At 36.7% G+C, this 57671-nt stretch carries 55 protein-coding genes (1 of these 55 cut by a window edge); 29 read left to right on the top strand and 26 right to left on the bottom strand.

The features are described from left to right. The 9 genes from ACTJIP_RS18515 to ACTJIP_RS18475 all read left to right on the top strand — a co-directional run. Positions 1-415: the end of a prolyl oligopeptidase family serine peptidase gene (locus ACTJIP_RS18515; RefSeq protein ID WP_077419439.1), read on the top strand. Its footprint begins 1688 nt before the window's first position; only the last 415 of its 2103 coding nucleotides appear in the window; its start codon lies beyond the left edge, outside the window; the stop codon is at positions 413-415. A 136-nt stretch (positions 416-551) separates the two neighbouring features. Next, positions 552-3566 (top strand): reprolysin-like metallopeptidase, encoded by a 3015-nt coding sequence (locus tag ACTJIP_RS18510; protein ID WP_440704933.1) that lies wholly within the window; start codon positions 552-554, stop codon positions 3564-3566. 138 nt (positions 3567-3704) lie between these two features. Further along, on the top strand, positions 3705-5825 hold the full coding sequence (gene scpA / locus ACTJIP_RS18505) for a methylmalonyl-CoA mutase (RefSeq protein ID WP_077419441.1): 2121 nt from the start codon (positions 3705-3707) through the stop codon (positions 5823-5825). 42 nt (positions 5826-5867) lie between these two features. Next, entirely contained in the window at positions 5868-6854 is a 987-nt protein-coding gene (locus ACTJIP_RS18500; RefSeq protein ID WP_440704932.1) for a M28 family peptidase, read from the top strand. Positions 6855-7271: 417 nt separating this feature from the next. Further along, positions 7272-8009 (top strand): hypothetical protein, encoded by a 738-nt coding sequence (locus tag ACTJIP_RS18495; RefSeq protein ID WP_077419443.1) that lies wholly within the window; start codon positions 7272-7274, stop codon positions 8007-8009. 27 nt (positions 8010-8036) lie between these two features. Beyond that, complete coding sequence (locus ACTJIP_RS18490) at positions 8037-9428, top strand: RtcB family protein (RefSeq protein ID WP_440704931.1); 1392 nt, start codon at positions 8037-8039, stop codon at positions 9426-9428. An 83-nt stretch (positions 9429-9511) separates the two neighbouring features. After that, positions 9512-10057 carry a hypothetical protein gene (locus tag ACTJIP_RS18485; RefSeq protein WP_077419445.1) on the top strand — a complete coding sequence of 182 codons (546 nt, stop codon included), beginning with the start codon at positions 9512-9514 and terminating at the stop codon, positions 10055-10057. 1 nt (position 10058) lies between these two features. Then, positions 10059-10757 carry a peptide chain release factor H gene (gene prfH, locus ACTJIP_RS18480; RefSeq protein ID WP_077419446.1) on the top strand — a complete coding sequence of 233 codons (699 nt, stop codon included), beginning with the start codon at positions 10059-10061 and terminating at the stop codon, positions 10755-10757. Then, complete coding sequence (locus tag ACTJIP_RS18475; RefSeq protein ID WP_077419577.1) at positions 10744-11250, top strand: tetratricopeptide repeat protein; 507 nt, start codon at positions 10744-10746, stop codon at positions 11248-11250. The genes prfH and ACTJIP_RS18475 overlap by 14 nt, the downstream gene beginning before the upstream one ends. Before the next feature lie 110 nt (positions 11251-11360). On the opposite strand, the gene ACTJIP_RS18470 is transcribed toward ACTJIP_RS18475, so the two are convergent. Further along, on the bottom strand, positions 11361-11648 hold the full coding sequence (locus ACTJIP_RS18470) for a cytochrome C (protein ID WP_077419447.1): 288 nt from the start codon (positions 11646-11648) through the stop codon (positions 11361-11363). Between the two features lie 20 nt (positions 11649-11668). After that, positions 11669-11962: a c-type cytochrome gene (locus ACTJIP_RS18465; RefSeq protein WP_077419448.1), complete on the bottom strand. Its 294-nt coding sequence runs from the start codon at positions 11960-11962 to the stop codon at positions 11669-11671. A 202-nt stretch (positions 11963-12164) separates the two neighbouring features. Between ACTJIP_RS18465 and meaB the strand changes: the two genes are divergently transcribed. After that, on the top strand, positions 12165-13157 hold the full coding sequence (gene meaB, locus ACTJIP_RS18460; protein ID WP_077419578.1) for a methylmalonyl Co-A mutase-associated GTPase MeaB: 993 nt from the start codon (positions 12165-12167) through the stop codon (positions 13155-13157). On the opposite strand, the gene ACTJIP_RS18455 is transcribed toward meaB, so the two are convergent. Next, the gene (locus ACTJIP_RS18455) at positions 13154-13702 is read right to left on the bottom strand and encodes a DUF4251 domain-containing protein (RefSeq protein WP_077419449.1); all 549 of its coding nucleotides are present in this window, start codon (positions 13700-13702) and stop codon (positions 13154-13156) included. The genes meaB and ACTJIP_RS18455 overlap by 4 nt on opposite strands. A gap of 105 nt (positions 13703-13807) precedes the next feature. On the opposite strand from ACTJIP_RS18455, the gene ACTJIP_RS18450 reads away from it, so the two are divergent. Beyond that, complete coding sequence (locus ACTJIP_RS18450) at positions 13808-14614, top strand: M48 family metallopeptidase (RefSeq protein ID WP_047381756.1); 807 nt, start codon at positions 13808-13810, stop codon at positions 14612-14614. A gap of 87 nt (positions 14615-14701) precedes the next feature. Next, positions 14702-15013 (top strand): hypothetical protein, encoded by a 312-nt coding sequence (locus ACTJIP_RS18445; protein ID WP_077419450.1) that lies wholly within the window; start codon positions 14702-14704, stop codon positions 15011-15013. 34 nt (positions 15014-15047) lie between these two features. On the opposite strand, the gene ACTJIP_RS18440 is transcribed toward ACTJIP_RS18445, so the two are convergent. The 11 genes from ACTJIP_RS18440 to ACTJIP_RS18390 all read right to left on the bottom strand — a co-directional run bounded on the left by ACTJIP_RS18440 (position 15048) and on the right by ACTJIP_RS18390 (position 25208). Continuing rightward, complete coding sequence (locus ACTJIP_RS18440; protein WP_047377301.1) at positions 15048-15659, bottom strand: outer membrane beta-barrel protein; 612 nt, start codon at positions 15657-15659, stop codon at positions 15048-15050. After that, positions 15643-16458: an ABC transporter ATP-binding protein gene (locus ACTJIP_RS18435; RefSeq protein WP_047381751.1), complete on the bottom strand. Its 816-nt coding sequence runs from the start codon at positions 16456-16458 to the stop codon at positions 15643-15645. The genes ACTJIP_RS18440 and ACTJIP_RS18435 overlap by 17 nt, the downstream gene beginning before the upstream one ends. Beyond that, positions 16458-17210 carry an MlaE family ABC transporter permease gene (locus ACTJIP_RS18430; RefSeq protein ID WP_077419451.1) on the bottom strand — a complete coding sequence of 251 codons (753 nt, stop codon included), beginning with the start codon at positions 17208-17210 and terminating at the stop codon, positions 16458-16460. Before ACTJIP_RS18430 ends, ACTJIP_RS18435 begins: the two co-directional genes overlap by 1 nt. A gap of 103 nt (positions 17211-17313) precedes the next feature. Next, a complete protein-coding gene (locus tag ACTJIP_RS18425; protein WP_077419452.1) occupies positions 17314-18684 on the bottom strand; it encodes an exopolysaccharide biosynthesis polyprenyl glycosylphosphotransferase in 1371 nt (456 codons plus the stop codon). Positions 18685-18727: 43 nt separating this feature from the next. Next, complete coding sequence (locus ACTJIP_RS18420; protein ID WP_440704930.1) at positions 18728-19357, bottom strand: 7-carboxy-7-deazaguanine synthase QueE; 630 nt, start codon at positions 19355-19357, stop codon at positions 18728-18730. Positions 19358-19364: 7 nt separating this feature from the next. After that, positions 19365-20249 carry a bifunctional 5,10-methylenetetrahydrofolate dehydrogenase/5,10-methenyltetrahydrofolate cyclohydrolase gene (locus ACTJIP_RS18415; protein WP_077419454.1) on the bottom strand — a complete coding sequence of 295 codons (885 nt, stop codon included), beginning with the start codon at positions 20247-20249 and terminating at the stop codon, positions 19365-19367. 47 nt (positions 20250-20296) lie between these two features. After that, positions 20297-21937: a glucose-6-phosphate isomerase gene (gene pgi / locus ACTJIP_RS18410; RefSeq protein WP_440704929.1), complete on the bottom strand. Its 1641-nt coding sequence runs from the start codon at positions 21935-21937 to the stop codon at positions 20297-20299. A gap of 198 nt (positions 21938-22135) precedes the next feature. Further along, on the bottom strand, positions 22136-22741 hold the full coding sequence (locus ACTJIP_RS18405; RefSeq protein ID WP_077419456.1) for a hypothetical protein: 606 nt from the start codon (positions 22739-22741) through the stop codon (positions 22136-22138). Continuing rightward, entirely contained in the window at positions 22731-23165 is a 435-nt protein-coding gene (locus ACTJIP_RS18400) for an RNA polymerase sigma factor (protein WP_410500288.1), read from the bottom strand. The genes ACTJIP_RS18405 and ACTJIP_RS18400 overlap by 11 nt, the downstream gene beginning before the upstream one ends. 99 nt (positions 23166-23264) lie before the next feature. Beyond that, entirely contained in the window at positions 23265-24140 is an 876-nt protein-coding gene (locus tag ACTJIP_RS18395) for a TraB/GumN family protein (RefSeq protein ID WP_077419458.1), read from the bottom strand. A 156-nt stretch (positions 24141-24296) separates the two neighbouring features. Continuing rightward, the gene (locus tag ACTJIP_RS18390; protein WP_077419459.1) at positions 24297-25208 is read right to left on the bottom strand and encodes a DUF4349 domain-containing protein; all 912 of its coding nucleotides are present in this window, start codon (positions 25206-25208) and stop codon (positions 24297-24299) included. 208 nt (positions 25209-25416) lie between these two features. Between ACTJIP_RS18390 and ACTJIP_RS18385 the strand changes: the two genes are divergently transcribed. After that, positions 25417-26775, top strand: a complete 1359-nt coding sequence (locus tag ACTJIP_RS18385) for an acyl-CoA dehydrogenase family protein (RefSeq protein WP_077419460.1) — start codon at positions 25417-25419, stop codon at positions 26773-26775. Positions 26776-26883: 108 nt separating this feature from the next. Here the strand turns inward: ACTJIP_RS18385 and ACTJIP_RS18380 are convergent, their stop codons facing one another. Next, positions 26884-27261 (bottom strand): DoxX family protein, encoded by a 378-nt coding sequence (locus tag ACTJIP_RS18380; protein ID WP_077419461.1) that lies wholly within the window; start codon positions 27259-27261, stop codon positions 26884-26886. A gap of 153 nt (positions 27262-27414) precedes the next feature. On the opposite strand from ACTJIP_RS18380, the gene ACTJIP_RS18375 reads away from it, so the two are divergent. Further along, complete coding sequence (locus tag ACTJIP_RS18375) at positions 27415-27663, top strand: bacteriocin-like protein (protein ID WP_077419462.1); 249 nt, start codon at positions 27415-27417, stop codon at positions 27661-27663. 111 nt (positions 27664-27774) lie between these two features. Here ACTJIP_RS18375 and ACTJIP_RS18370 read toward each other — a convergent pair whose 3' ends face one another. Further along, a complete protein-coding gene (locus tag ACTJIP_RS18370; RefSeq protein ID WP_077419463.1) occupies positions 27775-28887 on the bottom strand; it encodes an AI-2E family transporter in 1113 nt (370 codons plus the stop codon). Between the two features lie 207 nt (positions 28888-29094). Then, positions 29095-31500, bottom strand: coding sequence for an endopeptidase La (gene lon / locus ACTJIP_RS18365; protein WP_440704928.1), 2406 nt, complete (start codon positions 31498-31500; stop codon positions 29095-29097). Positions 31501-31760: 260 nt separating this feature from the next. Here lon and ACTJIP_RS18360 point away from each other — a divergent pair, with 260 nt between their 5' ends. The 11 genes from ACTJIP_RS18360 (at position 31761) to serS (ending at position 45319) form a co-directional block, all read left to right on the top strand. Continuing rightward, positions 31761-33914: a peptidylprolyl isomerase gene (locus ACTJIP_RS18360; RefSeq protein WP_440704927.1), complete on the top strand. Its 2154-nt coding sequence runs from the start codon at positions 31761-31763 to the stop codon at positions 33912-33914. A 129-nt stretch (positions 33915-34043) separates the two neighbouring features. Beyond that, entirely contained in the window at positions 34044-34994 is a 951-nt protein-coding gene (locus tag ACTJIP_RS18355; protein WP_077419466.1) for an MlaD family protein, read from the top strand. Positions 34995-35002: 8 nt separating this feature from the next. Further along, a complete protein-coding gene (locus ACTJIP_RS18350; RefSeq protein WP_077419467.1) occupies positions 35003-36343 on the top strand; it encodes a (Fe-S)-binding protein in 1341 nt (446 codons plus the stop codon). Between the two features lie 88 nt (positions 36344-36431). Next, positions 36432-37217, top strand: a complete 786-nt coding sequence (locus ACTJIP_RS18345; protein ID WP_077419468.1) for a (Fe-S)-binding protein — start codon at positions 36432-36434, stop codon at positions 37215-37217. A gap of 20 nt (positions 37218-37237) precedes the next feature. Next, a complete protein-coding gene (locus ACTJIP_RS18340; RefSeq protein WP_428168780.1) occupies positions 37238-38374 on the top strand; it encodes a hypothetical protein in 1137 nt (378 codons plus the stop codon). Positions 38375-38483: 109 nt separating this feature from the next. After that, positions 38484-38972, top strand: coding sequence for a hypothetical protein (locus ACTJIP_RS18335; protein WP_077419471.1), 489 nt, complete (start codon positions 38484-38486; stop codon positions 38970-38972). 97 nt (positions 38973-39069) lie between these two features. Continuing rightward, positions 39070-40203: a glycosyltransferase gene (locus ACTJIP_RS18330; RefSeq protein WP_440704926.1), complete on the top strand. Its 1134-nt coding sequence runs from the start codon at positions 39070-39072 to the stop codon at positions 40201-40203. Positions 40204-40208: 5 nt separating this feature from the next. After that, on the top strand, positions 40209-41462 hold the full coding sequence (locus tag ACTJIP_RS18325) for an oligosaccharide flippase family protein (RefSeq protein WP_180564776.1): 1254 nt from the start codon (positions 40209-40211) through the stop codon (positions 41460-41462). Between the two features lie 66 nt (positions 41463-41528). Continuing rightward, the gene (gene asnB / locus ACTJIP_RS18320) at positions 41529-43427 is read left to right on the top strand and encodes an asparagine synthase (glutamine-hydrolyzing) (protein WP_440704925.1); all 1899 of its coding nucleotides are present in this window, start codon (positions 41529-41531) and stop codon (positions 43425-43427) included. 38 nt (positions 43428-43465) lie between these two features. Next, positions 43466-43984, top strand: coding sequence for a hypothetical protein (locus ACTJIP_RS18315; RefSeq protein ID WP_077419475.1), 519 nt, complete (start codon positions 43466-43468; stop codon positions 43982-43984). A 66-nt stretch (positions 43985-44050) separates the two neighbouring features. Next, the gene (gene serS, locus ACTJIP_RS18310) at positions 44051-45319 is read left to right on the top strand and encodes a serine--tRNA ligase (RefSeq protein ID WP_219071905.1); all 1269 of its coding nucleotides are present in this window, start codon (positions 44051-44053) and stop codon (positions 45317-45319) included. A 56-nt stretch (positions 45320-45375) separates the two neighbouring features. Here the strand turns inward: serS and ACTJIP_RS18305 are convergent, their stop codons facing one another. The 9 genes from ACTJIP_RS18305 to ACTJIP_RS18265 form a co-directional block, all read right to left on the bottom strand. Next, positions 45376-46113, bottom strand: a complete 738-nt coding sequence (locus ACTJIP_RS18305) for a hypothetical protein (RefSeq protein WP_440704924.1) — start codon at positions 46111-46113, stop codon at positions 45376-45378. A 19-nt stretch (positions 46114-46132) separates the two neighbouring features. Next, positions 46133-46858 carry a sulfite exporter TauE/SafE family protein gene (locus ACTJIP_RS18300; protein WP_077419478.1) on the bottom strand — a complete coding sequence of 242 codons (726 nt, stop codon included), beginning with the start codon at positions 46856-46858 and terminating at the stop codon, positions 46133-46135. Then, complete coding sequence (locus tag ACTJIP_RS18295) at positions 46849-47301, bottom strand: FixH family protein (protein ID WP_047381691.1); 453 nt, start codon at positions 47299-47301, stop codon at positions 46849-46851. The genes ACTJIP_RS18300 and ACTJIP_RS18295 overlap by 10 nt, the downstream gene beginning before the upstream one ends. Before the next feature lie 10 nt (positions 47302-47311). Then, entirely contained in the window at positions 47312-48766 is a 1455-nt protein-coding gene (gene ccoG, locus ACTJIP_RS18290; protein WP_440704923.1) for a cytochrome c oxidase accessory protein CcoG, read from the bottom strand. A 94-nt stretch (positions 48767-48860) separates the two neighbouring features. Further along, on the bottom strand, positions 48861-49742 hold the full coding sequence (locus tag ACTJIP_RS18285) for a cbb3-type cytochrome c oxidase N-terminal domain-containing protein (protein WP_047381687.1): 882 nt from the start codon (positions 49740-49742) through the stop codon (positions 48861-48863). Positions 49743-49752: 10 nt separating this feature from the next. Beyond that, positions 49753-49953 carry a cbb3-type cytochrome oxidase subunit 3 gene (locus ACTJIP_RS18280; RefSeq protein WP_077419481.1) on the bottom strand — a complete coding sequence of 67 codons (201 nt, stop codon included), beginning with the start codon at positions 49951-49953 and terminating at the stop codon, positions 49753-49755. Between the two features lie 22 nt (positions 49954-49975). Continuing rightward, positions 49976-52237: a cytochrome-c oxidase, cbb3-type subunit I gene (ccoN, locus tag ACTJIP_RS18275; protein WP_047377333.1), complete on the bottom strand. Its 2262-nt coding sequence runs from the start codon at positions 52235-52237 to the stop codon at positions 49976-49978. 21 nt (positions 52238-52258) lie between these two features. Further along, positions 52259-52471, bottom strand: a complete 213-nt coding sequence (gene ccoS, locus ACTJIP_RS18270; RefSeq protein ID WP_047377334.1) for a cbb3-type cytochrome oxidase assembly protein CcoS — start codon at positions 52469-52471, stop codon at positions 52259-52261. Between the two features lie 109 nt (positions 52472-52580). Then, complete coding sequence (locus ACTJIP_RS18265; RefSeq protein WP_440704922.1) at positions 52581-54959, bottom strand: heavy metal translocating P-type ATPase; 2379 nt, start codon at positions 54957-54959, stop codon at positions 52581-52583. 88 nt (positions 54960-55047) lie between these two features. On the opposite strand from ACTJIP_RS18265, the gene ACTJIP_RS18260 reads away from it, so the two are divergent. The 4 genes from ACTJIP_RS18260 to ACTJIP_RS18245 all read left to right on the top strand — a co-directional run bounded on the left by ACTJIP_RS18260 (position 55048) and on the right by ACTJIP_RS18245 (position 57645). After that, positions 55048-55761, top strand: a complete 714-nt coding sequence (locus tag ACTJIP_RS18260) for a Crp/Fnr family transcriptional regulator (protein WP_034692595.1) — start codon at positions 55048-55050, stop codon at positions 55759-55761. Between the two features lie 61 nt (positions 55762-55822). After that, complete coding sequence (gene panB, locus ACTJIP_RS18255) at positions 55823-56638, top strand: 3-methyl-2-oxobutanoate hydroxymethyltransferase (protein WP_047381678.1); 816 nt, start codon at positions 55823-55825, stop codon at positions 56636-56638. Between the two features lie 3 nt (positions 56639-56641). Then, the gene (locus tag ACTJIP_RS18250) at positions 56642-56956 is read left to right on the top strand and encodes a hypothetical protein (protein ID WP_180564772.1); all 315 of its coding nucleotides are present in this window, start codon (positions 56642-56644) and stop codon (positions 56954-56956) included. 11 nt (positions 56957-56967) lie between these two features. Then, the gene (locus tag ACTJIP_RS18245; protein ID WP_077419486.1) at positions 56968-57645 is read left to right on the top strand and encodes an RluA family pseudouridine synthase; all 678 of its coding nucleotides are present in this window, start codon (positions 56968-56970) and stop codon (positions 57643-57645) included. Positions 57646-57671 lie beyond the last annotated feature (26 nt).

Genomic DNA, 57671 nt, shown 5'->3' with positions numbered 1-57671 from the left:
GACAATGAGACCGGATCTGGCAAGAGTAGCCTTCCCGGGAGTTGGTGTTTTGGATATGTTGAGGTATAATAAATTTACAGCCGGAGCAGGATGGTCTTATGACTACGGTACTGCAGAAGACAGTAAAGAAATGTTTGAATATCTTAAATCTTATTCTCCCGTACACAATGTAAAAGCAGGAACTTGCTACCCATCAACAATGATCATCACTAGTGATCATGATGACAGAGTTGTTCCGGCACACTCATTCAAATTTGGAGCAGAACTTCAGGAGAAGCAGGCATGTAAAAATCCTATTCTTTTGAGGATTGAAAAGAATGCAGGACACGGAGCCGGAAGAGCTACAGATCAGGTAATTAGTGAAAATGCAGATCTTATATCATTTGCTTTATTTGAGATGGGAATAAAGAAATAATTGTAAAAAGTATAATATTTAAAAAAACAGTCGATTTTGTTTAAAATTGACTGTTTTTTTTATGTGGTTGTGTTTATAATTCTTATTTTTATGGCGGATATTTAAAGTTTATTAATTCTAAATTAATTAAGTAATTATGAAAAAGAGAATTTTACTAGTTTGTGCATTGGCTGCTGGGTTGTCCAGCTTTAATGCACAGAGGTGGGAACCAGCCTCCCAAAGGACATCACAAATCAGAAAAGAAGTAGAAGTTCAGTATTCTTACAGATTTGATTTGCAGTCGCTTAGAAACATTTTAAAAGATGCTGTAGAAACAGGAAAAGGCGCTCAGGCTGTTATTGTATCTCTTCCTACAGCGGAAGGAAAGATTGAAAAGTTTGCGGTATATAGTGATCCTGTTATGGAAAAATCTATGGCAGACAGATATCAATTAGGATCTTATATAGGAGTAGGGGTTGATGATCCGGGTAAATATGTAAGATTCAGTACTGCACCTACTGAAATGCAGTCAATGATTATAAAAGACGGGAAATTCCAGTTTATAGAACCTATTACTACAGACAAGCAGGTGTATGGAGTTTTTTATAAAACGAAAAGAACAGATGCTGATCATGGCTTTGAATGTACTACAGAAGAGAAAAGCTTAAAAGATATAAAGTCTTTAGAAGCTTTCGGGAAAAAAAATCTTTCTAATCTAGGAATTACAAACAGACCGGCAAGTACAAAATACAGGACGTATAGATTAGCTCTTTCTACTACAGGAGAATATACAAAGAAATTTGATCCGTCTGGAGGAACAGCCAATACGGTTACTCAGATGAATGCTACGATGACCCGTGTAAACGGTATTTTCCAGAAAGATTTTGCAATTAAGCTTATTATTCAGGATCTTCCGAATATTATTTTCACTGATTCCACAACAGACCCTTATACTGGAAATTTAAATCTAAATCTTCAGCAAACTTTAACAAGCCTGGTTGGAAATGCTAATTACGATATGGGACACGTTTTCAATGCCTCAGGAGGTAATGGAAATGCTGGATCTATCGGATCTACATGTGTTGATCCTGCAACAGCTACTTCATTAGCAAAAGGATCTGCATTTACACAGAATACAAACCCGGTAGGAGATTCTTTCGATATAGATTATGTTGCTCATGAAATGGGACATCAGCTGGGAGGTAACCATACATTCTCGCATGTTTCAGAAGGTTCAGGGGTAAACATAGAACCAGGTGGGGGAACTACCATAATGGGATATGCAGGAATCACAGGAGATAATGTTCAGGATTTTACAGACGCTTATTTCCATTATTCTTCTATTAATCAGGTTCTTAATAGTTTAGACAGCAAACCTGGATGTGGAACATCAGAAAATATTACAACAAATACCGCTCCGGTAATTTCAGCTCTTCCTGCTTACAGTATTCCAAAAGGAACAGCATATTATTTGGATGCTTCAGCTACAGATACTGATCCTATTAAATATACATGGGAACAGTATGATAGTGTGGATTCTTACAACTCTATCTCAGGAGACAGCGGTTGGGGGTATAATGCTCAGGGAGCTTTAACAAGATCTTATTTTGGTACAGCAAGTGGAAGAAGATACTTCCCAAGTCTTCCTGTAGTAATGGGAGGATCTTTAACTGATAAAACTAAATGGGAAACTGTTTCTTATATTCCAAGAGTACTTAAATATGCAGTCACTGTTAGAGATGAGAATGCTGCTAAACCTATGCTGGTATCTGCTGAAACTACGGTAACTGTTACCAATGACGGGCCTTTCAAATTTAATGGTCTTATTGATAATACTACATTATACAATAATGCAACTAATACAATTTCATGGGATGTAGCGAATACCAATGTGGCACCTTATAATGCAGCTAATGTAAAAATTGAATATACAACAGATCTTGTTAACGGATCAGCATGGACGGAACTTGTTGCGTCTACCCCTAATACGGGAAGCTATACGGCTCAAATGCCTTCCGGTTTAACAGGTCCTATTAAATTGAGAATTTCTGCCATTGGAAATGTATTCTATGCGGTGTCTCCTAAGGTTATAGTGGGAACTGCTCCTACTTCAACTACAGATGCTCCAACAGGGGTAGGTTCAATAGCTTCAGGAATTTTGAAAACATCCGCTACGATTGGATGGAATAGTGTTCCAGGTGCTACCTATGCTGTTAAATATAGAAAATTGGGAGAGACTAACTGGACAAATGCTACCAGCACTACTAATTTTGTATTGTTGAACTCTCTTGAAGATGAGACTAACTATGAGTTTCAGGTGGCTGCAGTAGTGAACACTGTTCCAGGAACATTCTCTTCTACTTATGCATTCAAAACAAAAGGGTTAAGAACTGGTTCAGACTATTGTTTAATGACAACCGGTGGAAATAGCTTTGCAAGCTTTAGCTTTAACAGTGGTTTAGCTCAATTAAACTTAGCTAACCTGGCTTATTCTCAATTAACATATAAAACTATTTTCAGTACATATCAGGATTTTACTGAAGATGTAACTAAACAAGTTAATTTAGTTAAAGGAACACAATATACACTATCTTATTTCAATGTTGGTAACACAGCAGGTTACAATGACAAAATGGAAGTTTGGATTGACTTTAACAGAAATGGAGTTTTTGAAGCTTCAGAGAAAATAGGGACTAAGACTACTGTTCCTCCTGCAAATGGACAATATACAGGAACTATGGTATTTACTGTTCCTGCTACTGCCTATGCTGGAGACAAACTCCTAAGAATGAGAGTAGCAAATACTTTCTTTAATGCTGCTACAGGGCCGTGCGGTAGCCCGTCAGTTCCTGTACAGGGAGGAGGCGTTATTTCACAAGGTTCATTCAAGGATTTCTCTGTGAAAATTTCAGAAACCCTTGCTGTAAATGAAACAAAAGATGTAAAATCAACTGAAATTTCAATTTACCCGAACCCTGCAGATACTTTCGTAGAAGTGAAAAACCTTAAAGGTAAGGCAGATTACAAAATCTATACTGCTGACGGAAGATTAGCTCAGGAAGGTCAGATTGATGGACAAAGAATTAATGTTGCTTCATTAATCAAAGGAATGTATGTGATCACGATAAAAGATGACAAAAACACTTACAATAAGAAGCTTATCAAAAAATAAGCAGACGATATAACAATAAGAAAGGCCGGGCATTTGTCCGGCCTTTTTCTTTTGCTAAATTTAAGTAAAACAGAACGTTAACAGAAGTTTCATGTTTCGTTCAAAAAAATTAACTTTACGGAGACAAAAATAATTGGAATGCGAAAGACAATTTCTGTGAAAAAACCGGATTTTAATGTATTACCTCAGGAAAGAGAGATTTACAATTTTGAAAAAGACGGGCTTGAACTCAAATCTTCCTATGAGAAAAAAGATGTAAAAGATGAATCATTAACGCAGACTTCTCCAGGAATTGCTCCTTATCTGAGAGGACCGTATTCTACGATGTATGTACAGAAACCTTGGACGGTTCGTCAATATGCAGGGTTCTCTACTGCCGAAGAATCCAACGCTTTTTACAGAAGAAATCTTGCCGCAGGTCAGAAAGGACTTTCAGTGGCATTTGACTTGGCAACACACCGAGGATATGATTCTGATCACTCAAGAGTGGTGGGTGACGTAGGAAAAGCAGGAGTTGCCATTGACTCTGTGGAAGACATGAAAATCCTTTTCAATGAAATCCCACTGGACCAGATTTCAGTATCCATGACCATGAATGGGGCGGTACTTCCTATTTTGTCTTTCTATATTGTAGCAGCAGAAGAGCAGGGAGTAAAACAGGAACTGCTTTCAGGAACCATTCAAAATGATATTCTGAAGGAGTTCATGGTAAGAAATACCTACATCTATCCGCCGGCACCTTCCATGAAGATTATCGCAGATATTTTTGAATATACTTCGCAAAATATTCCAAAATTCAACTCCATTTCTATTTCCGGATACCATATGCAGGAAGCGGGTGCCACACCGGTACTTGAAATGGCGTATACGCTGGCCGATGGTCTTGAATATGTAAGAACAGGAATAAAAGCAGGAATGAATGTAGACGATTTTGCTCCAAGACTATCTTTCTTCTGGGCAATCGGCATGAATCATTTCATGGAAATTGCTAAAATGCGTGCTGCAAGATATATCTGGGCAACCCTTTTAAAACAGTTTAATCCTCAGAACCCAAAATCTCTTGCATTAAGAACCCACTCTCAGACGTCCGGATGGTCTCTGACAGAGCAAGAACCATTCAATAATATTACAAGAACAGCCATTGAAGCTTTGTCTTCAGCTTTAGGAGGAACACAGTCTCTCCACACCAATGCACTGGACGAAGCCATTGCTCTTCCTACAGATTATTCAGCAAAAATTGCAAGAAATACACAAATCATTCTTCAGCAGGAAAGCGGAATATGTGATGTGGTAGATCCGATGGGAGGAAGTAACCTGGTGGAAAGCCTTACTCAGCAAATGATCGAAGAAGCAATGAGGTACATCGATGAGGTAGAGCAGGAAGGAGGAATGACCAAAGCTATCGAAGCCGGAATCCCCAAAATGAGAATTGAAGAAGCTGCAGCCAAAAAACAAGCGAAGATCGATAGCGGGGAAGAGTTCATTATTGGAGTGAATTCATTCAAATCCTCATTAAAACAGGATCAGATAGAAATCTTAGACATTGATAATACAGAAGTTCGCAGAAAGCAGATCGAAAGGCTGAATACCATTAAAGCAGAACGAAATACTGACGCTGTAGAACAGATCCTGAATGAAATCCGTGAAAGCGCAAAAACAGGAAAAGGAAACCTTCTGGCATTATGTATCGAAGCCGCAAGAAGAAGAGTTACTCTTGGCGAAATGAGCGATGCCATGGAAGAAACCTTTGGAAGATATAAAGCAAATATTAAAACAATCTCTGGTGTATACGCAATGAATGCCGGTAAAAACGAATACTTTGAAAAAGCCCTTCATCTGACTCAGAAATTTGAAGAAGAAGAAGGACGACGCCCAAGGCTTATGGTTGCCAAAATGGGACAGGACGGGCATGACAGAGGAGCAAAAGTAGTAGCCACAGCATTTGCCGATATGGGATTTGATGTGGATGTAGCTCCGTTGTTTCAGACACCGGAAGAAGTGGCTAAACAGGCTGTGGAAAATGATATTCACATTTTAGGAGTATCATCATTGGCTGCCGGACACAAAACATTAGTTCCGCAGGTAGTGGAAGAATTATCTAAATTAGGTGCGGATGATATCACCATCGTTGTAGGAGGTGTAATTCCTCAGCAGGACTATGAATTCCTTTATGCCAACGGTGCAGATTTTATTTTCGGACCTGGAACCAACCTTCCGAAATGTGCAGTGGAAATCTTAGAAAGATTTTTAGAAAAATAAACAGAAAAGCTTTAATTTCAAGTTGAAATTAAAACACAACCTATGAATCTGAAAAATATAATAAAGCCTACGAGGAAAAAACTGTTTCTTCTCGTAGGCTTATTTCTTCTCGCTGGCGTTGTCCTGTTAGCTTCAGTGAAGAAAAATGTATCCATACAAAGCTCGAAGATCATTGCAGATACTTCCTTGGTTAAAAAGCATTTGACAGTACTTACCCAAACGCCACAGTTTAGAAACCATAAAAATATAGACCAGCTGAATGCGGTTGCAGACTATATTCATCAGACTTTTAATGTCTATGGTGACAGTACCGCCTATCAGGAATATAAAGTGGATGGAAAAATATATAAGAATGTCATCTCTTCTTTTGGAACTGAAAACAAGAAACGAATCATTATAGGAGCTCATTACGATGTTTGTGGAGACCAGCAGGGTGCAGATGATAATGCAACCGGAGTTACAGCTCTTTTGGAGTTGGCAAGAATGCTTAAAGGACAAAAGCTGAAGTACAGAATAGATCTTGTAGCCTACACATTGGAAGAACCCCCTTATTTCAGAACTGAAAACATGGGAAGCTATGTTCATGCAAAATATTTAAAAGACAACAAGATCGATGTCTATGGGATGGCCAGTGTAGAAATGATTGGATATTTCAGAGATGAAAAGGGATCACGGAGTTTTCCTTTAGGGATCCTTTCATGGTTTTACGGTGATAAAGGAGACTTTATTACTTTAGCCAAAAAGTTCAGTGGGGCAGGTCCGTTTGTAAAAAACTTTATTAGCAATTTTAAAGGTTCAGAGCAGATAAAAACAGAAACCTTCTCAGCTCCAAAATTTGTAGCAGGAATAGACTTTTCCGATCATCTCAATTATTGGAATTTTGATTTTCCCGCACTCATGATCACTGATTCATCTTTTTTCAGAAATAAAAATTATCACGAACCCACTGATACTCTGGAAACCCTAGATACAAAGAGAATGACAAAGGTTATTGACGCCATTTTTCTCAGTATTATTCACCTTAGGTGAAAAAAATATTTTGATTCTCAGAAAAATTTATATATTTGCACCTGAAAATCAAGTTTAACCAATTAAAAAGCGACGAAGCAATGTTCAAAACAAAACAGAATTCTACAGTTGGATTGCCACTTATGGTGGTAAGGCTTCGCGGTTTGGTACATTCTTAGAATAATAGTACAATACAATATCAAAACCCGAAGTCGTAGAGATTTCGGGTTTTTTATTGCGCAATATTTCAAACTCCCAGGTTTACCCGAAATCTTTTTTAGTGTCATTTCGAACGAGGAGAAGGAATCTCAATATGCAGAACTTTCTCATCAGTTCATAACATTCATCTTGTCATTCTGACGGAGGAAGAATCTATTTCTTTTCCCGTTAAAAATGATAAATATTAAGTCAACTAACTGTTTAGTTGAGCGAGAATTAATGGAAAATGATAACCTTCTGTTTTTCCGTCTGAGAAGCATGAGAAGCAGGAAAAGAACAATTAGAAAAGATGTAGAAAAGCAGATAAGAAAAAAATATCAACGTAGTGATGAACTTTGGGATATCAGACGAAATACCCCATGGATTCCTTTGGATAAACCTTATCAAAGAGGATTTGTAAGATTCTTTGCGGTAAGGGAAGATGTATTAAGATCCAAAGACGGAGAATTCTTTGAAGGAATATTGAAGAAGATTAATACATACATGTATTCAGAAAGCCGACAGTTTTTAAAAAAGAAAAGAAAATTTGGGCGAAGAATATATGTAGAAAGAGTACAGAAACTCGAACATATCTCTTCATATTCCTGGAATGACCCAAAGCTGGGACTTACTCCAAGGGAAAGACAGTATTTTCTGAAACAGGAAGAATATTGTCCTGCCCGGAAGACTTATGTGCCTTACTACGAATTTACTGAACCCTGGAGATTTATCCTGCGTATAAGACCCAATATGATTACCCACTATAAACCTGTAGACTTTGAATTGGAAAAAGAATGTGCAGAGCTGGAAGATTATTTGGGACAGCATAAAATTGTAGGAATTATCCATAAAAAAATTTATGGCAGGTCATATCCATGGAGAAGAAAAAGAGAAGATATTCCACTTATCAAAAGCAGGAAATATATTACCTGCACTATGTCTGCAACAGAGATTGCAGAAAGCTTACAGGACTTATGAGTCCAACTGTTATTTAAAACAAAAACAATGGGAAATTTAAAACTAAAAGGAAAAGATATATTAAAACTGGGCTATCCAAATAACCAAAGCGTAAACGTAGCATTGGAAGTTATGAAAAGAAATTTTGCAACAAAAAATATTCACCATGTAAAATCTCTTTTAAAAGAAATCCTGCTGAATCCGGAAGAATTTGAAAAAGATCTCACTTTCGGACAAATCGCAGAAACCCTGCTTTCATCCAAAAAAACTGAAAAAAGAATGTTGAATTCACAGCGTGCTTCATTTCATATTTTTGGTAACAATATCTCAGAAGAGGCAAAAAATCAGTTGTACACTGCTTTGAAACTGCCTATTTCTACTCAGGGAGCATTAATGCCTGATGCCCACAGTGGGTACGGACTTCCAATAGGAGGAGTTCTGGCAGTGGAAAATGCAGTAATTCCTTACGGAGTAGGAATGGATATAGGCTGCAGAATGAGCCTCAGTATTCTGGATACACCCATTTCATATCTTGAAGGAGCAAGAGATAAATATGAAAAAGCTCTTGCAGAACATACAAAATTCGGAATGTATGAAACGCACAAATCTCACATAGATCATGAGATTTTTGAAAGAGATACATTCGATATGATCCCTATCTTAAGAAGACTAAAGGGAAAAGCAATCAAACAGATGGGATCCTCAGGCGGAGGAAATCATTTTGTAGAATTCGGAGAAGTAGAAATCACTGAAGAAGACGAGCAGATTGGCCTTCCAAAAGGAAAATACCTGGGAATCCTTTCTCACAGTGGCTCAAGAGGTCTCGGAGCAGAGATTGCCCAATATTACTCAAGAGTGGCTGCAGAACAGTGTCCATTACCAAAAGAAGCGCAAAACTTCGCCTGGCTGGATCTGAGTACACACCTGGGACTGGAATACTGGACGGCCATGAATCTTGCCGGAGATTATGCTTCGGCCTGTCATGATGATATTCACAGAAGGCTGGTAAAAGCAGTCGGTGGAAGAGTAAAAGCCAGAATTGAAAATCATCACAACTTTGCATGGAAAGAAATCCATAACGGCAAAGAAGTGATTGTTCACCGCAAAGGAGCAACACCTGCCAATGAAAATGAGCTTGGAATGATTCCAGGATCCATGACAGCGAAAGGATTTATCGTTCGCGGAAAAGGAAATCCGGAATCCCTGAACTCAGCATCTCATGGAGCGGGAAGAGCCCATTCAAGGGGAGAATGCAGAAGCCTTTTCACTCAGCATGATATTAAAAAAGAATTAAAGCTTAAAAATGTCACACTGATGGGCGGAAACGCAGAAGAAGCACCAATGGCCTACAAAGACATCAATGAAGTAATGAATGCACAGAGTGAACTGGTAGACATCCTGGGAACATTCCAGCCGAGAATTGTGAGAATGGACAGATAATTTGGTTGATTGTTTATAGTTGTCAGTTGAAAATACTGAATTGTCAGCTATAAACCTTCAGCTTTTAACTTAAAAACAAAGAAATGGGAGCACCACATAACATAAAAAGATACGGTGAAGTCTGGCCGGAGTTCAGAATCCGGTGGGGACTCGAAATTTTGAATATATTAAAAGATAAAATCATTATCTCAGGTGGCTGGGCATGGCATTTTATGTCAGAAAAAGGACATACGGAATACAAGCATGCTCACGACCACAAGGATATTGATGTTTTTGTAAAGAAAGAAAATGTCGCAGAAGTCGTTATCATTCTTCAGCAGGAAGGATTTCAGAAAGTCTGGACCCGATATGATCATCTGCCGAGTGAAGAAAATTTTCGCAGGTATGAGAAAACGGTAGAATTGGAAAATGATAAGTTTCACAGAATTACCATTGATTTCTTCGAAAGAGATGATCTTGAAACCATCGAAGCCAATGGTTTTACCGTTGTGAAACCTGATATTTTACTTTCATTTTACAGAAATATTCACTCCAGCGACAAATGCTGGGCAGTAATGGCTGCAAAAGATTTATTACAAAAGGGAATAGATCCTGTTGGACACCCTTTATTAAGCAAAATGCCAACATAAAATGGAAAAATTAATACAGATCACTTCAGGAAGAGGGCCTTTAGAATGCCAATGGGTAGCAGCCAAGGTCCTGAAGACCTTTCTTGAAGAGGCAAAACAAAATACAATAGATTACGAAATCATTCATCGTGAAAACGGTGATGAAAACCTGACATTAAAATCAGTAACCCTGCTTTTAAAAGGAAAAGAGGTAAACCTGTTTTTAAAAAACTGGCTGGGAAGCGTTTGCTGGATAGGAAAAAGTACTTTCAGAAAACTGCATAAAAGAAGCAATTGGTTTATCGGAATTTTTGAACTGGAAGATGTAAAAATGATTGATTTCAATGAAAAAGATATCCGGTTTCAGACCGCGAGAAGCCAAGGGAGTGGAGGACAAAATGTAAACAAAGTAAATACTGCCGTTCGTGCCACTTATATTCCTACTAACGAAACTGTTTTTGTGCAGGATTCCCGTTCACAGCTGGAAAATAAAAAACTATCCGTTATCAGATTAAAAGAAAAGGTAATGGCAGTTTATATACAACAGCTGGAAAGAAAACTGAAAGACACCTGGTCTCTTCAGATGCAGATAGAACGTGGAAATCCGGTTCGCACATTTTCAGGAACAGATTTTAAAAAGAATTACGAAGACAGGACATTCAAAAAACAAAGGAATGCCTTGAAAAATGAACTCAAAAACTACAAAAATGACCTTAACTAAAAGTAAATATTATTTTGAAGCATTAGATTGTTTTCCATTCAATCTTTCCGAATGTATGGATGCTCTGAACTATGCTCTGTCTTATGAACCTGAAGATGCAGACAGCCTTTGTCTGATGGGAAGAGTATATTCCGAAGAACTGAAGGATTATGAAACGGCAAAGAAGTACTTTGATGAAGCCATGCAGAGTAACATTGGTAATGTCAATACTCCCAAATATTATATTGAATGTCTTTTGAATAATGAAGATTATAAAGAAGCAGAAAAATTGATAGCATTTGCCTTAGAGCTCAAAGGAATTGATAAATCGGAAATCCTGAACTGTCTGTCTCTTTTGCATGAAAGAAACTTTGAGTATAAACAGGCTCTAGGAACGCTGAAAGAAGCTAAAAAATTTGCTTACAACAGGGCTGCGCTTGAAATACTTGAAGACCGGGAAAAACTGGTTAAAGGAAAGGTAACCAGAACAAGAACTATAAAAAAGACGGAATAATCTGTTTTTGACTTTTGTCATTCTGACGAAGGAAGAATCTTGTTAGTAATCATAATAAGAGATTCTTTACTCCATTCCATTTCGTTCAGAATGACAATTTTGAGGCAGTCTTATTTTTTGTTTACAGAGATCAGATAGTCATACACCATTTGATGCTGGTCATCAGTCAGTTTAGCCTTTGGAGCCATTCTGCTTAAAGTGTTGATCCATCCCTTGTCGTCATGCTTGGTAGGTTCTGGCAGCTTATGACATTTTGTACAGGAATTTTCAAAAATGGTTTTTCCTTGGGTCAACTGCTCAGATGAGGTATACTTCGGCCCTGTTACAGCCACACTTTTTGGTCCGCAGGATACCAGAAATGCTGATGCTGCGATACCTGTTAAGATGAATTTTTTCATATCCTATTTTTGTTTGATGATTACTTCTTCGCAGAAACAATATAATCATAAACCCATTGGTGCTGTTCATCCGTTAGTTTTGCCTTTGGAGCCATAGAATTCATGATTCCTACCCATTGTACAGGATTGTGTGAAGCAGGATCAGGTAACTTATGACATCTTCCACAAGAGTTTTCAAAAATGGTTTTTCCTTGGGCAATCTGCTCCGCAGTAGATGTTGAAGTTCCTGCAGTAGCAGTGGATGTAGCAGCTTTTGGCGTACAGGAAACCAGCAAAATAGCAGTAAACGAAGCCGCAGCGATGAGTTTTTTCATGTTTCTTTTTTTTTGAGATATAACAAATGTAATAAATTCCTTAAGCCTTTGATACAGGGCGTTCTAGTTTTAATTTAGAAGAAATAAAAATTGAATTCATGAAGAATCGATAATCCAGAATGAAGACAATTTTTAAATCTTTTGTCTCATCATTATGAGCCGGCTATTGATCATTCCCATTTTAATTATTAATTTTGAATCAATGAAATTTTCTACAGAAGAGCTAATAGAAGGAATACAGTCAGGAAACAAACGCCTGATTGCAAAAGCTATTACATTGGTTGAAAGTAAAAAAGCAGAGCACAGGGTACAGGCAGAAGATCTTCTGAAGAAGATTATGCCTTTTACCGGAAACTCTGTGAGAGTAGGAGTAACAGGCGTTCCCGGAGCCGGAAAATCCACCTTTATAGAAAACTTCGGCCGCTTGGTTATTGCACAGGGTAAAAAAGTGGCTGTTTTGGCGATTGATCCCAGTTCTGCGATCAACAAAGGAAGTATTTTAGGGGATAAAACCAGGATGGAAGAACTTGCAAAAGAAGAAAATGCGTTCATACGTCCTTCCCCAAGCTCAGGTTTTCTGGGCGGAGTAGCCAATACTACTTTTGAAACGATGATGATCTGTGAAGCAGCAGGATACGATTATATTTTAATAGAAACAGTGGGTGTAGGGCAGTCAGAAGTCCTTGTTGCTGATATTACTGATGTTTTTTTATTCCTTAAAATCATTGGAGGTGGAGACGAACTTCAGGGAATAAAACGCGGTATCATGGAAATGGTAGACCTTATTTTCATCAATAAAGTAGATCAGGACAATCTCCAGAAAGCAAAAAATACAAGGCTGGAATTAAAAAGAGCTTTAGACTTTATCCCTCCTAAAGAAAAAGGCTGGAAAATTCCGGTTTTATTAGGCTCTGCTCTTCATAACCAAGGATTACAGGAAGTTTATGATACAATCTCTGAATTTATTGATCTGAAGAAGAAAAGCGGACGTTTTGAAGAAATCCGTGTTCAACAGGCAGAGAAACGCTTTGAATATTGGGTTCAGGAATATATTTTATCCCTGATGAAAAAGAGTGATGCGGTAGAAGAAGCTTATCATATGCACAAAAAAAATGCTTCAGCGATGGTTTCCAATCCAAGTACTGAAGCAAAATTATTTGTTGAAAAATTTTTATCGAACGAAAACAGGGATTAAGGTTTCTCTTTTTCCTGTTTTACCTCAGTTTTTGAAACATATCCGTCATAGGAAATCGGCTGTCTGTCGTTACTTCTCATAGAAACGAAAGCTTTACCGTTTTTAAAAATTTCAATATTCACTTCCTCCACATTCCTTACATCATTAGGCTTGAATTTTAAAGTCCATTTTCCTTTTTTATTCTGAATTTTATTGACTGTGAAATCTTTAGAAGTAAATCTATAGCCATTTTCACTAGTGTTTCCATAGGTTGGATTGAATAATCTTCCGAAATATGGCAACACTACTTCCAGTGTATTTTTACTGACATCAATGGTATAATCTCCGTTCAGGTTCAGTATTCTTGTGGCAGTAGCATTAGGCATTGAGTTCATGACATTAATAACGTCATAATTCGTAGGATTGGCTCTTTCTGCATGGAAAGTAAACTCCTGAGAACTTACTAAAGTATCCACTGTTTTTGAGTCTAATGAGCCTTGTGATGCACAGCTCTGAAATAAGAACAGGAATCCAAAAATCATCAGTAAAGAAATATACTTTTTCATAATGAGATAATTATTAAATTTAAACAGCAAAATGTATGCAAATATATTCTTTCTGAAATATTTTGGAATAAAAATTGTTAAGGTTGAATTATTAACACTCAAACTATGAAAGTTACACATCTATTAGGAATGGGAGCTATTGCTCTGTCGGCTGTTGCCTGTACTACAAACCCGATTACTGGAAGATCGTCTTTACAGCTGGCCAACAACTCGGAAATTTTAACAATGTCTTCACAGGAATACAAGACGACATTGTCTAAAGGTAAGGTGATTACCGGTACGGCAGATGCAAAGAGAGTGGTAAATGTAGGAAACAGAATTAAAAGCGCTGCAGAAAGATATTATCAGAGCATAGGAAGATCAGCAGATCTTGCGAGCTACAGCTGGGAATTTAATCTTCTGCAAAGCAGCGAACTGAATGCCTGGTGTATGCCAGGTGGTAAAGTAGCTGTCTATACCGGAATATTACCGGTTACAAAAGATGATAACGGACTTGCAGTAGTATTGGGACATGAGGTTTCCCACGCACTGGCAGGCCACGGAAACGAAAGAATTTCTCAGGCAATGGTAGCCCAGTACGGAGGGGCTATCCTGGGAGGAACAATCTCAAATTCACAATGGGCCAGTGTTTTCCAGAAGGTATATCCTATCGGTTCACAGGTGGCATTATTGAAATACGGAAGAGGTCAGGAGTCAGAAGCTGATGAAATGGGGCTTTATCTTATGTCTATGGCAGGATATGATCCAAGAGCGGCAATCCCTTTCTGGAACAGAATGGAAGCGGCATCTACAGGAGCAAGACAACCAGAATTCTTATCTACCCACCCAAATCCGGAAACAAGAATTTCAGATATCAATAAGGATCTTCCGAAAGCTTTGGAATATTATAAGGCTGCGGGAGGAAAAATATAATTAGAATTTTAATCTTGAATAAGGCCTTATTAAATTTTTAGTAAATTTGGTAAGGCTTTTTTATTTAAACCACCTAAACACAATATTATGAAGAGTTTATCAATTACCGGACTTATACTTTTGGCTGTTTCTGCATTACTTTTCTATTTAACGACTGATTTTGCCGTAGAACAAATAAAAATTTCTCACATTATGGGAATAATGGCAGGAGTAGGAATAGGACTTATCATTGGAGGAATGGTAGGTTATCTAAGTAAAGGAAGCGCTATAAAAGCAGACCAGAAGAAAAAAGAATTCAAACAACTGCAGAAAGACAAAGAAGAGCTTGAAAAACAGGCTGCAGATATTGCAAAACGCCAGGCTGAGCTTGAAGACCAAAATAAAAACCCTCAAATTTAATTTGAGGGTTTTAAGTTGTTATTTCGATATCTGATTAGAATTTATATCCTAAACCTACCATAAACAGGTTAGGTCTGTTATCATATCTGATTTCCGAACCGGAAACTCTGTTGATAAAGTTTCTTTCATCTTTACTGAAAGCGCCTTCATATCTTGCATTTACAATGAGCTTCTTGATTTCTAGCTGTGCCCCAAACTGGTAGCCAACGGTAAAATCATTTTTAGCATTTTCTTTGAAATCGTTGTAAGTATTGTCTTTATTTAAGTTAAAACTTCCAACAGGACCTACAAAAACACCTAGCATATTCCCCAAAAGGTTATATCCTAAAAGAACCGGAACATCTATACGGTTGCTTTTAACATCAAAAGTAGTGTTCTCTGTAGTAAACTCATTTTTGAAATGAGTATAATAGATTTCGGGCATCACAAACAATGAAGTAGGAAGACCCACTTTTAATGAAAGTCCTACATTGAAACCTACATTGTTTTTACCTGTTCCGTCAATGGCATCATTCACTGTTCCTTTAATATTAGACCAGGAAGGAGATCCGGTAGGAAAGATTAAGTTAGCCTTACCTGCCAGTGAAATCTGTGCAGAAGCCCACATTGAAAATCCTATTAACGCTATACTAAGTACCTTTTTCATTATCGTCTATTTTTGTAGTTGTAGTTTCAATCGTTTTATTATTCTCAAGTAAATATTCTCTCAGCTCTTTAAACAGTTCTGAAGAATAAACGAAATCAATCAGATTTTTATTGCCTGCGGTAATCAGGATGTCTTTATTCCCTTCCCATTCTTTGATTCCAAGTCTTAGGTATACAATTTTCTCGCCAATCGTCATTACAGAGTTCATATCGTGAGTATTGATGATGGTGGTCGTATTATATTCTTTGGTGATCTCGTAAAGGAGATCATCAATTATCTTAGAAGTATAAGGATCCAGCCCGGAATTGGGTTCATCACAGAATAGATACTTCGGATTGTTGACAATAGCTCTGGCGATCGCTACCCTTTTCTGCATTCCTCCTGAGATCTCAGAAGGATACTTTCTTTCCGCTTTGTCAAGATGTACTCGTCCTATTACTTCGAAAACCCTTTTCTTTTTTTCTCTGTAGGTAAGATTGGTAAACATATCAAGAGGAAACATGATATTCTCTTCCACAGTTAAGGAATCAAATAATGCACTTCCCTGGAATACGGTTCCGATTTCTGAACGAAGATGCTGTTTTTCTTCCCTGTTCATGGTATTTACATTTCTGCCGTCGAATAAGATTTCTCCTGAAGAGGGCATATAAACATTCAATAAACTCTTTAAAAAAACGGTTTTTCCGGAGCCACTCTGCCCAATGATTAAGTTTACTTTTCCTTTATCAAATGAAGTTGAAATTCCCTTAAGTACTTCAACATCATCAAAACTTTTCTTAAGATCTTTTACCTCAATCATCAGCTTAATATTAATTGGGTTAAAATTAATTCGGAAATGATAATAAATACCATTGTCCATACTACAGCCTGTGTACTGGCTCTACCTACTTCCAGCGATCCTCCTTTTACATTGTATCCGAAATAAGACGGTACAGTAGCAATGATAAACGCAAAAACGATAGTCTTGCTAAATGCATAGTAAATAAATAAATTCGGCATATACATCTGAATCCCAACAATATAGTCGTTTTCCGTCCAGTTTCCTGTTAAAATCCCGGCTATATAGCCTCCTCCAATACCAAATACGATACTGATAGCAATAAGAAGGGGATTAAAAATCATACAGGCGATAATTTTAGGTAGTATCAGAAAATTGGGTGAGTTTACTCCCATAATATCTAATGCATCAATCTGCTCGGAAACCCTCATTGTTCCAATACTGGAAGCAATGTATGAGCCTACTTTTCCTGCCAGAATCAAACTGATAATGGTAGGTGCAAATTCCAGAACCAAAACTGCTTTTGTAGCATATCCTACAAATGAAGGTGGAATAGGAAAAGAAGAAGCATCAAAGTTGTTGAACATCTGAATAGCCACTACAGCTCCAACGAATATGGATGTGAAGATGACAAGTCCGAAAGAATTTACTCCCAAATCATTAATTTCTCTCATGAACAGCTTCCAGAAAACCTTCATTTTCTGAGGTTTCTGCAGGGATTTCCCCAAGAGGATCATGTATTCTCCTACTGCTGTGAAAAACTTTTTTAACATACTGCTAAATTAGACTTTTTTATTTAATTGGGCTAGAGTCGAGAATAAGACTAAAGCCTGGTTTTGTGTTAAAATTATTTCGATATTGAACTGGTCCTGTTCTTTATTTTGCATTTTTATCTCCCCCTATAACCAGAAAAACGGTTTTTAAAGTAATCACAAGATCGAGTACAAAACTCCAGTTTCTTACATAGAAAGTATCGGCCAGAACCCGTTTTTTCATCTCTACTTCCACATCTCCGAAGTCACCGCGTAATCCATTTACCTGTGCTAATCCTGTGATGCCGGGGCTTACCATACTTCTTAAGCTGTATCTTCCGATTTTTGGTTTATAATAATTATCAACGGAAAGCATATGAGGGCGCGGCCCTACTACAGACATTTCCCCCTTCAGTACATTGATAAATTGCGGAAGCTCATCAAGACTTGTTTTTCTTAAAAACTTACCCACTTTGGTAATCCTTGAATCGTTTACTGAGGTGGTTTTGGTTGTGGACTCATCATTTACAACCATTGTTCTGAATTTAAGACAATTGAATACCTCTTCATGAAAACCGTATCTCTTCTGAAGGAAAAATACCGGGCCTTTGGAAGTAGCCTTGATTAAAACGGCAATGATCGGGAATACCCACGAGCAGATAAAAACCAGTATAATAACAGAAAACAAAATATCAAACGTCCTTTTCATTAGAAAATTAGAATAATAATCTAAAGGATATCTTGCCTGATTAAGAACCGGCTGGGTTTGTATATATCCCAGATCATACAGGAAAAAATCACTTTGTGTGATACTCGGAATGAGTGAAATATGAATCTTATTATCTTCTGCCAATTTGAAAATCTCATTCTGAATCCATTCATCATAAGAGTTTTCCATTGATAAAAACAGAGTATGAATCCCGTTCTTTTTCCAGAAAGTAACCAGCTCATTACTATTGATATCAGAATTTTCATATTCAAATATTCTGTATCCGTAGTCTTTACGGTCTGTAAAAATATTTTTCAGGATCTCCGTGGAGTGGCTGTCTCCTAAGAACATCACATTCCTGTAATTGGCTCCAAGGGATCGTAAGTACTTGATTGCGAAATAGATCAAAGACTTTACAAGGAAGATGAAAATAAAAAGATAAAGAGAGAGCCAGTATATATCCGAATTGAAAAATACATTGTTACTTACCTTTCCTATAAGCAGTACGCCAAGTATAAAAAAGAGGAAGTGGATTAAAAGGCGTTCAAGAAACAAGGTATAAGTAAGGTTTCTAGGAATGTTGTATATTTTTGTCCTACCGCTCAGAAGCACCCAGAACAAAAACAACAGAATCAGAGAAAAAATATTCTGATACCAGGTTTCTTTATTGTATTTTAAACTTTCGTTTCTGCTTATAAAAAAGAATATGAAGATAGATGCAATAACCATAAGGTCAAGCAACATAATGATCGATTTCAGGTATCTAGAGTATCGAATTCTCTGCATCTATCGGTATTATAGCGGATAAGCCCAGCTAATTTAAGCTTTTTTACGGGATATTCAGATATTTGTGAGTCTGAACTGAAGCCTGCCATTCCGGATGTTCCAGGATGAAATCTGTGATCTTAGGATACATATCATCTCTTTTGCTCCATTCACTCTGAAGATAAAGCTTGCAGTTTTCAGAAACTTTTGCTGCCTGTTCCTGTGCAAATGTAAAGTCATGCTGATTGAAAATGATAACTTTAAGCTCATGGGCCTTCTGATAGATTTCTTCTTTAGGAAGTCCTGTTTTCTTTGGCGAAAGGGTGATCCAGTCCAGCTGTCCGCTCGGAGGATAAGCTCCCGAAGTTTCGATATGCACTGTACATCCCAGCTCTTTCAATCTGGAAGTCAATATATCCAAGTTCCACATTAGAGGTTCACCACCCGTCAGAACAATTGTTTTACAATGTTTTGCAGCTGTTTCTGCAATTTCTACTGTATTCATCAGAGGATGGAGTTCCGGATCCCAACTTTCTTTTACATCACACCAGTGACATCCTACATCACAACCTCCCAGCCTGATAAAATAAGCGGCTTTTCCGGTGTGTGCTCCTTCTCCCTGTAAAGTGTAAAAATGCTCCATTACAGGGAGCATTTTACCTTCTTTTAATAAAATATCTTCTTCTTTATTCATTTTAAAATTAGTCGTTATAGACCGAAGTTTTGTAAGCAATGATGGTGTTTTTCATCAACATCGCTCTTGTCATTGGGCCTACTCCTCCAGGTACCGGAGTAATCCAGCTTGCTTTAGCTGCACAGCTGTCAAAATCTACGTCACCTGCAAGATAATATCCTTTTGGAGAGTCATTATCTACTCTTGTAATACCCACGTCAACAATTACAGCTCCTTCTTTGATCATATCTCCTTTTAAGAAATGAGGATCTCCCAAAGCGGTAATTACGATGTCTGCTTTTCTTGTATATTCTTCAATGTCTTTTGTATAGGAGTGTGTAAGGGTAACTGTAGAGTTTCCAGGGAAATCTTTTCTACCCATCAGGATACTCATTGGTCTTCCTACAATTTTACTTCTTCCGATAATTACACAGTCTTTCCCTTTAGTTTCAATATTATATCTTTCTAATAATGTTAAAATACCGAAAGGAGTTGCCGGTAAGAAAGTATCCATTTCAAGAGCCATTTTTCCAAAGTTTTCAGGGTGGAAACCATCCACGTCTTTTCTTGGATCAATTGCGTTGATAATTTTTTCCTGATCAATCTGATCTGGTAAAGGCAACTGAACGATAAATCCGTCAACTGCTTTAGATTTATTAAGCTCGTCAATTTTTTCCAATAGTTCAGATTCAGCAACTGTACTAGGAAATTTGATTAAGCTGGATTGAAATCCTACTTCCTCACAGTCTTTTACTTTAGAGTTTACATAGGCTTTGCTTGCTCCATTATTTCCTACAAGAATAGCTACCAAATGGGGTGCTCTTCTTTTGCTTGCGAGAATCTTTTCTACTTCAACCTTGATCTCTGCTTTAATTTCCTTGGATACTTTAAGTCCGTCAAGAATTTCTGCCATTTTTACTTTTTTACTTTATAGATTTACTTTTACTTTCTTTTTACTTACTATTTGTTTTCCTTATAGTAATTGATCAATCCGTTGGTTGAGCTGTCGTGAGTACTTATTGCTTCATTGTTCTCAAGCTCAGGAAGGATTTTGTTGGCTAATACTTTTCCTAACTCCACTCCAAACTGGTCAAAGCTGAAAATATTCCAGATTACTCCCTGAACGAAAATTTTGTGTTCATATAAAGCAATTAGCTGACCTAATGAAAAAGGAGTTAATTCTTTGAATAATATAGAGTTAGTAGGTGTATTTCCGTGGAAGACTTTGAAATTGATCAGTCTGTCTATTTCTTCATCAGATTTCCCTGAATTTCTAAGCTCTTCTTCAACCTCTTCTTCCAGTTTTCCGAAGGCAAGTGCTTCAGTCTGAGCGAAAAAGTTAGCTAATAATTTATCCTGATGATCCGAAACTTTGTTCGGACTCTTTGTATAAGCAATAAAGTCTGCAGGAATCAATTCTGTTCCCTGGTGGATCAATTGATAGAATGCGTGCTGACCATTTGTTCCAGGCTCTCCCCAGATGATAGGTCCTGTTTCATATTCTACAAATTCACCGTTTCTGTCCACACATTTTCCGTTACTTTCCATATCTCCCTGCTGAAGATAGGCTGCAAACCTGTCCAGATATTGGGAATAAGGCAAGATGGCATAAGTGGTTGCTGCATAGAAATTGCGATACCAGATTCCCAGAAGTCCCATTAATACGGGAACGTTTTCAGAGAAATCAGCAGTCTGGAAGTGCTGGTCAGTATCAAAAGCTCCTCTTAAAAGCTGCTCGAAGTTGTCATATCCTACAGAAAGAACGATGCTTAATCCAATAGCGCTCCAAAGAGAATATCTTCCACCTACCCAGTCCCAGAACTCAAAAATATTTTCTTCTGCAATTCCGAACTTCTTAACTTCTTCAATATTAGTAGATAAAGCAACAAAATGCTTTGCTACGTCTTCCTGCTTTCCGGCCTTCAGAAACCAGTCCTTTGCTGAGTTTGCATTGGTCATTGTTTCCTGAGTCGTAAAGGTTTTGGAAGCAATGATAAATAAAGTGGTTTCAGGATTTAAGTTTTTCACCACTTCTGCGATATGATTTCCGTCCACATTGGAAACAAAATGAACGTTTAATCTTGTTTTGAAATGCTTTAAAGCCGAACAAACCATTACAGGACCCAAATCTGATCCTCCAATACCGATGTTTACGACATCCGTAATCTCTCTTCCACTGAAGCCTTTATGTTCTCCTGAAATGATTTTCTCAGAAAAAGATTTCATATGATCAAGAACTCTTTTGATCTGTGGTTTGATATTTTCTCCATCCACAAGAATTTCACGGTCTGAGAAATCCCTTAATGCCGTATGCAGAACAGCTCTTCCTTCCGTTTCATTGATTTTATCACCGGAGAACATTCTGGAAATAGCATCTTTTAGCTGGCTTTCTTCTGCCAATTGTAACAAAAGATCCTTCGTTCTGGAATCAATTAAGTTTTTAGAATAATCAAACAGATAGTTGTCCTTTTGCAGGGAAAACTCATTAAAACGGTTCGGATTATACTGGAAAAGAGTTCTAAGATCAAAGTCATTTCCACCGAAGTGTTCGGCAAGCGCTTTCCAGCTGTTAGTTTGTGTTGGATTTATTTTTGATAGCATATTACAGAATTTTTATCGCTCAGAAAATCATGTATCGGATGAAAATAGCTCATAATCCATAATGATTTATTTCTGATGTGCAAATTTACGGAAAAATAAAACCTCAGATAAATTTGAAGATGATAAATAATGATTTTTTAAAGAACAAAGCCTCAGATATTCTCTGAGACTTCATTTTTAGTGTTTATAAAGAATGGTTTATTCTTCCATTTCATTCAGAATCTTTTCCAATTGTCTGGCACTGGGGCCGTAAATATACTTTGTCCATAAGATAATGCTTACTACGACAGAAAAAACGCCTATCAATACTAATAAAATGAGTGATATTTGATATTTATGGGTAATATCAGCTAACGATTCACCCTTTTTCTCCAACATATTAAATGCAAGTAAACCTAAGGTTATTAGAAAATGGGGAAGTAACAAAAAACCAAAAGATTGATATCTCTCCATGTTTAACCTGAGCTCGTGATATATCTTCCACAGGCTGTTTCTTGTGTTTCCAGTATAAAGTTCGACTTGTTTGTAAAATTGATAAAACCCAAATAAATAATAACAGGAGACTACCACCAATAAAGTATAGGATATATAATAAATGGTATATTGTGAAGAAGGAAATTGGAATAGCAGCGGGAAAAAGCCAATAAGTATGATAGAAAGAACCTGCGCAGGAAATTCCTTTTTCATACTCTTTTGAATCTTTTCTATAGGGTGTTTGCTTTCCTTTAATTGTTCTATGTTGTCAGGAATATGGACGTTACCGTCTTCATTATTCCATTGTTCTTTTAATTGATCAAAATTCATAACCTGATTTTTTTATGATTTGTTGTATTTTTTCTTTTGTTCTGTTAAGTTTTACGCGGGCATTGCCTTCGCTGAGTCCTAAATTATTTCCAATTTCTTTGTGTGACATTCCTTCCATGAAATAAAATATGACTGCTTTTTCTAAAGAATTCAGCTCCTGAACGGCACTGTAGAAAACTTCCAACTGCCTGTCCTTTGAAGGGTTATAATCTTCCTGCTGAACTTCAAAATGAGCAGGAGCATCTGTATGATTACCGGATCTCTGTTTTTCCTTTTTTAAATAGGTAATAGCAGTATTGATGGCAACCCGATACATCCACGTAGAAAACTCGCTGTTCCCTTTGAAATTCTGATAGGATTTCCAAAGCTGGATAAGAATTTCCTGCTGCAGGTCTTCCCGGTCTTCTACAGAATCTGCGTAGATCCTTGAAGCTTTGTATAAAATGCCCTTGTGCTGGTTGATGAGCTTTAAAAAAGCAGTTTCAGTTGGAGTACTCACAATAGTTTCATGGTTTGGTTAGTGTTATAAACTAGACACAGGTTTTACTGTATAGCCTTTTGACTGAAGAAGAGGAATAATGCCGTTTTCCCCCATAAGATGAGAGCCGCCCACTGCAAAGAAAGAACTTTCCTTTTTCATCATTTCAGGCATTGTCTTTACCCAGTTTTGATTTCTGTTGGTCAGCATTGCTTTTTCCTGTTGAGCATTCATAAACCTTTCATCCTTAAATAGACTGTAAAGTGACTGTGCATTTTCATTTTTGAAGGCTTCAATCATCTGTCTGAATAATATTTCATATTCCTTACCCATTTTAAGCTGTGCGATGGTGCTTTTCAGATCATAAGCTTCATTAATACTTCTCATCTGCTCTTCTACTTTTTCCAGACCCTTAATATTCTTTTTATCTTTTATTGCCTTTTGAAGAAGTTCCATTTCGTAAAGTTTTACTTCGCTCTGAGAACATGGGATTGCTTTGGTGGAAAGCAGTGCATAAAGCGCCTGTGGACTTGAAGAATCTATGCTTTTCAGATCTGTTCCGTAATTGGCGAGAATCGTATTGAGTTCCTTAGCTTCTTCAGGAGAAAGCTGCTCAGATATTTTCTTATCTGTCTTAAACATTTTTTGTAATGACATTATTTCAGTAGGATCTGTATAATTGATTTCCATAACAAAGTTGTCAGATTTCTCAAGAGCTTTTAATACCTTAGGTTTTATTTCAAAATCTTTACTGCATAAGATATGAAAAGTCCCGGTAATATAAGAGGGTTTAGAAAGGCCGTTTCCGGATACTTCCCAAAGCAGGCTGTTTTCATTATTTTTATTTGTGTTCTGTGCTTTTGTGGTTATCGTGCTTACAGATAATAAAGCTGCGAATCCAATTTTTACTAAATTTTTCATATTATTAATTTTTTTGATTTTCTGTTCTTTTAAACAGTAGGTAAAGAAGGCATTACAATCGTTACAGTTTTTTTCAAAAAAAATAAAAACCTCCCGAAAACAGGAGGTTGTAAAATCTAAAATTATGATGATAACCAATTGGTTAGTAGAGTTTTTTTATTGTTGAATCTTCGGTTGTTCAGGTTTTGAAATTTTTCTTTTTCTTAGAAAATAGATCAGCGCAGCTGCAATTAATAGAATAGGCCAGACGTTGATAAGGGCTATTATAATTCTCTGGATCAGATAAAAACCATACACAAAACCATCTTTTGCATCGTAGATGAAATTGTATTTATATTTATTATCAATGCTTGTAGTGTTCGTCACAGCAATTTCAGCAATACGTAACTGAGGTTCTTTGATGTAAATATCAATGGTGCTGTATTTCAGATCGTCTGTCATATTCATACTCGCCAGCTTTTGAAGATTTCCTTCAGACATATTCCCATCATCCAGAGTTACTTTATCTTTATTTGTTTTCAGTTTGCTGATATTGTCAGATGTTTTTTGGTTTCTTTTTCCTTCCAGTTCCGAATATTTGATGTTGGCAGTCACATCCTCTGCATTAATGGATCTTGAATTAAGAAATAACTTGTTTGTATTGATTGCTGTCAATAGTTCACCAAGCTTTTCCGTAGGAATACGTACCTGCATTCTGTTTTCCGACTGATATTTTTTGACAAGCATTGCTTCTTCATTGGATGTGTTATAGGTGTTTTCAGAAACCACATTACTTTGAAGATTACTATTGGTGACAAACCCTCCAAGCTCCTGAACCGATTTTTCAATAGCGATGGTTGCATTATATACATCTTTTACTTCCATACTGACATCTGCTGTCTTGATGAACTGTTTATCCTTTATCTTCATATCGGCAACAGATGAGATGCTGTCTGAAACAATGGCAGAGGCAGAATCTGTTGTAGCGTAAGCATCAAGGTCTGCTGAAGAAACTTCACCCTTTTTACATGAATAAATACCTAATAAAAGAACAGCGGATAGAGATAGTTTAATGTAAGTCGTTTTCATAGCGTTGATTTTTGTTGTTTTCCTTGAGTCAAAGTTCAGTCAGGATCTTTTGTAACGCTTGAAAATCAAAAGTAAAAAGCTTGTAAACGGAATATTCTGTTTTAATTGATTGAAATTAAGTGTTTTGTAAAACAAGGTGCAGTTCCGGTGCTTGCTTTCGGAGCAATTTTTGCTTATCTTTTACAAACCAAAACTACAAACGATCACTATGTCAAATACCTTTTCCAAAATCAGAAACGCAATAGGACTATTCACATCCATAGATTTTGATCAGTTGAGTGCCATTTCTCAAAAAGTGGATCTACCCAAACTGATGCATAATTTCTCAAAACTGGATGATAAACAGCTTTCCGGGCTCATGAAAATGCTTGATCCGGAAAAGAAAAAGAAAGAACTTCCTCCTATTGATGGTGATTTTTATGATATCTACCATACCCTTACTCCTGAACAACGTGAAATTCAGCTTAAAGTAAGAACATTCATGGAAAAAGAAGTAAAACCTTTGGTCAATCATTACTGGCTCAGAGATGAATTCCCATTTGAACTGATCCCGAAATTTCAGAAACTTGATATCTGCGGAGTTACCTATGAAGGCTATGGGTGTCCGGGAATGCCTTTCCTGATGGAAGGAGTCATTGCAATGGAAATGGCGAGAGTGGACGCTTCCATTGCTACATTTTTTGGAGTGCAATCCGGGCTGGCAATGGGTTCTATCTATATATGCGGATCTGAAGAGCAGAAGCAGAAATGGCTTCCACAGATGCAGAAATTTGAAAAAATAGGAGCTTTCGGGCTTACCGAGCCGGAAGTAGGTTCTGGTGCTGCTGGCGGACTTACAGTAACCTGTAAAAAAACACCAGAAGGCTGGGTTCTGAATGGTCAGAAAAAATGGATTGGTAATGCCACTTTTGCTGATATAATAATTATTTGGGCAAGAGATCTGGATAGTGGAGAAGTGAAAGGGTTTATTGTAGAAAAAGATAATCCGGGATATTCTGTAGAAAAGATCAAAGGGAAAATGGCTTTAAGGATTGTCCAGAATGGATTGATTACTTTAAAAGACTGCCTTGTAACCGAAGAGAACCGTCTGCAGAATGCCAATTCTTTTAAAGACACAGGAAAAGTACTGAGAATGACCAGAGCAGGAGTGGCATGGATGGCCACAGGCTGTGCACGCGGAGCTTATGAAAGCGCTTTGGATTATACCCGAAAAAGAGAGCAGTTTGGAAGACCTATTGCTTCGTTCCAGATGATTCAGGGGCATTTGGTAGAAATGCTGTCCAATCTTACGGCGATGCAGACTATGGTGTTCCGGTTGTCCGAAATGCAGGATGAAGGAATTTTAAAAGATGAACATGCTTCTTTAGCTAAAGTTTTCTGTACTCTAAGAACAAGAGATATTGTTTCCAGAGCAAGAGAGGTGATGGGAGGCAACGGAATTCTGCTGGAGTACGATGTAGCCAGATTTGTTGCTGATGCAGAAGCTATTTATTCTTATGAAGGAACAAAAGAAATCAATTCATTGATTGTAGGGCGCTCCATTACAGGCTTTAGTGCTTTTGTATAGGAAGCAGGTAAGATGATAGGTTGTAGTTTTTAGTATGTTTTTAAAATTGATTAAAAACAATAAATTTTATTTGAACACTATAAGAACTGCAACCTATTATCTGCAGCCTTATGAAACTAAATGTTTATATTTTTCCTTGTTGTCAAGAATCATCCAAAGATTGATCAGGAACATTACTCCGGCAATGCCCATTCCCATTGGAGATTTATCCATAGTGAAAACATGAGTGACAATTCCTACCATCACGGGTAAAATAACAATAGCTCCCAGTGCTCTTGTCTTTGGAAAAATAAATAATAATCCGCCAATGACTTCAACGATGCCCACTAATGGCATCAGCCAGCTGATTTCTCCAAAAGCAGCGAAAAGTTTCATTTGCTCAGGAGTGGGTTTCTCCATAGGCATATAATTAAAAAACTTGTTTAATCCGGCATTAATAAACATAAGACCGAATAGTAAGCATAAAATGAATTTTATAATTTTCATGATTGATGATTTGGCATCAAATGTAAAATAAAAATAGGATATTTTATGATTAATTTAAAAAAAAATATTAAATCAATTGTTAATGTGCGTTAATTGATGTTTTTGTATAATTTTATTTTATATCTTTGAAGAACAAACAAAAACTAATAGATCATGCTAAAAAATCTTAAAAAATTAAACCGCACGGATTTAAGAGAAATCCAAGGGGGTGGAGGAGTTGGAAAATGTGATATAGGACCAATTGGTTGTCCATGTAAAATTCCACCAGGAGATCCTTGTTTAGGTGGCCCTGGAGGAACGCCGCCACCTCCGGATTATGGATACTGCCCGGACGTCCAGTCTTATATTCTATGTACAGACACTTGCCCTAATGGAACGAGCCCTTTGTGTCCTCTTTCATAAAAAATAAAAAAAAGACTGTCTTGAAAAAGGCAGTCTTTTTATTTAAAGTTCAAAGTTTAAGCTTTCAAAGTAATTATTTATTACTCATTGCATATTGCTCATTATTCACGATCAGTCCATTTCTTTCAGTGTAATATTCTTGGATATCTTATAGCTTTTCTTCTTCTTGTGAGGTCTTGGTTCTTCTCCCAGTAACCTTCCCCAAGGTTTAAGATCGTCTACTCTTTCACAAATAATCTTAATAATAGCAATCGCTGGTATACACAGGAACATTCCTGCAATTCCCCAAAGATGCTCTCCTAAAAGAATACCGATAAAAGAAAATAAAGCATTAATTTTTACCTTGGAACCCACGACAAATGGCAGCACAATATTTCCGTCTACAGCATGAATGGCAATATATCCCAAAGCAACATAAATACACGTTGAAGGAGTGGAAGTTGCAAAAGCTATAAAACAGGAAATTAGAAGTGAAATAAAAATTCCAAGATAGGGAATAACGTTTAGTAGCCCGGTAAGAACTCCTAAAAGAATAGCGTATTTTACTCCCAGAACTGTAAGGAGAACAGATGTTAAAATTGAAACGATAACCACCTGAAGAAAAAGCCCGAAGATATACTTCTTGGTCATGATACGGATCTCATTCACCGCTTCCTGTACGCTTGATTTATGTCTTTCGTTGAAGACGGTAACGATAAAATTATTTAAAAGCCTTCTGTAATTTAAAATAAAGATAAAAAACAGAGTGAAAAATATAATAAAACCGAATCCCGTAGAGAAAATCCCAAAAGTAAATCCTAAAATAGCGCCTGAAGAAGACAGCAGTTTATTCAATCCCTGGTTAATATAGTCTACCTGTTCATCAACTTTTACATTGAATGTTTTGGAAACCCAATGCTGAAGGCCATTGAAAACAGTTGTAAACTGTTCACTGAGATGAGGAAGATCCTTGCTGAAGTCTGATAGCTGATTGGTAAAAAAGTAAATGATCCCGCCTAAAATAATCAACATAATGAACACGGAGGTCATTGTGGACATTGATCTTGGAAATCTTAGCTTTCTTTCCATAAAAGTCGCTGCCGGTAAAAACAGCATAGCCATCAGGAATGCAAGAAAAAACGGAGCTAAAATAGTCTGTCCTAATGCCAGAAGATAGCCAAGACCGATGATAGAAATTACCACAAGTGTAAGCTTGACAAGGAAAGGAAGTCTAAGAAAATTCATAATCTAAAAATCTGCAGTGTGGAATAAAAATAAGAAAACCCTTCTGAATTTAAAAATTTTTTATTCAATCCTTCAGAATTTTCTTCTATTACATCAAATTTTATTCCATGCAGCCAAGAAAAGAATGTATTTATTTATAAAACAGAAACACGCTCTGAATATCAGAACGTGTTTCCTTATTGAGAAGTTAATATGTTATAAATTGTTTTACTCTTCAATGGCGATATCAATGACTTCTTCCATTCTGTTGACGTAATGTACCTTCAGATTTTTTAAATAATCTTTTTTGATCTCTTCTACATCTTTTCTGTTGGCTTCACAAAGGATAACATCTTTAATTCCGGCTCTTGTAGCGGCAAGAAGTTTTTCTTTGATCCCTCCTACAGGAAGTACCTTGCCTCTTAAAGTAATTTCTCCGGTCATCGCAAGGTGGGGTTTTATCTTCTTGTTTTTGAAAGATGAAACCATTGATGTAAGCATTGCAATACCTGCAGATGGTCCATCTTTAGGAGTTGCTCCTTCAGGAACGTGTACGTGAATGTTTTTCTTATCCAGTTCCTCCTGAGGAATTCCCAGTTCATCGTGTTTCGCTTTAATATATTCAAGTGCAATAGTAGCAGATTCTTTCATTACCGTCCCAAGGTTTCCGGTCATCGTTAATGCTCCTTTACCATTGCTTAAAATACTTTCAATATAAAGAATATCTCCTCCTACGCTTGTCCAGGCAAGACCTGTTACAACTCCGGGTACTCCGGTAATTTCTGATAAACTTTTCGGTCTTGGAACTCCAAGAATTTCATCTACTTTATCAACAGAAATTTTTGGATCATATTCTTTTGCCAAGGCAGTCTGTAGCGCTACCCATCTCCCAACGGCAGCAATTCTCTTCTCCAGAGTTCTTACACCGCTTTCCGAAGTGTGGGCTTCTATAATATGCTTAAGCTCTGCATTTCCAAGTTTGAATGATTTTGCATCCAGACCATTTTCCTCCTGCTGTTTCTTGATTAAGTGTCTTTTCGCAATTTCAATCTTTTCCTCCAAAGTATAACCGGCAATCTGAATGATCTCCGTTCTGTCTAAAAGAGGAGTCTGTATCGTTGAAAGAGAATTGGCTGTAGCAATAAACATTACTTTTGACAGGTCATAACCCATCTCAAGGAAATTATCATAGAAAGACTTATTTTGTTCAGGATCAAGAACTTCCAGTAATGCTGAGCTTGGATCGCCGTGAAGACCTTGCGCAATTTTATCAATCTCATCAAGTACAATTACCGGGTTTGAAGTACCGGATTTTTTGATCGACTGTAAAATTCTTCCTGCCATAGCACCGATATACGTTTTTCTATGTCCGCGGATTTCACTCTCGTCATGAAGACCACCTAAAGATAATCTTACGTATTTTCTTCCTAAAGCATCTGCAATAGACTTTCCTAAAGATGTTTTACCAACTCCTGGAGGTCCTACCAGTAATAGAATAGGAGACTTCATGTTGTTTTTTAATTTTAAAACAGCCATGTGTTCCAGAATTCTTTTCTTGATATCTTCCAGTCCAAAGTGAGCTTTGTCAAGCACTTTTTCTGCTTTTGCAATATCAAAAATATCTTTTGTATACGTTTCCCAAGGCAGGTCTGTAAAGAAATCCAGATAATTTCTCTGTACATTATAGTCCGGAGAATTAGGGTTCTGGCGTTGCAGTCTGCCGATTTCCTTCTGGAAATGCTCCTCTACTTCCTTGCTCCATTTTCTGGATTTAGCCTTGGCAAGAAGATCTTCAACATCGCTTTCAGGTCCTCCGCCCAATTCTTCCTGAATGGTTCTGATCTGCTGATTCAGGAAATATTCTCTCTGCTGCTTGTCAAGATCCTTGGATGTTTTCTGATGAATCTGGTTTCTTAACTCTAGCTTTCTGAAATCTTCATGCATCATTTCGTAGCATTGATTAGCTCTTATCATCAGGTTTTTCTCTTCAAGAAGCTTTTGTTTTGCTATTGAAGAAAAATTGGCATTGGTGCAGATGAAATTAAGAAGATCATCATTGTTGTTGATGTTTTTGATCGCAAAGTTGGCTGCATTAGGAATATTCGGGTCAAGTTCAATGATCTTTAAAGCAAGATCCTTGATGTTCTCAAGTAATGCTTCGTATTCCTCCTGGTTTTTAGGACGTGTATCTTTTAATTTTGATATTTCTGCCCTGAAATAGGGCTGGTTTTCAACGATCTTTTTAATCTTGAATCTATGGAAACCTTTCGTGATTGCTGTAATATTTCCTTCCGGAAGCTTAATGATCTTAATGATCTTTGCCAATGTACCGGTAGCATAAATATCTTTTTCGGCAGGTTGTTCCATATCCGAATTTTTCTGGCTTACAATTCCAATGAAATCTCCGTTCTTCTGTGCTTCCTCAAGAAGCCGTATTGAGGTTTTTCTGCCGGCAGTAATAGGAATTACCACATTGGGAAACATAACCATATTTCTTACGGGAAGTATCGGGAATATTTTTTGTTCGGAATTTTTATCAGTCTCAGCGAAGTCGGAAAGATTGATTTCTTCAGCTACGATATCAAATCCGTCACTGATCATTTCTTCTAAACTAATATCTTCAAATTCTGTCATAGTCAATCGAATGACAAATTGTCATTTTCGTTTTTTATCGTTAAAGGGATTTTTTATAATATGCTCTGAAAACGTGTGGCATATTATAATATTCTAGAAATGCACAATACTTATGCCATTTGTTTTTTACTTAAAAATACGGTCAAAATTTCCTTTTTTAGATAATCTTTGCATTAAAAATCAAAATAAAGCAGTTCTGTTTCTGTAATTTCTTAAAAATGTGTATTTTCGCAAACTGATAAAAAACTATAATTTATAAAATGGCAATTTTAGGACAGATTAGGAGTAAGCCTTGGCTTTTAATGGGAGTAATAGCCTTAGCGCTTTTGGCGTTCTTGGTGAACCCCGATAGTATCGACAAGGTTTTTGGTAAGAATCCTGACGTTTTAGGAAAAGTAAATGGTGAGAAAATCACCCGCGAAGAGTTCAATGATCAGCTTTTCGTGTTGCAGCAGCAGGCTGATCAACAAGGTCGTCCGAAAAGCGGTCTTGAAGAGCAGGCTTGGCAGTTACTTGTACAATCTAAACTTATCAAACAACAGTTTGAGAAACTAGGCTTTGAAATGACTGATGATTATTTCTGGAACCAAATCCAGTACGATCAGATGTTTGCCCAGAATCAACAGTTCTTTGATGAGAAAGGTAATTTTAAAACTCAAGAGCTTAAAAAAGAAATTGAAACATTAAAAAACACCAATCCTGAAGGATACAATCAATGGTTGAAAACTAAAAAGACGATTGAGTACAGACTGATGGCAAGACAGGTGTTTACCAATATTTCAGCAGGTATCACTACCGGTAAGAAAGAAGCAGAAGAATTGATGAAGCAGAGAGATCAGCTTGCAGATATAGACTTTGTGAAAGTGGATTATGCCGCTTATCTTCAGAAAACAAAGATCAATGTTACAACACAAGATCTGGCAGACTACATCAAGCAGCACCCTGTAATGTTCAAAGCTGAACCAAGCAGAAATATCGGGGTTGTATATTTCCCATCAAAACCTAGTGCAGCAGATGATGCAGCAACTTTGAAAGAAATTACAAAATTATATTCAGGAGGTACAGATGCAAGCGGAGGTACTGAAAACTTCCAGAATACGAAGAACGATTCTATGTTTGTAGCAGCAAACTCTGATGCGCCATTCAATCCTCAATATATGAATCCTGCACAATTGCCTCCAACGATCAAAGATCAGATCACTGCAGCAGCAATAGGTCAGACTTTTGGTCCTTACAAAGAGCAGGATGTTTATGTAGTTTCTAAACTTGTAGGTAAAAGAGCTTCAGATTCTACGTTATCTAGACATATCCTTATTGCATTCAAAGGAAGTCCTGCAGGTGAAGGGGTAACAAGATCCAAAGAGCAGGCTAAAAAATTAGCAGACTCTATTGGAGCTATTGTAAAAGCAGCTCCTGCTAAATTTACAGAATTCCTTAAGCTTTCCAGCGATCCGAATTCTGCAGCTCAGGGAGGTAGCTTAGGATGGACAACTCCTGAAACACCTTTCGTACCTGAATTCCTTGCTTACCTTGCAAGCAATCCTAAAGGAGCTACAGGGGTAGTAGAAACACAGTTCGGTTACCATATCATCAATATTGAAGATAAAAAATCAGGATCAATGGGGTATAAAGTTGCAAACCTTGTGAAAGCAATTAAACCTTCAGATGCTACTGAGGCTGAATCAGACAAAAAATCAAGAAAATTCATTCAGCAGGTTCAAGGGAAATCTTTCAACGATTTCGTGAATATTGCTAAAAAAGGAAATTACCAGTTCTCTAATCCAAAAGCAGCAAAAAGATTTGAGGGTCAGATTCAGGGCTTAGGAACTGAAAAAGACGCAGAAATCCTTACTTGGGCTTTCGATAAGAAAAGAACTAAAGGAGATACTGAACTATTTACTGTAGATGGAACAGGTGATAAAATTGTAGTTTATCTGAACGGAAAACAAGATGCAGGTCTTGCTGATCCGGAATCTGTAAGAGGTCAGATCGAGGTTATAGTTAAAAATAAATTGGCTGCAAAACAAATTTCTGATAAGATTACAGCAGCAAAAGCTTCTAGCTTAGATCAGATTGCTAAATTATTCGCAGCTCCAAAACAGTCTGCTCAGGTAAATCTATTGAACCCTTCAGTAGCTGGTGCTATGGAACCTAAAGTTGCCGGTGCAGCATTCGGTGTTGCAAAAGGTAAACTTTCTAACCCGGTTGAAGGAGGAACAGGAGTTTATGTTTTGATCAAAAAATCAGAAACAATCAACAAACAACCTGGTGATCTTAAGCAGTTCACAGAGTCTCTTACTCAGAGAAGTTCTGGAATGTTCGGACAGGCTTGGATGAAGAGTCTTCAGGACAATGCAGATATTGAAGATTTTAGAATTGAAATCTGGGGTAAACTTGGAAATCAGCAACAATAAGAAATTCATTTCAATGATATAAAAAGCGACAAATTTTTTTGTCGCTTTTTTTTGTATTTAACGCAGAACAATATTGGAAAAGATTTATTTAAAATGTGTTATATTTGCTTATTAGAAAAAAATTAGCAAGTGAAGTTCAGTAAAGAATTAAAAGCTGGTGTGATCACACTTCTGGCTATTGTAGGCTTTGTGGTGTTGTTTCAGTTTATGAAAGGGAAAAGCCTTTTTACTACCGACAATATATTTTACGCAAAATATGATAATGTAGAAGGTCTGGCGCAGTCTTCGGCAGTTTCTATCAACGGATTGAAAGTAGGGCAGGTGGACAAAATTATTCCTCTGACCTCAAAAGACGGTAAAATTAATTTTGTTGTAAAAATTACAGTAGATAACAAATTTGAATTTTCAAAAAATTCATCATTAGAAATCTTTGAACCAGGATTGATGTCCGGCAAAGAAATGAGAGTAAACCTTATGTATGGTGGCCCGACTGCAAAAGACGGAGATACCCTGAAAGGTGCTTTCAAATTGGGAACATTGGGAAGTCTTTCTTCTCAGGTAGGCCCGGTAAAAGATCAGCTGCAGGTCGTTCTACATAGAGTAGACTCTTTAATGGCTAATGCCAATCTGCTTGTTGATGCACAAAACAGAGCTGAAATAAAAGCTTTATTATCCAACCTTAACAAAACCGTAGGTGCATTGCAGACTACAGCAGGAAGTGTAAACAGCCTGGTAGGACATAATGATCCTAAACTGCAGAAAGTATTGGACGATGCGAGCCTTACAATGCAGAGTGGAAAAGTGACGCTGGATAAATATGGAAATCTGGCTCAGAGCATTGATACCAAACAATTGAATGCAACGATCGCCAATTTGGATGCTACTGTAGGGAAATTGAATCAGGTGATTGGTGGAATAGACAAAGGAGAGGGAAGTTTAGGTAAACTGATGAAGGATGATCAGCTTTACAACAATCTGAATTCAGCTTCTTCCAACCTGAATACATTAATCGAAGATATGAAAGCGAACCCGAAGAGATATATCAACTTCTCGGTTTTCGGTAAAAATAATAAAGACTAATACACCTTATGCAGTACATCGATAACATTATTTTTCTGATTTTATTAGTGGCCGGATTTGGGTTGTTTACCAAAAGCCTTCTGAAGATCTATAGAAATATCAGGCTGGGTCATGAAATCAATAGAAACGACAGAAAAGGAGAACGTTGGGAAACTATGGCTCGTGTAGCAATGGGACAGAGTAAAATGACAGCACGTCCTGTTGCAGGAGTGTTACACCTTTTTGTATATGTTGGTTTTGTGATTATTAATATCGAATTAATAGAAATCGTTGTTGATGGAATATTTGGGACACATCGTTTCTTATCAAGCATTTTCGGACATACATTTTATAATTTCTTCACCGCAACACTAGAAGTTTTAGCACTTTTGGTAGTAATTGGGGTTGTCATTTTCTTTATTCGTAGAAATTTTTACGGAGTGAAAAGATTGACAATGAAAGAACTTTTCGGATGGCCGAAAAATGATGCAAACTGGATTTTGATCATTGAATTCGCTCTGATGATGGCTTTCTTTATGATGAATGCTTCAGATTTTATTTTACAGGCGAGAGGTATTTTTCCTGAACATGGAAGTTTCCCGATTAGTGAAATGACATTTGTTCCATTTTTGGAAATTTTCAATTTTGATAGCGGATTTTTGATGTTCACAGAAAAAGGAGCCTGGTGGTTCCACTTTGTTGGAATTCTGTTCTTCATGAACTATCTTTATTACTCAAAACACCTGCATATTATCCTTGCATTTCCAAGTACATGGTATGCAAATCTTGATAAAAAAGGAAAATTCAATAATCTTGAGTCTGTAACAAAAGAGATCAAATTAATGATGGATCCTAATGCAGATCCTTATGCGGCACCAGCTGAAGGAGCTGAAGCAGATGTCCCTTCTAAATTCGGTGCTGAAGATATATTTGACCTGAACCAGGTACAGCTGCTTAATGCCTATTCATGTACAGAATGCGGACGTTGTACTTCCGTTTGTCCGGCTAATATTACAGGTAAAAAGCTTTCTCCGAGACTGATCCTGATGAAGACAAGAGACAGACTGGAAGAAGTGGGAAGAAATATTGATGCAAACAACGGGAAATTCGTTGATGACGGTAAAAAACTGCTGAACGATTATATCACAAAAGAAGAACTTTGGGCTTGTACAACATGTAATGCATGTACAGATGCTTGTCCGGTATTGCTTGATCCACTTTCCATTATTTTTGAAATGAGAAGATTCCTGGTCATGGAACAGTCTGCTGCTCCACAGGAACTGAACCTGATGATGACCAATGTGGAAAACAACGCAGCTCCTTGGCAGTACAATCAGGCTGACCGTCTGAACTGGGCATCGGAAAACTAGATAATTAATCAATTTGAAAATTTGAAATTGATACCATTCTACATCATTTCAAATTTCCAAATTCTCACATTTTCAAATTGAAAAAGAAATGGATTTCAATATAAAAACAATGGCAGAATATGCTGCCGAAGGAAAAGCCCCGGAAGTTTTATTTTGGGTTGGATGTGCGGGAAGCTTTGATGACCGTGCTAAAAAAATTACAAAAGCATTTTGCAAGATATTAAATAAGATAGGAGTAGAATTTGCAGTTTTGGGACAGGAAGAAAGCTGTACCGGAGACCCTGCAAAAAGAGCGGGAAATGAATTCGTTTTCCAGATGATGGCCCTTACGAATATTGAAGTGCTGAATGCCTACGAAGTAAAGAAAATCGTAACGGCTTGCCCACACTGTTTCAATACCCTGAAAAATGAATATCCAAGCTTAGGCGGCCACTTTGAGGTAGTACACCATACGCAGTTCCTTAAAACCTTAATGGAAGAAGGAAGACTGAAAATAGAAGGTGGAGCATTCAAAGGGAAAAAAATAACTTTCCATGATCCTTGTTACCTGGGACGTGCCAATGACGAATATGAAGCTCCAAGAATGCTTCTTGAAAAGCTGGATGCAGAGCTTGTAGAAATGAAGCGTTGCAAAACCAACGGACTTTGCTGTGGAGCAGGGGGAGCACAGATGTTTAAAGAACCTGAAAAAGGAAAGAAAGACATCAATATTGAAAGAACAGAAGAAGCCTTATCTTTTGAACCAAAGGTAATTGCTACAGGATGCCCTTTCTGTAATACCATGATGACGGATGGTGTAAAACACTTTAATAAAAATACCGAAGTTGCCGTAAAAGATATCGTTGAACTTCTTGCTGAAGCAGAAGATTTATAATTGTAATCCTATACAGGTTTATGAAGGTAGAATGGAGACTCTCCTTTTTGTTTATCATTTCGATACTTGCTGCTCTTACATTCTGGAATTACCAAAACAGAGTATATGACTGGGATATGCCGGGTTATTTAGGGAGTATGTATACTTCAGAATTCCCGAATTCACCAGATAAAGTTAGAATTATCACTTATGATGAAATCAAAAAAGAAGCTCCTGCAGACCATTATACAGATATCATCGGAATAAAGCAATGGGACATTCCAAGGCAGTATTTCGTAAAAAATACACAATCTTTTACAGAACAATTACCCTATTTTCAAATCAAAGTAGGGTATATTCTTGTAATAACCCTCTTTTATAAGCTGGGACTTTCCTCCCCAATGGCAGTCCTGTTCACCAGCCTTATTTCTTACTTTTTTTCAGGGTTATTATTATTTTATATTCTAAAACTCCTGTTTCCAAAGAAATACTGGTTTGTAATAGGACTAACGGTTGTATCCATGCTTTTGCCACCCATGACGTATATGTCCAGAGTTTCCACACCGGATATGTTTATTTTTCAGTTTATCCTGATCTTTATCATCGGTTTGATCAAAAAATGGAGCAAATGGGGGATGTTTGTGCTTCTGTTTGCAATCACCTTTATACGTCCGGACTATATTACATTTACCCTGACTTATATTATTGCCGTTTTCTTCTTTTATTATTTTAGAGAAAAGAAGATTGATATTTCCCTTATTGCACAGGGCACAGTACTTCTGCTGATGTATCTGGCAATCATTAAATTTTACCATTATCCCGGCTGGAAAGACGTTTTTTACGATACTTTTATCGACAGAAGACCTATTATTTCCACACATCCCATCGAAGTAAGCTTAAAAGACTATCTGAGTATTATTTATATCAAGATTATCTACTTTAAAAAAGTAACTCTGTCTGTAAGCATCATGATCGCAATAGTATTCTGGCGTTCCAAAGATGCATGGGTAAGAATGATTTCAGTACTTTTCCTCGTAAATGTGTACATCAAATTCTTTTTCTTTCCGCAGTCGGCGGCATTGAGGTTCTTCTTTCCGTTTATTTTTCCTCTTTTCATTATGATGCTCTATGTGTTGAGTAAAAAATACAATGATCTCAAACTCGAGAAAATTGCGTAATTTTGTCTTTAAGATAATAAGGATTTGAAATCACGATTACAGTATATTCTGTTCAATAATCAGAAGTGAAAGTGATTGCGCAGTTCCTTGAAAAATAAATACTTACATTATGAAAATCGAAGAATCTAATATTGTAGAAACCAACGACTACAGAGTCATTATATATCCGGCTTCAAGACCTTTTGAAACTAAAGAAGCAAAGGCGATTACCGAAAAACTGTTTGATTTCCTTTCTACATGGGCCGCTCATGGAAAACCACTTTCTTCTTCATTTAAAATTGAAAAGAATCAGTTTATTGTGGTGTGTGTAGATGAAGAAAAAGAAATGGCTTCAGGATGCAGCATTGATGCTTTAGGGAAGGTAATGAGAGAAATTGATGAAGAGTATACACTAGGGCTTTTCGACAGAATGAAAGCTAGTTTTGTAGAAAATGGTGAAGTGAAGACTTTAAAGCTGATTGATTTTAAAACGAAATTGAGAAATGGAGAACTTTCAAATGATATTCAGGTTTTTGACTTCTCAAAAAACACCTACCTTGACTTTTTGAGCCACTTTCTTCTTCCTTTAGAGAAGAGCTGGGCAGGTTCTATAAAATAAACGCTATTAAGCTTATACAGCTGAATAATCATAAAGTGAGAACCTGTTTCTCACTTTTTTGTTTTAATGTATCTTTGTATAGATTCGAGTAAGACTAATGCCTAAAGTACTTTTTTTAACGACATCCCACAGCTATAATGATGACCGTATTTTTTATCATCAGGCAAAGGCTCTTAGAGATAATGGGTATGAAGTAAAAATATGCAGCTTGTATGCAGATTATAAAGGAGTTATTGACGGAATTGAAATAGATTCCTATGCCGTTCTGGAAGAAAGTATAGAAAAGAAAATGGAAACATTCCGTAAGGTTTGTGACAATTTTCAACCCCAGACTATCATTTGTTCCGAACCTCTTGCTGTGGTGGCTTCAAAGAAATTTGTAAAAGAATATAATGCAAGCTGTATCTATGATGTTACAGAATGGTATCCTTCGATGTCAATGCTTCAGAAATACCGTTTTCCAACTAAAATTATTAAGGCAGTAAAATTTTCTCTTATTCAGTTATATGCAGGGTTTTTAAGCACTCATTTTATATTTGGTGAAACTACCAAAAAATTTCCGCTGGCCTATTTTTTTGGCTTCAAAAAACAAATGATTCTTCCTTATTATCCGGATTCTTTTTATATCAAAGAAAGTATAAAACAGCTTGATGCGGATACAATTACGCTCTGTTACACAGGCCAGATTTCTAAAGATAAAGGCATTGAGAATTTTTTCAATACAGTAGATAAGCTCAGACAAAAATTACCAACACTTCACATTAAGATTCTGATTATCGGATCGACGGTTGAAAAAAATGATGAACTTTATTTTTCAGCATTACTGAAGAAATATTCTTTTAATACTGTTGAGCTTAGAAAACCTGTGACTTTTGAACGGTTTACAGAAGCATTTGCAGCAGCAGATATATGTTTTGACCTTCGGGAAATCAATTTTGAAAACAACCACTCATTGCCGATAAAATTGTTTTACTTTATGGGAGCAGGAAAACCGGTGATCTATTCAAACTTGAAAGGAATCCGAAAAAATATGGGTTCGCTTTCATTTGGCAGTTTGGTAGATCCACACAATACTGATGCTATTTCAGAAGTTATCCTCAATTATATAAGAAACCCGGAGCTTTATGATTTGTATGCTCTCAATGCCCGGAAAGAATTTGAAGAAAAATATAATTGGAGCACGATAAAAGAGTCTTTTGTTGATTTTGTGAAAAGATCTATTGATAAATAATTGCTATGCAGCTTACTATTATTAAAACTTTTGTCTCACGTTTTCTTATTCTGATCCTGAGTTTCGGACTGGTAATCTATTCTACGAATATGTGGGGAAGCGAAGGAAAGGGAACCATTTCTATTGTGGTTGCCAATGCTGCTGCAGTGAGTTTTTTCAGCAGCATCTTTTCAGGAAGCAGTGCTTCCTATTTTGCATCAAGGTTTAAAATAGAAAAAGTTTTATTATTTGCCTATCTGTGGTCGCTCCTAACAGGGCTTTTAATTCCTTTTTTATTCAGCCTGGCTTCTATTCAGAGTGAATATATTTTGTATCTTATCGGAATATCCGTTTTTTCTTCACTGTTATCTACCAATATTAGTTTGTTTATTGGAACACAGGATATTAGGAAGTTTAATGTTTATACTGTTTTACAGCAACTTGTCCATATTATCTTTATCGGAATATTGGTGTACCTGTTTGGTAAAAAAGATGTTTCAGTATATTTTCTTGCACAAATCGGGTGTCTGGCACTTCTTTTTCTAACCAGCTTTTTTCAGATCATCAAAAAATGCAATCTTTCTGAAATATCATTCAGTAAAGATGTTGCCAGGAATATGTTTGAATACGGCTGGAAAACCCAGCTGAGCGCTTTTGTTCAATTTCTGAACTATAGACTTTCCTTTTATTTCCTGGAATATTTTGAGGGTATTGCCAGTGTAGGAATCTTTTCTATCGGAGTTACTTTTTCTGAAGCTATATGGACGATTACCCGCAGTATTGCCGTGGTTTTATATTCAGATGTGGTTAATAGTAAAAGCAGGGAAGAATCGGTAGGGAAAACCAAGGATTCTTTAAAACTGACGTTTATTCTGATGATAGGTTTTGTACTGGGAATCATTATCATCCCGTCACAGATCTATGAAATTATTTTTGGAAGAGAATTCAGACATACCAAAGAAATCATGCTTCTCTTATCTCCGGGTATTTTTGCCATTGCTGTAAGTGATATGGTAGGGCATTACTTCTCAGGAATGAGGGAGCTAAAGATTCTCAATGTAAAATCAATAGTTGGATTGGTTGTTACGGTGGTATTTTCTTTCATTGCAATACCCAGATGGGGAATTTTGGGCGCTTGTCTTGCCACTACATCATCATATTTGGTTTCAGCCTTCCTGCTGTTCCGGAAATTTTATAGTTCTACTACATTCAGTTTGAAAGATTACATGGTCTCAAAAGAGGAAATTCAGCTTTTAAAAGAAAAGTTTTTGAAGAAATAATTTATTCTGTTAAGGTGCAGAAAACAAAGTCATTTTCCTATTTTTACAATTCTATTAAGTCATATTATGTGCGGAATCAGCGGTTATTATTCATTTCATAAAAGTATTTCCTCTACAAATATTCTGGAAATGAATCAGGTGATCAAACATCGTGGACCGGATGATGAAGGATTCTGGCTGTATGATCATGACCAGGGAATTTCTTTTTCAGGAAATGATTCTACCCTGAAAATTAAAGAACAGTTTTCGGTTTTACAGGAAAGAAGTTCCGAGATTGCCTTGGGTTTCCGCAGATTATCCATTATCGATCTTTCTGAAAAAGGCCATCAGCCGATGCTTTCTGAGAATGAGCAGATCATTGTTACTTTTAATGGTGAGATTTATAATTTTAAAAAATTAAGAAAAGAGCTTGAGATATTAGGTCATTCTTTCCGAAGTAACTCCGATACTGAAGTTATCCTTAAGGGGTATCAGGAATGGGGAAATTCAACCTTTGTGAAGCTTGATGGAATGTTTGCGATCTGTATTGTTGATCTTATCAATAAAAAATTGATACTGGCAAGAGACAGGGTAGGGATGAAGCCGCTCTTTTACCATCAAAGTGAAGAAGGATTGGTTTGGGCTTCAGAAATAAAAGCGTTGTTGAAAAATGAATTTGTAAAACCTGAAATCAACTGGAATGGGGTGTATACCAATTTTCTTTTTCAAACGACATTGGCTCCACGAACCTGCTTTCAGGATATTTTATCCCTGGAACCTGCTTCTTTTATGACCATTGATTTAGCAGATCAAAAAATTACGAAAGAAAAATTCTGGACACTGCCTTCTCCTTCTGTGAAAGGTGTTTCGGAAGAAGAAGCCGTAAGAAAAATAGATGAACTTCTTTCTGAAAGTATATCAGAACAATTATATGCGGATGTTCCCGTAGCATTGATGATGAGTGGTGGAATAGATTCTACGTTAATTGCTTCAAAATCAAAACCTTTTAATCCTGATATCAATACATACACCATCTCCTACCCGTTTTCTGAAGAAGAAGTGAAAAATGCATCGCTGGCTGCCAGACATTTTGGTGTGTTGCATGAAATAAAAGAAGTGAATGATGATGAAGCACTGGAGCATCTTAAAGAAAATATTCAGCATTTTGAAGAACCTTACAGCAGTTTTGAAGTCTTGATCAATGCGGCGAAATATGCACATGATAAAGATTTAAAAGTGGTATTAAGCGGAAATGGTGCCGATGAGCTTTTTGCCGGCTATTCTCATACCTTGAAGCTGAATAGATGGCTGTTGATGAGGAATTTTAATTTTGTAAGACCTTTTATTTTTACAAAAGACAAATTTTCGCAACGGGTAAAAAACTACTTCTCCCAGGATGATATGTTTGATTTTTTCAGACAGAGCCAGATCAGCATGATGCCTCTTGAAGCCAAAGCTCTCATCCAACCAGATATTTATGCTAAAATTGATGTAAAGCTCTCAAAATACCATGCTTCAGAAAGAAAAAACTATTCCGGGTATTTTGAATACGATATGAAATATTCTTTGTCTTCCCATCATGTATTCAGGGATGATCTGAGTGCGATGAAATACAGTGTGGAATTTCGGTATCCTTACCTGAGCAACAGTTTGATCAATTATGTAGCTTCACTGCCTGAACATATTAGATTTAATGGAATTCAGAACAAACCATTACTGCGTAAAACAGCTGAAAAATATCTTCCTGAATCAGTTTTGAATATGCCTAAGAAAGGATTTTCTTTTCCGGTTTATTATTTCATTAAAAATGAAAAAAGAGTAAGGGATTTCATTGTTGAAAATCTTAATAGCTTAAAAAAGAGAAATTTTTTTAACGCTGCAGTGATTGATGAATGGTGGAATCACCAAAAGCAAGAGTATGACTGGGTGAAAATCTGGCAGCTGGTTACTTTTGAACTGTGGTATCAGAAATATTTTGAAAAATAAAGAAGCAGCCTAAAGATTAATATTTTACCTTTGTATTTATGATGAAATATTTTTGGGGCATACTTATTGTGGTTTTTGCACTTGTAAGTTGTAAAAGTGATGATGATTCTTTGCAGAGAATAGATCAGTTACTTAATATCTATGTGAAAAACAGCGCTGGACAGGATCTGCTGAACAATAAAAAAACCGGATCTTATACCGGATTTTCTGTAAACGATATTTTTGGAACAAAAGATATTTCTCCGGTAAGTATTTCGTTAAGAATGACAACGGATTCATTGTTCTACATGGAGTATCTGGCAGGGGCAAAAAGAAGAAAACTGGATTCTATAAGCCCTGATAATCCGGGGACTGGGAATTCTTACTATTCCAGAATGCAGATTACATATACAAAAAGTACTAATGTAAGTGATAATGTGATTGATACTTTGGAGGTTCAGTATCGCAATACACCAACGGTATTCCAGGTTTCAAAAGTTTTGTATAACAGAGTTCCTGTGTTTTCAAAAGATGCTGATGCGCCAACTTCGATAAATACCGTGACTATCACAAAATAATTTTTAAATTTGTACAATTGTTAGCTTATTATAAGCTAAACATCTAATATTTAACATCTAAATAAAATGTTACAAGTCAATTTTTTGCGCGACAATAAAGAACGCGTTTTAGAAGGTCTTAAGAAAAGACAATTCAAAAATCTTGAGTTGGTAGACGAGGCTATCGCTGCCGACGACGAAAGAAAAAGAATCCAGTTTGAACTAGATTCCCAATTATCGGAAATCAACAAAATTTCGAAAGAAATCGGGCTTTTGATGAAAGAAGGGAAAAAAGAAGAAGCGGAATCTGCAAAATCTAAAACAGCACAATACAAAGAGTCGAGCTCAGAATTGAAGTCCCAGTTAGAAGTTAAGGAAAACGACTTACTGAATGTCCTGTACCAGCTTCCAAACATTCCAAATGAATTGGTAAAAAGCGGAGCTTCTGCTGATGATAATGAAATGATTTTTCAATCTCATCCGGTAGAAGGTCTTGGTGAAGGAGCTATTCCTCACTGGGAACTTGCAAAAAAATATAATCTTATTGATTTTGAATTAGGGGTTAAAATTGCAGGAGCAGGATTCCCTGTTTATTTAGGAAAAGGAGCAAGATTACAGAGAGCTTTGGTTCAGTATTTCTTAGATAAAAACGTAGAGAAAGGATATACAGAAGTGAATCCTCCTCACGTAGTCAATGAAGCATCTGGATTTGGAACCGGGCAGTTACCTGATAAAGAAGGGCAGATGTATTATATCAATGAAGATAAATTGTACCTGATTCCTACAGCAGAAGTTCCTGTAACGAACCTTTACCGTGATGTATTGCTTGATGAGAAAGATCTTCCCATCAAAAATACGGCATTCTCTCAATGCTACAGAAGAGAAGCAGGAAGCTACGGAGCTCACGTAAGAGGCTTGAACCGTCTTCATCAGTTTGAAAAGGTAGAAATTGTAAGAATTGAAAAGCCTGAAAATTCTTATGCTGTTTTGGAAGAAATGGTAGAGCATATCAAAGAAATCCTTACAGATCTTGAGCTTCCGTTCAGAGTATTAAGACTTTGCGGAGGGGATACTGGTTTTGCATCTGCAATGACCTATGATTTCGAAGTATGGAGTGCTGCTCAGGAAATGTGGCTGGAAGTAAGTTCTGTTTCTAATTTTGAAACGTTCCAGGCGAACAGATTGAAATGCCGTTACAAAGGAGATGGTAAATCTCAATTGGTTCATACCCTGAACGGATCTGCAATGGCATTGCCAAGAATTATGGCGGCATTGCTTGAGAATAACCAGACAGCGGAAGGAATCAAACTTCCTAAGAAGATTGCAGAATATGCAAGATTTGAAATAATCAACTAAACTAATCAGTTAATTTAGTATACAATAAAACCCACCGGAATCCGGTGGGTTTTGCTTTATTCTGTAACGATGATAATCTTTTTATCTGCGTTTTTAAGTTTTTTATCCTTATCATAAATGGCTTTCAGATCATATTCTATTCTTATTGAATGATCATCGATCTGCTTTATCCAGTCATGCTTCCCTGTCATTGATTTTATGTGATTTTCAAACTTTAAAGTAGTACCGATCTTTTTGAAAAACATAATCATCATTCCGGCCATCTTCTCAGTTTCTTCCTTTGAGCTTTTGGAGCGAATAGCCTCTTCAATACTTTTAAGATTAAAGTTTTCGGTATCAATCGTCAGGGTTTTTCCATCCCAATTATTGTAAATATTTTGATCCAGAGGGATTTTTTCAGTTTTTGTAAAGTTTTTCAAAGCCTGATAATCTTCCGGAGCAAAATGTTCCATTTTAAAAGAAAACTCTGCAAGTGTGTTATCTTCTTTCGTAGACTTCATGAAGATCTTTTTCATGATCCTGATTGAATCCGGATTTTCGGTTTTCAATTTGCCTTCCTTTTTGGCAAGATCATACATACTTGTCCAGGTGGTTGGAAGCCTATCCATTTCTCCAAATTCTTTCTGCTTTAACGAATCCGGTGTCATGGCCATCATTTCTGACATGAACTCTCTCGTATCGATATCAGTAACAGAAGTGGAAGCTGCATCTTTATGATAGACAATTTCAGAATTGACACTGCAGGATTGCAGCATAAAAAGGCTTATCAGAAATAAGACAATGGTTTTCTTCATGGTATATTGTAAATACTGATTAATGGCAGTTGACAGCTCCGTTTGGATCTTTAGAGATTGTCATTGCTTCTGCTTTCGGGGAAACATATGGAATTCCCAACTCAAGACCTCTTAGAATGAATAATCCTCCTAAAATGATCATAATTACAGGAACGGCTTTCAAAACCTTTACCCTGAATGCCTGATTCATGAGATTTCCAGCCAAAACAATGGCAAACATGAACGGAAGGGTTCCCAATCCAAATAAAGCCATATATAAAGCTCCCTGCCATATTCCTCCGCCTGCAAGACTTGCTGTAAGCGCCATGTAAACCATTCCACACGGTAAAAAGCCATTAAGAAGCCCCGTGGTAAATCTTGATCGGTAGTCCGCTTTCTGAAGTAGTCTTCCCAGATTCATTTTTACAGTATACAGAAATTTGGATAGGAAAGGAATCTTTGAGGCAAAATCTTTTCCACCAAAGGAAAATACAGCCATGATAATCAAAAGAACACCTGCTGTAATAGTAAGATATTTCTGAAAGCCTGCCATTTCAAATCCTTGCCCGATAATTCCAAGAAGTGCACCCAATAATGAATAGGTGAATATTCTCCCGAATTGATAGGTAAGGTTCTGAAGGTAGAAGTTGGCTGCCTGTTTTTTGGTTAATCCCATCGACAGGGCAATAGGACCACACATTCCGATACAGTGAAAACCGGAAGCAAAGCCTAAAGCAATAGCCGATACAATAAGTCCTATTTCCATATCACATCATAATCCATTCTGTAGTCTGTTTTATTTGTTGTCCAACTCAGTCTTAGTGTATAGTTACCCATTTTCAATACCTGTGAAGGGATAATGAAAGACTGGCTGGCATCAAGCTGTACAGATTTTTTGATATCTAAATTCTGGTCGTCGGTTCTGTTTAAAACAAATTTTACCGTAGTATTTGAGTTGTTGTAATCTTTTGGAAAAGTAATTTTAATTCCCTTAGGATCCTGGCTGTATGCAGGTTTTTCCGGTAATTCATCTGCTTTTTTCTTGGCATCAATGACATCCTGATATTTCAACTCCTCTTCATAATAATTATCTGTTACCATTTCAGAGTTCTTCTGTCCGTTTGGAAAAAGAAATAACATAGATAATATAAAAACTATGAATGCAAATAATGCAATTACAACACCGTGTCCCCAACTAAAGTTCTTCATTTTTTTCTAATTAAAATTGCAGTTTGAATGGCCCTTCAAAATAAGTCTGATATGAATCAATCAGTTTTCCTTTCATATCGTAAACGCCAATGGTAATATTCTGTTTGGATAGTTTCATTTCATCTTCCGGGAAGCTGATATTAATGGTCCCTTTAGAAATTTTATCCCGGTCTACCTGAATCTTACTGGATGCACTGTACGTGATTTCACCATGTGCAGGATCAATGACTTTGATGGTAACTATTTTTTTGTCGTTCGTTTTATTAAGGAAAGTATAATTATAGGTATTGGTAATTTTACCCTCTTTTACAAAGAATGTACTTCCTGCCGGTTTGATGAATTTAGCTTCCATCTCGCCGCGGCTGTACAGAAGGTACCCTAAGAATCCTACAAGAAGGAATAGGAATAAAGCAAATCCTTTCATTCTTCCTGTAAACTTAAATTGGGTCTGTTTTTCAATTTCGTTTTCAGAAGCATATCGGATCAGTCCTTTTGGAAGCCCTACTTTTTCCATCACTTCATCACAGGCATCAATACAGGCTGTACAGTTTATACATTCCAACTGCTGTCCGTCTCGGATGTCAATCCCGGTAGGGCATACCACTACACATTGATGGCAGTCGATACAATCTCCTTTGCCAGCAGCCTTACGGTCTTCGCCTTTTCTCCATTTTGATCTGTTTTCTCCTCTTTTGAAGTCATAGAAAACGTTGATCGTATCTTTATCAATTAATACTCCCTGAAGTCTTCCATATGGGCATACCAATGTACAAACCTGCTCTCTGAACCATGCAAATACAAAGTAAAATGCAGCAGTAAGAAGAATCATTACGATAAAATTGGTAGGATGTGCAAATGGTCCTTCACCAATGATTTTAAATACCTCTTCATATCCTACGATGTACATGAACATAAAGTGGGTGATCACCAATGAAATAATGATATAAACAGTCCATTTTAAACTTCTTTTCCAGATCTTTTCACTGTTCCACTCTTGTCTGTCCAGCTTCATCTGCTTGTTTCTGTCACCTTCAATCAGATATTCTATTTTACGGAAGATCGATTCCATAAAAATTGTCTGAGGGCAAATCCACCCGCAGAAAATTCTTCCGAACGCAATCGTAAAAACAATAATAAAGATTAAAGAGGCAATAGCACCTAAAGTAAGGATAAAAAAGTCTTGTGGATAGAAAGGCTGTCCAAAGATGAAAAATTCTCTGTCTATGACATTGAACAATAATAATGGATTACCATTGATTTTGATGAATGGTAATGAAAAATAAATAATTAATAATAAATAGCTTACAATGTTTCTATAGTTGGTATATTTCCCTTTAGGCTTTCTTGGGAATACCCATCTTCTTTTTCCGGATTGCTCCATTGTCCCTATAGAATCTCTGTAAGTTTCAGGGTCCAGAACCTGTCCCTGTCCGCCGCGTACTTCTATTTCTTCTATGTCTGACATTTGTAATAGGTTTTAAAAAAGAAAAAACATAATTCGTTACTATTTTAATCTAATAACAAATTATGTTTTTTTCATATGTTTCTAATTTTTTAAATTATTCTTTTTCCCAATGTGCTTCAGTTCCTTGAGGAGCTGCTCCTCCTTGAGCTGGAGTCACTGGTGGTTGTTCCTGATTGATGTGATATACATACGCTGCAATCTTTTCAATTTCTGCACCTGAAACTTCTCCGTTTTTACCGAATGCTCTCATCGCAGGGTTAGTAGGAGAACCATTCCAGTCCATATGGAATACATTTTTAAATAATGTCTTCTCAGGCTGGTTGATCCAGTAGTTATCAGTAAGGTTTGGTCCGATGCCTCCACTACCGTCTTCTTTGTGACAAGATGCACAGTTTGTTTTAAATAATTCTTTACCTTCTGCAATATTATCAGCAGAGTATTTTGCTGTTTCTATTGTTACAGGAGGCTGAGTTTTTTGGTATTCTTCAATACTTGCCAACTGTTCTTTATATTCTTTTTCATATTCGCTTAACGGGTGAGCGAAGTCTGTGAAAGAGTATGCAGCAATATATACAATACAAAAAGCAGTCCCAAAATAGAATAAACCTACCCACCATTTCGGTAACTGGTTATCCAGCTCCATGATTCCATCGAAACCGTGGTCAATAAGGATATCTTTTTCTTCAGTTTCTGATTGCTTTTTGAATGCAGCCAAATACATTCTTTTTAAGAAAGGAACTTTCTTTTCAGCTAAATAAGCTGCTTTTTCCTCCGGAGATAATTTTTTGAATTTGTTGTTTTCAATCAGATCTCCAATTGCACCATGAATATAGGCAAGGATACCAGCGATCACAACAGTTCCCCAGAAGTAAGGTGAAGAAAGGAACGCGTAGCTCTGTACAAATAAATAATAAAAAACTATTAAAAGTCCAATTATTATTAAGATGTTTATAACAACAGGTGTTCTTTGTTTCATAAAAAATAGTTTAATTTTTTAAATTAAAATCGTCATCTTCTTCATCCCCAAGAGGAGCCTCTTCTTCTTCTTTGTAATATTTTTTAGGCCTGCTAAAAACATAAATTACCAAAGCAACGAAGAACAGCATAAAGAAAATCAGAGCCAGTGTCTGGTAGAAGCCAGCATTTTCTGTATTGGATAATATATCTTTAAAGTTCTGAGGAATCATAATATGAGCCTTTTAATGTTTTTTAGTTATTACTTGCTGTTTTGATTTCAGTTGTTTTAATATCTGTTCCTAATCTCTGAAGATAAGAAATAAGAGCTACAATTTCTTTTTTCTCTAATTCTCCCTGAGGTCTCTTAGCATAAGCCTGCTTAAGGTCATTTGCTTCTGAGAAGATATCTTTTACAATTTTTGCTGATTGGTTGTTTGCCCATTTATCTGCAGAATCAATTTCAGCCTTAGAATAAGGTACATCGAACACATTTTTCATCAGCTTCATTTTGTCTACCATCTTAGTTCTGTCTAAGTCAGTAGCAATTAACCAAGGGTAACGAGGCATGATAGAACCTGCGGAAGTAGATCTTGGGTTATACATGTGCTTGTAGTGCCAAGAACTTGGGTTTTTACCACCTTCTCTATGTAAATCCGGTCCAGTTCTCTTAGAACCCCATAGGAATGGTCTGTCGTATACAAATTCTCCAGCTTTGGAGTATTGTCCGTTTTTACCGTTGAACCTTGTAATCTCATCTCTGAACGGTCTGATCATCTGAGAGTGACAAGCATTACATCCTTCACGGATATAAATATCTCTACCTTCAAGTTCAAGTGGTGAATATGGTTTTACCGCTGAAATCGTAGGTACACTTTTCTTAAGAGATAGCGTAGGGATGATTTCAATTGAACTACCAATAGATATTGTGATGAAAGATAAAATACCTAATAATACCGGAGTTCTTTCCAGCCAAAGGTGAGTACCTTCTCCTTCTTTTCTGTTCTTACTGATGTTTGCTAATGCAGGAGCTTCAGCAGGAACTTCTTTCTGGAATGATCCTTTTCTTACCGTAGCAATTACGTTTACGATCATTAGGATAGATCCTGAGATATAGAATAAACCTCCTACGAATCTCATTTTGAAGTAAGGAATAATTGCCGTTACTGTATCCAACCAGTTTTTCCATAATAATGTACCGTCCGGGTTGAATTGCTTCCACATTAATCCTTGTGTGAATCCTGAAATATACATTGGAACTGCATAGAAAATGATTCCTAAAGTACCTAACCAGAAATGCCAGTTAGCTAATTTTACAGACCAAAGTTTTGTTCTCCACATAATGGGTACCAAATAATAGATAACCCCGAATGCCATGAAACCATTCCATCCAAGAGCTCCTAAGTGTACGTGACCGATAACCCAGTCTGTAAAGTGACCAATTTTGTTGATGTTTTTAGTTGCCAAAAGCGGCCCTTCAAACGTTGCCATACCATAACAAGTAACAGCTACAACGAAGAACTTAAGGATAGGATTTTCTCTTACTTTATCCCAAGCTCCTCTTAACGTAAGAAGACCATTTAACATACCTCCCCAAGATGGTGCAATAAGCATGATAGAGAACCCTGTTCCTACCGCCTGAGCCCAAGCCGGAAGAGCTGTATACTGAAGGTGGTGAGGACCAGCCCAGATATATACGAAAATTAATGACCAGAAGTGAATAATAGACAGTTTATAAGAGAATACCGGTCTGTCTGCAGCCTTCGGAAGGAAGTAATACATTAAACCTAGAACCGGAGTCGTCAATACGAATGCAACCGCATTGTGTCCATACCACCACTGTACAATAGCATCTTTTACCCCTGCATATGCTGAATAAGATTTCCAGCCTGTGAAAGATAAAGGTACTTCAAGGTTGTTGAAGATGTGAAGCATTGCTACCGCAATCCAGGTACCAATGTAGAACCAGATCGCTACATAAAGGTGTCTCACTCTTCTCTTTGAAATAGTCAGGAACATATTGATACCAAAAATGATCCATGAGAATGCGATCAATATGTCGATCGGCCATTCATGTTCAGCATATTCTTTAGAAGTGTTGATCCCCATAAAGAACGTAACGAACGTAGCAACGATCATAAACTGCCAAGTCCAGAAATGTAACCAAGACAATGTGTCACTGTACATTCTTGTTTTTAATAATCTCTGTAATGAGTAATAAATACCCGTGTAAACAATGTTACAAACGAATGCAAAGATTACGGTGTTGGTGTGCAGCATTCTGATTCTACCAAAACCAAATGCACCATGAGTGTTTATTAAACCTTGAATATTACCCGATGCCAAACTCTTAATGGTTGTGTCATCTGTCCCGAAAAAGAATTCAGGTAATTCAGGGTAGAAAAGCATTAATGCCGCCGTAAGCCCGAACGTAAACCCTATAAGACCGAAAACTAAGGTCGCATAAAGGAACGCACGGACAATACTATTGTCATAACTAAACTTCTGTGTTTCCATATCAACTATTCACTATTTTTCTCAATTTTTATTATTTTCTCCTATTTCTTTCTCGTCTTTATCTTTGTTGCCTGCCTCATCATTTTCTTTGATTTTTTCATCATCAAAAAGGATTCTGACAGCCGGAGATTCATCATCTTCAAACTGTCCTTTTCGGGCATACACTATAAATACGACCAAGAAAATCGCAGCCAAAGAAACACTGCAGAGGATCATTAAATATAGAATATCCATTGGACAACAAAATTAACCTATTTTCGGGGTTCAAATTTAGTGAAAAATAATGACTTTCATCACGAAATGACGATTTCAGCTAATTTAAAATCAGTCTAAATAAGGGCGTTTAAGCCTGTTTTTTGAAATACTTACGACCTAAAATCCAGGTTGAAAGTGTAGTAAAAGTAACCACCGTGATAGAACTGATTGGCATGATGATTGCTGCAAAGAGCGGATGCATATGTCCTGTAACAGCGTAACTTAAACCAACGATATTGTATAGAAAACTGATTATAAATGTCATTTTCACAATGGTGATAGAGCCTTTACAAACGTTCAGGTAATTGTCTAATGTAACTACTTTATCACCGTTCATAATTACATCAGAGGATGGTGTAAAACTGTTTGTGTCATCAGCAATTGCAATTCCTACATTACTTTGTTTTAAAGCTCCTGCATCATTAAGCCCATCTCCAAGCATAGCTACTTTCATGTGCTGGTCCTGAAGAGTTTTAATGTAATTCAGTTTGTCTTCCGGATTCTGATTAAAGGCCATTCCTTTGTAATTTGGAATAAGCTCTTTAAGCTGGTTCTCTTCTGAAGAGTTATCTCCACTCAGGATAAATATTTTGTAGTTGGTTAATTTTGTGAAAAGTTCTTTCAGCTTCGGACGGTATTCGTTCTTAAAAATAAATTTACCTAAATATTCACCATTTTTGCTGATATAAACTGCTGTTTCAAGGTTTTTAGGTTTCTGGTTATTATAACGGGCTGACCCAATTTTATAAAGAGTTCCCCTTACGCTTGCTTCATATCCTTTTCCTGAAATTTCAACAAAATTCTCTACCGGGAAATAATCATCATTTACTTCGATGAATTCATACAAAGATTTTGAAAGCGGGTGATTGGAATTCTTTAATAATGTTTTAATATTCAGGGAATCAAAATCGTTGATCTCTGGCCCTTCATATTTGATATTTGATTTTTTTCTGTGCGTAATGGTTCCGGTTTTATCAAAGACAATGGTGTCAAGCTTCGCGATTTTTTCAATCGTTAAAGTATCTTTTACATAAAACTTATTTCGACCTAAAATCCTCATAATGTGTCCGAAAGTGAACGGTGCAGACAATGCAAGAGCACAAGGGCATGCAATAATCAGAATGGCTGAAATAACCTGGAACATTTTATTTAAGTCAATAAAATACCAATAAATTCCTGCGACCAAAGCAATCCCTAAAATAATGAATGTGAAATATTTACTAACGTTATTTGTTAACGTGTCAAGTCCTGTTTCATGTTTTTTAAAAGCTTCTTTATTCCAAAGCTGAGTTAAATAACTTTGATCTACGTTTTTAATCACTTCAAGTTCTAAAGAAGATCCAATCTGTTTTCCTCCAGCGAAAATTTTATCTCCAGGCTGTTTGCTGATACTTTCGCTTTCCCCTGTGATAAAACTATTGTCAATATTTCCTTCTCCGTTGATCAGAATAGCATCTACCGGAATGATTTCCTGATTTCTAACCATAATTCTATCACCAACTTTTATTTCAGACAATAAAATATTATCCTGTTTTCCTTCGAAATCAACTTTCGTTACGGCAATCGGATAGAAAGATTTGTAATCTCTGTCATAAGAAAGAGCATTGTACGTTCTTTTTTGGAAAATTTTCCCGAGAAGCATGAAGAATAAAAGTCCACAAAGGGTATCAAAATATCCCGGGCCATAATCTGTTACCACTTCATAAATACTTCTTCCGTATAGAACAAAAATTCCTAAGACAATCGGAACATCAATGTTGACAATCTTGTTTTTTAAACCATACCAAGCAGATTTATAGTAATCAGAAGCTGAGTAGAATACAACAGGTGTTGCCAGGAGGAATATCAAGGTTCTGAACAAGCCTTTATAATGTTCCATCCAATAATCTTCCCCTCCGATATATTCAGGAAAAGCAAGGAACATTCCGTTACCAAAAGCAAAGGCAGCAATGGCAAATTTTACTAATAAGGATTTGTCGAGATGATCTTCATTTTTATCAGCAGTTTCAAGGCTGATAACCGGCTTATATCCTAGATTGGTTAAAAATTTAGCAAGTTCGCTTAATTTCAGATCGTTATGGTTGAATGAAATCTGTAAGGTCTTTCTTGTAAAGTTGACCTGTGAATATTTGATGTGGGTATTTAAAGTATGAAGACTTTCTAATAACCAAATACATGAAGAACAGTGAATTACTGGGATTTTGAATGTGACAAGACTGGTGTTTCCTTCAGAAAAATCAGTGACTTTTTCAAAGATTTCCGGTGTGTCCAGGTAGTCAAATTGAGTAGAATTTTCATCATTCGGACGAATTCCCGCTCCTTTATTAAGCTCATAGAAATTGCTTAAATTATTTAAATTTAGAATTTCGTAAACAGACTTACATCCATTACAACAGAAAGTCTTTTCATCAAATAAAATTCTCTCTTTTTCTATCCCTTGACCACAATGAAAACAGTTCTCGCTCACCCCATAAAATATTGAACTACAAAATTATAACAAATTTTTTTGTTTATCGCGTTAAAAAGTTCTATTTTTGTGATAAATATCATATAAAATGCCGCAGGAACAACAGATAGCAATTGAAGAGAGGTTCGCCAGAGTTTTTAATGATAAATCATTTAAAGAAAGACTTTCTAGCGCAGATTTTGAAAAATATATTAATGGCAAAAAGAAACTGAGTTTTCAGAAACACGATACCATTTTCGAGGATGGTGAAACTCCAAAAGGAGTTTTTGTTTTGGAAAAAGGGGCTGCCAAACTTTCGAAATCAGGAGCGTTCGGGAAAGATCAAATTTTAAGATTTATCAAAGAAGGGGATATCATCGGCTATCGTTCTTTGCTTTGCGGGGAGAATTTCCAGGCCAAAGCAGAAGCAATGACAGATATTGAATGTGTTTTCTTACCAGCAGATATTTTCATGTATCTTCTGGAAGTAGATCCACAGCTATCTTTCGTAATGCTTCAAAAAATCTCATACGAACTAGGAGAATCTTCAAATACCATTACCTTCCTTGCTCAGAAAACGGTAAGAGAAAGATTGGCTGAAATACTGCTGCTTTTGGAACAGAAGCTGGGAGTAGATCCTGAAGGGTTCATCAAGATCTCATTGACGAGAGAAGAAATTGCCAATATCATCGGTACTGCTACAGAAAGTGCCATCCGTCTGATCTCAGAATTCAAACAGGATAGCCTGATTGAAGTAGACGGAAGAAATATTAAGATCTTAAATCACGATAAACTCATGAAACTCGGTCACGTAGTTTTATAAATCATACAAAAACTTAAGTCGGCTGAAGGCCGACTTTTTAACTTTTAAAAATAGATAAATTATGTCTGTTCACTCTGAAATTAAAAAAGTTACGACTGAAACCTTGCGTAAAATGAAATTCGACAAGGAAAAAATAACAATGCTTACAGCCTATGATTTTACCACAGCAAAGATGGTAGATGCAGGTGGAGTAGATGCTATTTTAATTGGAGACTCTGCAGCGAATGTAATGGCTGGTTTTGAAACCACATTGCCTATTACGCTGGATCAAATGATCTATCATGCTCAAAGTGTGGTAAGAGGAACCGACAGAGCTTTGGTGGTAGCAGATTTACCTTTCGGAACTTATCAGAGTAATCCTGAAAAAGCATTGGAATCTGCGGTAAGAATGATGAAGGAAGGTGGAGCGCATGCCGTGAAAATTGAAGGCGGAAAGGAAATTTCCAAATCAATCAAAAAAATTATCAACGCCGGAATTCCGGTAATGGGACATTTGGGATTAACACCACAGTCTATTTATAAATTCGGAACGTATAAAGTAAGAGCTAAAGAAGAGGCAGAAGCTGAAAAACTGATTGCTGATGCGCAGCTTTTAGAAGAATTAGGTTGTTTTTCTGTTGTATTGGAGAAAATTCCTGCTGAATTAGCAAAGAAAGTTACTGAAAGCATTTCTATTCCTACTATCGGAATCGGTGCCGGAGCAGATTGTGACGGACAGGTTTTGGTATATCATGATATGGTAGGAATGAACAAAGGTTTCAGTCCGAAATTCTTAAGAAGGTATCTTGATCTTTACACAGAAATTACAGGAGCTGTTTCTCAGTATGTAAAAGATGTGAAGAATGTAGAATTTCCAAACGAAAACGAAAGCTATTAATCCATGCAGAATCAACAATCTATTCAGGGGATATTATCTATTGCAGCACTGGTTTGCCTTGCTGTAGGATGGTTTAATTTATTTTCTCCGGAAATCAACCATTTACTTTCAAGAAAGGTTTTTTATGTTTTGATAGGTGCGAGTTTCTTTATTCAGGCTCCGCTGCTTACCAATAGGAACTTTGTCTATGCAATGTATGCTGCTGCTGCCATCTGTGTATTAGGAGCATTCATACCGGAAGGTTCAAAGCTTTCAGCCGTTAAAACAGTAGGTCTTCTGGCGGGAATTATCCTGTCTTTATCCAATAGAAGAAGATAGAGAGAAGAAGCATGAAGGAGCAGATTATATATGAAGACAACCATCTTCTGGTGATTAATAAAAAGGTGGGTCAGCTTGTACAGGGTGATAAAACCGGAGATGAATCACTATTAGAATCTATCAAGAATTTTATAAAAATAAGAGATGCTAAGCCGGGAAATGTTTTTCTCGGCTTGGTTCATCGTATAGACCGCCCAACTTCAGGGCTGGTGATCTATGCAAAAACTTCCAAAGCGCTTTCACGCCTTACACAGATGGTAAAAAATCGTGAGGTGAAAAAAACATATTGGGCGGTTGTAGGAAAAGAAATGATCCCGCAAAGTCAAAGGCTGGTACATTATTTAAAGAAAAACGAAAAAAATAATAAAGCCATTGTTTTTCCGAAAGCTACCGAAGGGGCAAAAGAAGCGATTCTGACTTATAATGTTATCAAAACATTAGACAATTATTTGTTGTTGGAAATAGACCTTGAAACCGGAAGACATCACCAGATCAGGGCTCAGTTGTCTAAAACAGGGATTCCGATTAAAGGAGACCTGAAATATGGAGCACCACGTTCTAACCCGGATGGAGGAATTAATCTTCACGCAAGAAAGCTGGAGTTTATTCATCCTGTTACAAAGGAAAATATTGAAATCATAGCTCCCGTTCCGCAGAATGATGCGATCTGGAGAGCTTGTGAAGAATAGCAAGGGATCTAAAGCAATCAAAGAAA

Source organism: Chryseobacterium sp. 22543 (assembly GCF_052044565.1).
Lineage (GTDB): Bacteria > Bacteroidota > Bacteroidia > Flavobacteriales > Weeksellaceae > Chryseobacterium.
This window is presented reverse-complemented; position numbering and strand designations above follow the sequence as displayed.

Bases quoted from the DNA above. Each gene is read 5' to 3' on its own strand.
- ACTJIP_RS18350 (WP_077419467.1), top strand. From the start codon at position 35,003: ATGCAGTACATCGATAACATTATTTTTCTGATTTTATTAGTGGCCGGA.
- ACTJIP_RS18455 (WP_077419449.1), bottom strand. From the start codon at position 13,702: ATGAAAAAGTATATTTCTTTACTGATGATTTTTGGATTCCTGTTCTTA.
- ACTJIP_RS18335 (WP_077419471.1), top strand. From the start codon at position 38,484: ATGAAAATCGAAGAATCTAATATTGTAGAAACCAACGACTACAGAGTC.
- ccoG (WP_440704923.1), bottom strand. From the start codon at position 48,766: ATGTCAGACATAGAAGAAATAGAAGTACGCGGCGGACAGGGACAGGTT.
- ACTJIP_RS18465 (WP_077419448.1), bottom strand. From the start codon at position 11,962: ATGAAAAAACTCATCGCTGCGGCTTCGTTTACTGCTATTTTGCTGGTT.
- panB (WP_047381678.1), top strand. From the start codon at position 55,823: ATGTCTGTTCACTCTGAAATTAAAAAAGTTACGACTGAAACCTTGCGT.
- ACTJIP_RS18470 (WP_077419447.1), bottom strand. From the start codon at position 11,648: ATGAAAAAATTCATCTTAACAGGTATCGCAGCATCAGCATTTCTGGTA.
- pgi (WP_440704929.1), bottom strand. From the start codon at position 21,937: ATGCTATCAAAAATAAATCCAACACAAACTAACAGCTGGAAAGCGCTT.
- ACTJIP_RS18245 (WP_077419486.1), top strand. From the start codon at position 56,968: ATGAAGGAGCAGATTATATATGAAGACAACCATCTTCTGGTGATTAAT.
- ACTJIP_RS18420 (WP_440704930.1), bottom strand. From the start codon at position 19,357: ATGAATAAAGAAGAAGATATTTTATTAAAAGAAGGTAAAATGCTCCCT.
- ACTJIP_RS18495 (WP_077419443.1), top strand. From the start codon at position 7,272: ATGGAAAATGATAACCTTCTGTTTTTCCGTCTGAGAAGCATGAGAAGC.
- ACTJIP_RS18490 (WP_440704931.1), top strand. From the start codon at position 8,037: ATGGGAAATTTAAAACTAAAAGGAAAAGATATATTAAAACTGGGCTAT.
- ACTJIP_RS18315 (WP_077419475.1), top strand. From the start codon at position 43,466: ATGATGAAATATTTTTGGGGCATACTTATTGTGGTTTTTGCACTTGTA.
- ACTJIP_RS18500 (WP_440704932.1), top strand. From the start codon at position 5,868: ATGAATCTGAAAAATATAATAAAGCCTACGAGGAAAAAACTGTTTCTT.
- ACTJIP_RS18435 (WP_047381751.1), bottom strand. From the start codon at position 16,458: ATGATTGAGGTAAAAGATCTTAAGAAAAGTTTTGATGATGTTGAAGTA.
- ACTJIP_RS18450 (WP_047381756.1), top strand. From the start codon at position 13,808: ATGAAAGTTACACATCTATTAGGAATGGGAGCTATTGCTCTGTCGGCT.
- ACTJIP_RS18485 (WP_077419445.1), top strand. From the start codon at position 9,512: ATGGGAGCACCACATAACATAAAAAGATACGGTGAAGTCTGGCCGGAG.
- ACTJIP_RS18325 (WP_180564776.1), top strand. From the start codon at position 40,209: ATGCAGCTTACTATTATTAAAACTTTTGTCTCACGTTTTCTTATTCTG.
- ACTJIP_RS18305 (WP_440704924.1), bottom strand. From the start codon at position 46,113: ATGAAGAAAACCATTGTCTTATTTCTGATAAGCCTTTTTATGCTGCAA.
- ACTJIP_RS18395 (WP_077419458.1), bottom strand. From the start codon at position 24,140: ATGAAAAATTTAGTAAAAATTGGATTCGCAGCTTTATTATCTGTAAGC.
- ACTJIP_RS18510 (WP_440704933.1), top strand. From the start codon at position 552: ATGAAAAAGAGAATTTTACTAGTTTGTGCATTGGCTGCTGGGTTGTCC.
- ACTJIP_RS18330 (WP_440704926.1), top strand. From the start codon at position 39,070: ATGCCTAAAGTACTTTTTTTAACGACATCCCACAGCTATAATGATGAC.
- asnB (WP_440704925.1), top strand. From the start codon at position 41,529: ATGTGCGGAATCAGCGGTTATTATTCATTTCATAAAAGTATTTCCTCT.
- lon (WP_440704928.1), bottom strand. From the start codon at position 31,500: ATGACAGAATTTGAAGATATTAGTTTAGAAGAAATGATCAGTGACGGA.
- ACTJIP_RS18415 (WP_077419454.1), bottom strand. From the start codon at position 20,249: ATGGCAGAAATTCTTGACGGACTTAAAGTATCCAAGGAAATTAAAGCA.
- ACTJIP_RS18250 (WP_180564772.1), top strand. From the start codon at position 56,642: ATGCAGAATCAACAATCTATTCAGGGGATATTATCTATTGCAGCACTG.
- ccoS (WP_047377334.1), bottom strand. From the start codon at position 52,471: ATGGATATTCTATATTTAATGATCCTCTGCAGTGTTTCTTTGGCTGCG.
- ACTJIP_RS18340 (WP_428168780.1), top strand. From the start codon at position 37,238: ATGAAGGTAGAATGGAGACTCTCCTTTTTGTTTATCATTTCGATACTT.
- ACTJIP_RS18345 (WP_077419468.1), top strand. From the start codon at position 36,432: ATGGATTTCAATATAAAAACAATGGCAGAATATGCTGCCGAAGGAAAA.
- ACTJIP_RS18380 (WP_077419461.1), bottom strand. From the start codon at position 27,261: ATGAAAATTATAAAATTCATTTTATGCTTACTATTCGGTCTTATGTTT.
- ACTJIP_RS18375 (WP_077419462.1), top strand. From the start codon at position 27,415: ATGCTAAAAAATCTTAAAAAATTAAACCGCACGGATTTAAGAGAAATC.
- ACTJIP_RS18445 (WP_077419450.1), top strand. From the start codon at position 14,702: ATGAAGAGTTTATCAATTACCGGACTTATACTTTTGGCTGTTTCTGCA.
- meaB (WP_077419578.1), top strand. From the start codon at position 12,165: ATGAAATTTTCTACAGAAGAGCTAATAGAAGGAATACAGTCAGGAAAC.
- ccoN (WP_047377333.1), bottom strand. From the start codon at position 52,237: ATGGAAACACAGAAGTTTAGTTATGACAATAGTATTGTCCGTGCGTTC.
- ACTJIP_RS18390 (WP_077419459.1), bottom strand. From the start codon at position 25,208: ATGAAAACGACTTACATTAAACTATCTCTATCCGCTGTTCTTTTATTA.
- ACTJIP_RS18475 (WP_077419577.1), top strand. From the start codon at position 10,744: ATGACCTTAACTAAAAGTAAATATTATTTTGAAGCATTAGATTGTTTT.
- ACTJIP_RS18300 (WP_077419478.1), bottom strand. From the start codon at position 46,858: ATGGAAATAGGACTTATTGTATCGGCTATTGCTTTAGGCTTTGCTTCC.
- ACTJIP_RS18385 (WP_077419460.1), top strand. From the start codon at position 25,417: ATGTCAAATACCTTTTCCAAAATCAGAAACGCAATAGGACTATTCACA.
- scpA (WP_077419441.1), top strand. From the start codon at position 3,705: ATGCGAAAGACAATTTCTGTGAAAAAACCGGATTTTAATGTATTACCT.
- prfH (WP_077419446.1), top strand. From the start codon at position 10,059: ATGGAAAAATTAATACAGATCACTTCAGGAAGAGGGCCTTTAGAATGC.
- ACTJIP_RS18295 (WP_047381691.1), bottom strand. From the start codon at position 47,301: ATGAAGAACTTTAGTTGGGGACACGGTGTTGTAATTGCATTATTTGCA.
- ACTJIP_RS18405 (WP_077419456.1), bottom strand. From the start codon at position 22,741: ATGAATTTTGATCAATTAAAAGAACAATGGAATAATGAAGACGGTAAC.
- ACTJIP_RS18430 (WP_077419451.1), bottom strand. From the start codon at position 17,210: ATGTTAAAAAAGTTTTTCACAGCAGTAGGAGAATACATGATCCTCTTG.
- serS (WP_219071905.1), top strand. From the start codon at position 44,051: ATGTTACAAGTCAATTTTTTGCGCGACAATAAAGAACGCGTTTTAGAA.
- ACTJIP_RS18260 (WP_034692595.1), top strand. From the start codon at position 55,048: ATGCCGCAGGAACAACAGATAGCAATTGAAGAGAGGTTCGCCAGAGTT.
- ACTJIP_RS18425 (WP_077419452.1), bottom strand. From the start codon at position 18,684: ATGCAGAGAATTCGATACTCTAGATACCTGAAATCGATCATTATGTTG.
- ACTJIP_RS18440 (WP_047377301.1), bottom strand. From the start codon at position 15,659: ATGAAAAAGGTACTTAGTATAGCGTTAATAGGATTTTCAATGTGGGCT.
- ACTJIP_RS18370 (WP_077419463.1), bottom strand. From the start codon at position 28,887: ATGAATTTTCTTAGACTTCCTTTCCTTGTCAAGCTTACACTTGTGGTA.
- ACTJIP_RS18285 (WP_047381687.1), bottom strand. From the start codon at position 49,742: ATGAAACAAAGAACACCTGTTGTTATAAACATCTTAATAATAATTGGA.
- ACTJIP_RS18280 (WP_077419481.1), bottom strand. From the start codon at position 49,953: ATGATTCCTCAGAACTTTAAAGATATATTATCCAATACAGAAAATGCT.
- ACTJIP_RS18360 (WP_440704927.1), top strand. From the start codon at position 31,761: ATGGCAATTTTAGGACAGATTAGGAGTAAGCCTTGGCTTTTAATGGGA.